The organism is Alcaligenes sp. SORT26, assembly GCF_017377875.1.
Classification (GTDB): domain Bacteria; phylum Pseudomonadota; class Gammaproteobacteria; order Burkholderiales; family Burkholderiaceae_B; genus Alcaligenes; species Alcaligenes parafaecalis.
In genome coordinates, this window is sequence record NZ_CP070975.1 from 1,661,366 (window position 1) to 1,719,036 (window position 57,671).

46 protein-coding genes, 4 tRNA genes and 2 pseudogenes (1 of these 52 cut by a window edge) are annotated in these 57,671 nt (G+C 55.1%); 13 read left to right on the forward strand and 39 right to left on the reverse strand.

Annotated features, from left to right (window positions below; all coding sequences use genetic code 11):
• The 3 genes in view from JYG33_RS07755 to JYG33_RS07765 are tightly spaced (at most 8 nt apart) and all read left to right on the forward strand, a layout consistent with a single transcriptional unit that may run on beyond the window.
• Window positions 1-7, forward strand: the final stretch of a protein-coding gene (locus tag JYG33_RS07755; protein WP_207875398.1) for a septation protein A. The gene continues 560 nt to the left of window position 1, outside the view; the window shows 7 of its 567 coding nt (coding positions 561-567); its start codon lies beyond the left edge, outside the window; its stop codon occupies window positions 5-7.
• Window positions 8-14: 7 nt separating this feature from the next.
• Entirely contained in the window at window positions 15-278 is a 264-nt protein-coding gene (locus JYG33_RS07760; protein WP_009456641.1) for a BolA family protein, read from the forward strand.
• An 8-nt stretch (window positions 279-286) separates the two neighbouring features.
• Entirely contained in the window at window positions 287-1,063 is a 777-nt protein-coding gene (locus tag JYG33_RS07765) for a peptidylprolyl isomerase (RefSeq protein WP_207875399.1), read from the forward strand.
• A gap of 178 nt (window positions 1,064-1,241) precedes the next feature.
• Here JYG33_RS07765 and ligA read toward each other — a convergent pair whose 3' ends face one another.
• The 3 genes from ligA to smc are packed head-to-tail and all read right to left on the reverse strand — an operon-like array spanning window position 1,242 to window position 7,921.
• Window positions 1,242-3,335 (reverse strand): NAD-dependent DNA ligase LigA, encoded by a 2,094-nt coding sequence (ligA, locus tag JYG33_RS07770; protein ID WP_207875400.1) that lies wholly within the window; start codon window positions 3,333-3,335, stop codon window positions 1,242-1,244.
• Complete coding sequence (locus JYG33_RS07775) at window positions 3,332-4,351, reverse strand: cell division protein ZipA C-terminal FtsZ-binding domain-containing protein (RefSeq protein ID WP_207875401.1); 1,020 nt, start codon at window positions 4,349-4,351, stop codon at window positions 3,332-3,334. Before JYG33_RS07775 ends, ligA begins: the two co-directional genes overlap by 4 nt.
• A 45-nt stretch (window positions 4,352-4,396) precedes the next feature.
• The gene (gene smc / locus JYG33_RS07780) at window positions 4,397-7,921 is read right to left on the reverse strand and encodes a chromosome segregation protein SMC (RefSeq protein ID WP_207875402.1); all 3,525 of its coding nucleotides are present in this window, start codon (window positions 7,919-7,921) and stop codon (window positions 4,397-4,399) included.
• Window positions 7,922-8,421: 500 nt separating this feature from the next.
• On the opposite strand from smc, the gene lplT reads away from it, so the two are divergent.
• The gene (gene lplT / locus JYG33_RS07785) at window positions 8,422-9,732 is read left to right on the forward strand and encodes a lysophospholipid transporter LplT (RefSeq protein ID WP_207875403.1); all 1,311 of its coding nucleotides are present in this window, start codon (window positions 8,422-8,424) and stop codon (window positions 9,730-9,732) included.
• 90 nt (window positions 9,733-9,822) lie between these two features.
• Here the strand turns inward: lplT and JYG33_RS07790 are convergent, their stop codons facing one another.
• Both JYG33_RS07790 and tsaB read right to left on the reverse strand, forming a co-directional pair.
• Complete coding sequence (locus JYG33_RS07790) at window positions 9,823-10,746, reverse strand: uracil-DNA glycosylase (RefSeq protein WP_207875404.1); 924 nt, start codon at window positions 10,744-10,746, stop codon at window positions 9,823-9,825.
• Complete coding sequence (gene tsaB / locus JYG33_RS07795; RefSeq protein ID WP_207875405.1) at window positions 10,743-11,975, reverse strand: tRNA (adenosine(37)-N6)-threonylcarbamoyltransferase complex dimerization subunit type 1 TsaB; 1,233 nt, start codon at window positions 11,973-11,975, stop codon at window positions 10,743-10,745. Before tsaB ends, JYG33_RS07790 begins: the two co-directional genes overlap by 4 nt.
• 278 nt (window positions 11,976-12,253) lie before the next feature.
• Between tsaB and ompR the strand changes: the two genes are divergently transcribed.
• Both ompR and JYG33_RS07805 read left to right on the forward strand, forming a co-directional pair.
• Window positions 12,254-12,988, forward strand: a complete 735-nt coding sequence (gene ompR, locus JYG33_RS07800; RefSeq protein ID WP_003801024.1) for a two-component system response regulator OmpR — start codon at window positions 12,254-12,256, stop codon at window positions 12,986-12,988.
• Window positions 12,989-13,023: 35 nt separating this feature from the next.
• Complete coding sequence (locus tag JYG33_RS07805; RefSeq protein WP_207875777.1) at window positions 13,024-14,433, forward strand: ATP-binding protein; 1,410 nt, start codon at window positions 13,024-13,026, stop codon at window positions 14,431-14,433.
• Between the two features lie 61 nt (window positions 14,434-14,494).
• On the opposite strand, the gene ispF is transcribed toward JYG33_RS07805, so the two are convergent.
• On the reverse strand, window positions 14,495-14,980 hold the full coding sequence (gene ispF, locus JYG33_RS07810; RefSeq protein ID WP_207875406.1) for a 2-C-methyl-D-erythritol 2,4-cyclodiphosphate synthase: 486 nt from the start codon (window positions 14,978-14,980) through the stop codon (window positions 14,495-14,497).
• The gene (ispD, locus tag JYG33_RS07815) at window positions 14,977-15,678 is read right to left on the reverse strand and encodes a 2-C-methyl-D-erythritol 4-phosphate cytidylyltransferase (protein ID WP_207875407.1); all 702 of its coding nucleotides are present in this window, start codon (window positions 15,676-15,678) and stop codon (window positions 14,977-14,979) included. Before ispD ends, ispF begins: the two co-directional genes overlap by 4 nt.
• A 17-nt stretch (window positions 15,679-15,695) precedes the next feature.
• On the opposite strand from ispD, the gene mfd reads away from it, so the two are divergent.
• Window positions 15,696-19,187 (forward strand): transcription-repair coupling factor, encoded by a 3,492-nt coding sequence (gene mfd / locus JYG33_RS07820; RefSeq protein ID WP_207875408.1) that lies wholly within the window; start codon window positions 15,696-15,698, stop codon window positions 19,185-19,187.
• Window positions 19,188-19,355: 168 nt separating this feature from the next.
• Here mfd and serB read toward each other — a convergent pair whose 3' ends face one another.
• On the reverse strand, window positions 19,356-20,207 hold the full coding sequence (serB, locus tag JYG33_RS07825; RefSeq protein ID WP_207875409.1) for a phosphoserine phosphatase SerB: 852 nt from the start codon (window positions 20,205-20,207) through the stop codon (window positions 19,356-19,358).
• A gap of 171 nt (window positions 20,208-20,378) precedes the next feature.
• Here serB and JYG33_RS07830 point away from each other — a divergent pair, with 171 nt between their 5' ends.
• Window positions 20,379-21,494, forward strand: coding sequence for a nitronate monooxygenase (locus JYG33_RS07830; protein WP_207875410.1), 1,116 nt, complete (start codon window positions 20,379-20,381; stop codon window positions 21,492-21,494).
• A gap of 132 nt (window positions 21,495-21,626) precedes the next feature.
• Here JYG33_RS07830 and JYG33_RS18750 read toward each other — a convergent pair.
• From JYG33_RS18750 to JYG33_RS07930, 21 genes and pseudogenes are all read right to left on the reverse strand, one after another.
• Window positions 21,627-21,833 (reverse strand): annotated as a pseudogene (locus JYG33_RS18750) (DUF2818 family protein); the annotation flags it as partial.
• 192 nt (window positions 21,834-22,025) lie between these two features.
• A pseudogene (locus tag JYG33_RS18755) lies at window positions 22,026-22,160 on the reverse strand (DUF2818 family protein); the annotation flags it as partial.
• Between the two features lie 12 nt (window positions 22,161-22,172).
• Entirely contained in the window at window positions 22,173-23,651 is a 1,479-nt protein-coding gene (gene nuoN / locus JYG33_RS07840; protein WP_207875412.1) for an NADH-quinone oxidoreductase subunit NuoN, read from the reverse strand.
• A gap of 11 nt (window positions 23,652-23,662) precedes the next feature.
• Window positions 23,663-25,150 carry an NADH-quinone oxidoreductase subunit M gene (locus tag JYG33_RS07845; protein WP_207875413.1) on the reverse strand — a complete coding sequence of 496 codons (1,488 nt, stop codon included), beginning with the start codon at window positions 25,148-25,150 and terminating at the stop codon, window positions 23,663-23,665.
• Window positions 25,151-25,162: 12 nt separating this feature from the next.
• Entirely contained in the window at window positions 25,163-27,166 is a 2,004-nt protein-coding gene (gene nuoL / locus JYG33_RS07850; RefSeq protein ID WP_207875414.1) for an NADH-quinone oxidoreductase subunit L, read from the reverse strand.
• Window positions 27,167-27,181: 15 nt separating this feature from the next.
• Window positions 27,182-27,490: an NADH-quinone oxidoreductase subunit NuoK gene (gene nuoK, locus JYG33_RS07855; protein ID WP_207875778.1), complete on the reverse strand. Its 309-nt coding sequence runs from the start codon at window positions 27,488-27,490 to the stop codon at window positions 27,182-27,184.
• 2 nt (window positions 27,491-27,492) lie between these two features.
• The gene (locus JYG33_RS07860; RefSeq protein WP_207875415.1) at window positions 27,493-28,134 is read right to left on the reverse strand and encodes an NADH-quinone oxidoreductase subunit J; all 642 of its coding nucleotides are present in this window, start codon (window positions 28,132-28,134) and stop codon (window positions 27,493-27,495) included.
• An 18-nt stretch (window positions 28,135-28,152) separates the two neighbouring features.
• The gene (nuoI, locus tag JYG33_RS07865; RefSeq protein ID WP_189391133.1) at window positions 28,153-28,641 is read right to left on the reverse strand and encodes an NADH-quinone oxidoreductase subunit NuoI; all 489 of its coding nucleotides are present in this window, start codon (window positions 28,639-28,641) and stop codon (window positions 28,153-28,155) included.
• 17 nt (window positions 28,642-28,658) lie between these two features.
• Window positions 28,659-29,732, reverse strand: a complete 1,074-nt coding sequence (nuoH, locus tag JYG33_RS07870) for an NADH-quinone oxidoreductase subunit NuoH (RefSeq protein WP_207875416.1) — start codon at window positions 29,730-29,732, stop codon at window positions 28,659-28,661.
• A 1-nt stretch (window position 29,733) separates the two neighbouring features.
• Window positions 29,734-32,064, reverse strand: coding sequence for an NADH-quinone oxidoreductase subunit NuoG (nuoG, locus tag JYG33_RS07875; RefSeq protein ID WP_207875417.1), 2,331 nt, complete (start codon window positions 32,062-32,064; stop codon window positions 29,734-29,736).
• Between the two features lie 14 nt (window positions 32,065-32,078).
• A complete protein-coding gene (nuoF, locus tag JYG33_RS07880) occupies window positions 32,079-33,446 on the reverse strand; it encodes an NADH-quinone oxidoreductase subunit NuoF (protein WP_207875418.1) in 1,368 nt (455 codons plus the stop codon).
• The gene (gene nuoE, locus JYG33_RS07885; protein ID WP_207875419.1) at window positions 33,443-33,937 is read right to left on the reverse strand and encodes an NADH-quinone oxidoreductase subunit NuoE; all 495 of its coding nucleotides are present in this window, start codon (window positions 33,935-33,937) and stop codon (window positions 33,443-33,445) included. The genes nuoF and nuoE overlap by 4 nt, the downstream gene beginning before the upstream one ends.
• 29 nt (window positions 33,938-33,966) lie before the next feature.
• Window positions 33,967-35,220 carry an NADH-quinone oxidoreductase subunit D gene (locus JYG33_RS07890; RefSeq protein WP_207875420.1) on the reverse strand — a complete coding sequence of 418 codons (1,254 nt, stop codon included), beginning with the start codon at window positions 35,218-35,220 and terminating at the stop codon, window positions 33,967-33,969.
• Between the two features lie 5 nt (window positions 35,221-35,225).
• A complete protein-coding gene (locus JYG33_RS07895) occupies window positions 35,226-35,837 on the reverse strand; it encodes an NADH-quinone oxidoreductase subunit C (protein ID WP_207875421.1) in 612 nt (203 codons plus the stop codon).
• Between the two features lie 26 nt (window positions 35,838-35,863).
• Window positions 35,864-36,340, reverse strand: coding sequence for an NADH-quinone oxidoreductase subunit B (locus JYG33_RS07900; RefSeq protein WP_003801059.1), 477 nt, complete (start codon window positions 36,338-36,340; stop codon window positions 35,864-35,866).
• Window positions 36,341-36,486: 146 nt separating this feature from the next.
• Window positions 36,487-36,846, reverse strand: a complete 360-nt coding sequence (locus JYG33_RS07905; protein ID WP_189391140.1) for an NADH-quinone oxidoreductase subunit A — start codon at window positions 36,844-36,846, stop codon at window positions 36,487-36,489.
• 546 nt (window positions 36,847-37,392) lie between these two features.
• A complete protein-coding gene (locus tag JYG33_RS07910) occupies window positions 37,393-38,556 on the reverse strand; it encodes a porin (RefSeq protein ID WP_207875422.1) in 1,164 nt (387 codons plus the stop codon).
• 624 nt (window positions 38,557-39,180) lie between these two features.
• Window positions 39,181-39,265 (reverse strand) — tRNA-Leu (locus JYG33_RS07915).
• A gap of 224 nt (window positions 39,266-39,489) precedes the next feature.
• Complete coding sequence (gene secG / locus JYG33_RS07920; RefSeq protein ID WP_207875423.1) at window positions 39,490-39,897, reverse strand: preprotein translocase subunit SecG; 408 nt, start codon at window positions 39,895-39,897, stop codon at window positions 39,490-39,492.
• A gap of 18 nt (window positions 39,898-39,915) precedes the next feature.
• Entirely contained in the window at window positions 39,916-40,656 is a 741-nt protein-coding gene (gene tpiA, locus JYG33_RS07925; protein ID WP_207875424.1) for a triose-phosphate isomerase, read from the reverse strand.
• Between the two features lie 159 nt (window positions 40,657-40,815).
• The gene (locus JYG33_RS07930; RefSeq protein WP_207875425.1) at window positions 40,816-41,790 is read right to left on the reverse strand and encodes an NAD(P)H-quinone oxidoreductase; all 975 of its coding nucleotides are present in this window, start codon (window positions 41,788-41,790) and stop codon (window positions 40,816-40,818) included.
• 229 nt (window positions 41,791-42,019) lie between these two features.
• Between JYG33_RS07930 and JYG33_RS07935 the strand changes: the two genes are divergently transcribed.
• Both JYG33_RS07935 and JYG33_RS07940 read left to right on the forward strand, forming a co-directional pair.
• A tRNA-Ser gene (locus tag JYG33_RS07935) sits at window positions 42,020-42,109 on the forward strand.
• 12 nt (window positions 42,110-42,121) lie between these two features.
• A tRNA-Leu gene (locus JYG33_RS07940) sits at window positions 42,122-42,207 on the forward strand.
• 443 nt (window positions 42,208-42,650) lie between these two features.
• Here JYG33_RS07940 and pnp read toward each other — a convergent pair.
• The 6 genes from pnp to ilvB form a co-directional block, all read right to left on the reverse strand.
• The gene (gene pnp / locus JYG33_RS07945) at window positions 42,651-44,789 is read right to left on the reverse strand and encodes a polyribonucleotide nucleotidyltransferase (protein WP_207875426.1); all 2,139 of its coding nucleotides are present in this window, start codon (window positions 44,787-44,789) and stop codon (window positions 42,651-42,653) included.
• An 89-nt stretch (window positions 44,790-44,878) separates the two neighbouring features.
• A complete protein-coding gene (gene rpsO / locus JYG33_RS07950; RefSeq protein WP_003801068.1) occupies window positions 44,879-45,148 on the reverse strand; it encodes a 30S ribosomal protein S15 in 270 nt (89 codons plus the stop codon).
• A gap of 166 nt (window positions 45,149-45,314) precedes the next feature.
• Entirely contained in the window at window positions 45,315-46,082 is a 768-nt protein-coding gene (pssA, locus tag JYG33_RS07955) for a CDP-diacylglycerol--serine O-phosphatidyltransferase (protein ID WP_207875427.1), read from the reverse strand.
• A gap of 385 nt (window positions 46,083-46,467) precedes the next feature.
• Entirely contained in the window at window positions 46,468-47,484 is a 1,017-nt protein-coding gene (ilvC, locus tag JYG33_RS07960) for a ketol-acid reductoisomerase (RefSeq protein WP_207875428.1), read from the reverse strand.
• Between the two features lie 215 nt (window positions 47,485-47,699).
• Window positions 47,700-48,191: an acetolactate synthase small subunit gene (ilvN, locus tag JYG33_RS07965; RefSeq protein ID WP_003801075.1), complete on the reverse strand. Its 492-nt coding sequence runs from the start codon at window positions 48,189-48,191 to the stop codon at window positions 47,700-47,702.
• Window positions 48,192-48,201: 10 nt separating this feature from the next.
• The gene (ilvB, locus tag JYG33_RS07970) at window positions 48,202-49,923 is read right to left on the reverse strand and encodes a biosynthetic-type acetolactate synthase large subunit (RefSeq protein ID WP_207875429.1); all 1,722 of its coding nucleotides are present in this window, start codon (window positions 49,921-49,923) and stop codon (window positions 48,202-48,204) included.
• Between the two features lie 440 nt (window positions 49,924-50,363).
• Here ilvB and JYG33_RS07975 point away from each other — a divergent pair, with 440 nt between their 5' ends.
• On the forward strand, window positions 50,364-52,649 hold the full coding sequence (locus tag JYG33_RS07975; protein WP_207875430.1) for an FUSC family membrane protein: 2,286 nt from the start codon (window positions 50,364-50,366) through the stop codon (window positions 52,647-52,649).
• Between the two features lie 252 nt (window positions 52,650-52,901).
• On the opposite strand, the gene yaaA is transcribed toward JYG33_RS07975, so the two are convergent.
• From yaaA to JYG33_RS07990, 3 genes are all read right to left on the reverse strand, one after another.
• Entirely contained in the window at window positions 52,902-53,687 is a 786-nt protein-coding gene (yaaA, locus tag JYG33_RS07980) for a peroxide stress protein YaaA (protein ID WP_207875431.1), read from the reverse strand.
• Between the two features lie 81 nt (window positions 53,688-53,768).
• Window positions 53,769-54,551 (reverse strand): 3-hydroxybutyrate dehydrogenase, encoded by a 783-nt coding sequence (locus JYG33_RS07985; RefSeq protein WP_207875432.1) that lies wholly within the window; start codon window positions 54,549-54,551, stop codon window positions 53,769-53,771.
• A 363-nt stretch (window positions 54,552-54,914) separates the two neighbouring features.
• Window positions 54,915-55,004, reverse strand: a tRNA-Ser gene (locus tag JYG33_RS07990).
• Between the two features lie 299 nt (window positions 55,005-55,303).
• Between JYG33_RS07990 and JYG33_RS07995 the strand changes: the two genes are divergently transcribed.
• Both JYG33_RS07995 and JYG33_RS08000 read left to right on the forward strand, forming a co-directional pair.
• Complete coding sequence (locus tag JYG33_RS07995) at window positions 55,304-55,714, forward strand: hypothetical protein (protein ID WP_207875433.1); 411 nt, start codon at window positions 55,304-55,306, stop codon at window positions 55,712-55,714.
• A gap of 184 nt (window positions 55,715-55,898) precedes the next feature.
• On the forward strand, window positions 55,899-56,204 hold the full coding sequence (locus JYG33_RS08000; RefSeq protein ID WP_207875434.1) for a hypothetical protein: 306 nt from the start codon (window positions 55,899-55,901) through the stop codon (window positions 56,202-56,204).
• An 81-nt stretch (window positions 56,205-56,285) separates the two neighbouring features.
• On the opposite strand, the gene serS is transcribed toward JYG33_RS08000, so the two are convergent.
• A complete protein-coding gene (gene serS, locus JYG33_RS08005) occupies window positions 56,286-57,632 on the reverse strand; it encodes a serine--tRNA ligase (RefSeq protein ID WP_207875435.1) in 1,347 nt (448 codons plus the stop codon).
• Between the last annotated feature and the right edge of the window lie 39 nt (window positions 57,633-57,671).

Below are 57,671 nucleotides of genomic sequence, written 5' to 3' on the forward strand. Positions count from 1 at the left end.
ATCTTGATTTCGCCATGACAGACGCACTTGCTTCCCTGATTCACGAACGGCTCCAGGCACTGGAACCGTCGGAACTGGACATCATCAATGAGTCCCATCTGCACGCCGGTCATGCCGGTGCACAAGGTGGCGCAAGCCACTTTCGGGTGATTATCGCCTCGAAACAATTTGATGGAATTTCAACACTGGCACGACACAGACTTGTGTATGATCGCGTCCACGATCTAATGCCTTTCCCCATTCACGCTTTGGCTATTCAAGCCAAAACCACCGCTTAAGGATGCTCATGAAACGTATCGCTGCATTTGCCCTGACCTGCGCTATGGCTGCTCCCGTCTATGCTCAGACGATTGCCACCGTTAACGGCAAAAACCTCACGCAAAAAGACCTGGATCAGTTCGTCGCCGTTCTGGTCGAGCAAGGCGCCAAGGATTCGCCAGAGCTGCGTGAGCAAGTCAAACAGGAAATGGTCAACCGTCTGGCCGTCGTGCAAGCGGCTGAAAAAGCCGGTATCGACAAGACCAATCAGGTTCAGCAAGAGCTGGAACTGGCCCGCCAAAGCATTCTGGTCCGCGCTTTGATGGCCGACTACCTGAAGAAGAACCCTGTCACCGACGCCGACCTGACCAAGGAATACAACACCATCAAGTCGATGGAAGAAGGTCAGCAGGAATACAAGGTGCGTCACATCCTGGTGAAGGACGAAGCGGCGGCCAAAGATCTGCTGGCAAAGATCAAGTCCAAAAAAGTCAGCTTTGCTGATGCGGCCAAGAAAGACTCCATCGACACCGGTAGCGGCCAGCAAGGCGGCGATCTGGGCTGGGCACCAAGCGCCACCTACGTTCCTGAGTTCGCTCAGGCTGTAGAGAAGATGAAGAAAGGCGAGCTGAGCGCAGCACCTGTGCAGTCGCAGTTTGGCTGGCACATCATCCAGGTGGATGACTCCCGCCCTGTTACTTTCCCAGCCATGGCCGAAGTGAAGCCTCAACTGGAAGAAATGATGCGTCAGCGCAAGCTGGCCGAATACCAGCAGAAAATCCTGAAAGAAGCCAACATCAAGTAATGGCTTTGGCGGCCGCTTTGTCTTCCCGATAAAGCGGCTGGCAGGAAGAACAAATATGGCGCCTCAAGGGCGCCATATTTGTTTGTGGTGAAGATCGTTCACTGAATGTCATTCATGTGGTAATTAAAAGCCCAGATCACGGCTGAATCACTACCAGGATTTCACTTCTTCCCCTGTGCTATTCACCCGCCAATAAAGCCAGGAACTGGGATTCGTCCAGAATAGTCACACCTAATTCCTGTGCCTTGGTCAGCTTGGAGCCAGCCTCTGCACCCGCCAGCACATAGGCAGTTTTTTTAGAGACCGAGCCACTGGCCTTGCCCCCAGCTTCCAATACGCGGCGCGTGGCTTCATCACGGCTCATGCTGGGTAGCGTACCCGTAATGACCACCGTTTTGCCCGCCAGCGGCAGATTAGCGCTATTGGCACGGACTTGCGCCTGTTGGGGAGTAACCCCGGCTGCCAGCAAGGCATTTAACTCTTTTTGATTATGAATATCTTGGAAGAAATCCTGCAGAGAAGCAGCTACTACCGGCCCAACCTCCTTCACCCGTAAAAAAGCCTCTTTATCAGCCTGCTCCAACGCCCCTAAGGTACCAAAGTGCTCCGCCAAATCTCGCGCAGTAGTTTCACCAACATGACGAATACCTAAGGCGTATATAAAACGATCTAAATAAGGCTGTCGAGCTCTATTAATAGCGTCAATCAAATTCGAGGCAGACTTCTGCCCCATGCGCTCTAAGCCTAGTAAATCCGCTTTGCTGAGTGTAAAAATAGAAGCCAGGGTTTCAACTTTGCCGCTATCAACTAGCTGATCTACAAGTTTCTCTCCAAGCCCCTCAATATCCAGAGCTTTACGACTAACTGCGTGTATCAATGCTTGCTTACGTTGGGCAGGACAAGCCATCCCAGCTGTGCATCTCCATGCAGACGTACCATCCACACGTACAAGCTTTGTGCTGCACACAGGACATTTATCTGGCATCTTGAAAAGCACTTTCTCCTGATCTTTAGGTCGCTGCTCAAACACCACAGAAACAACCTCAGGAATCACATCTCCAGCTCGACGGACTACTACGACATCACCAACCTGTACATCTTTGCGACGCACTTCGTCTTCGTTATGCAGCGTGGCATTGGTAACCGTGACACCACCCACAAAGACCGGCTTCAAGCGCGCAACCGGCGTGACAACACCTGTACGGCCTACTTGAAACTCGATGCTCTCCACACGCGTCATTTCTTCCTGCGCCGGAAACTTGTGCGCAACCGCAAAGCGCGGTGCCCGTGCCACATAGCCCAGAACACGCTGCGCGGCCAAGGAGTTGACCTTGTAGACCACACCGTCAATTTCAAAGGGCAGGTCAGGACGACGCTGCTGGGTTTGGCCGTAAAAATCCAGCAGACCTTGCACACCCTGCACGACTTTGCGGTCGCGACTTAAGGGCATGCCCAGACTTTCCAGCCAGTCCATCATGCCCGATTGGGTATTACGGGGCAACGCATCACTGGCCGGATCGGCAAACAAGGCATTCTGAGGCTGATTGGCGGCAGGCATAGGGCTGACTTCACCCCAGCCATAGGCAAAAAAGCGCAAAGGCCGTTTCGCGGTAATTCTGGGGTCCAACTGACGCAAGCTGCCTGCAGCGGCATTGCGTGGATTCACAAATACTTTTTCGCCACGCTTGGTCTGATTTTCATTCAGGCGCTCGAAGTCCGCCCGGTTCATCAAGACCTCGCCACGCACTTCCAGCACGGCAGGCAATTGCGCCGCATCCCCGCGCAAGCGCAAAGGTATGGAGTTGATGGTGCGAATATTGCTGGTGACGTCCTCGCCAGTTGTGCCGTCACCGCGAGTCGACGCCTGAACCAGCAAGCCTTGCTCGTAGCGCAGGCTGATCGCCAAACCATCAAACTTGTATTCGGCCAGATACTCGACACGGCGGTCCAGACCGACCACACCGGCCTCGACCAGCGTATCGGCCACGCGCTTGTCGAACGCCTGCACTTCTTCGTCGTCAAAGGCATTGCCCAGAGACAACATGGGAACCGCATGCTGGACCGTGTCAAAACCATCCAGGGGGGCTGCACCCACGCGCTGCGTGGGTGAATCAGGGGTGATCCATTCCGGGTGCTCGGCTTCCAGCGCCAGCAACTCGTTCATCAATACGTCGTATTGCGCGTCCGAAATGCTGGGGGCATCCTGAACGTAATAGGCCCAGTTATGCTGGGCCAGTTCTTCATGTAACTGCTGTACTCGCTTCAAACTCACGAAAAAATCCTGCCTGTACGTTCCTGGCCTGCCGTAAAGCCAGCTTGCTCCAGGCGCTCGTACAGATTACTTAGTTGTTCATCAATATTTTGATCGGTGCTTTCGGGCAAGGGGCGACCCTGATCATCCAGCACCACCGCATCCAGGCGGCTGGCCAGATCACGGGCCACCGTCGCCATACGGCTGAAGGCGTGGTCATCTGCCGGGCTGTTGGGCAAATCGAGCAGCAAGTCGATACGCTCAATGCTGGCGGACTGAATATCCTTGGGTTGGGCACCGTCGAACATGGCGGTAAAACGGGGCTGACCCGAATCTGCCAACCAGGCCAATTGCTGGCCGAACGGTAAAAAGCCCGCATCCTTGACCATCTGAATAACAGAAGACGCTGGCATGGGGCCGGGCAAACGCACCGACACACCCACCAGCGCGTCCAGATCAGCGCACGTATTGTCCAGAGCTGCCGCACGACGCAGCACATCATCTTGCTCCGGGCCTTCTACCGCACCATCAAATTGTTGGGCCAGGGATTGGGCCGCCATCCAGACTTGCGACCATTCAATCGCCGACAGGGGACCGCTGCGATTGGCCAGCAAAACGGCAATCTGCATGCTGGCGTAGGACTCACCTGCGCGTAGACGAGCGCGATGACCGCCACCTTCACATTCGGCAAAGTAACGCACCGGTTTGGCGCCACTACGCGATACGGTCTGCAAGGCCTGGGCCAGATCCTGGGCATCCACAGGCTGGCTGAAACTGATGTCAATCACGGCCTCAGTGGTGCAATCGGCCTCGGCGGCGTCATGTTCGCCATCGGCAGCCGTCGCCTCGCCACGGCCTACGCTAGGCTCGCGACGTTCCAGCTCGGTGAGCTGGCTCATCAAAGGATCCGTATCCCCATCCGGGAATTGGCTTTGCATCTGCTGGCGCACTCGGCGGTCTTGCCACCAGTTAAAGACCACTACGAGCAAGATGAGCAAAATGCCCAACAAAATCAGTGCGATTTGCAAATCACTCATTGTCAGTTCCGTCGAATCAACACTACCGGATTAAAAAAAACAGGCTTACACACTGCTCATTTGCATGGCGGCATCTACGTCTACCGCCACGATACGGGACACCCCCTGCTCTTGCATGGTGACACCGATCAACTGCTTGGCCATTTGCATGGCAATTTTATTGTGAGAAATAAACAAAAACTGCGTTTGGTCGCTCATGCTGGCCACCAGATTGGCATAGCGTTCGGTATTGGCATCATCCAGTGGCGCATCCACCTCATCCAGCAAACAAAATGGCGCAGGGTTCAGCTTGAAGAAGGCAAAAACCAGCGCTGTCGCCGTCAAGGCTTTTTCACCACCAGAGAGCAAATGAATGGTGCTGTTGCGTTTGCCTGGCGGTTGCGCCATGACTTGTACACCCGCATCCAGCACTTCATCGCCCACCATCGTCAGTTTAGCCTCTCCACCACCAAATAGCCTTGGGAAAAGCTCACCAAAGTGCTGATTAACGATGTTGAATGTTTCCATGAGCAACTGGCGCGTCTCGCGGTCAATCTTGCGAATGGCATCTTCCAGCGTCTCGATTGCATCGGTCAAATCTTTGTGCTGAGCATCCAGATAGGTCTTGCGCTCTTGGGCCGTCGTCAGCTCTTCAAGGGCCGCCAGGTTCACCGGGCCCAAGCCTTCAATCTGGCGCGAGATACGCTGCACTTCGGACTGCAACCAGCCCACGCGCTGCCATTCTGCTGTCTTTTCCTGTAACAAGCTCCACAGTTCGGAACGGTTTACCTTTCGACTGTCCAACTGTTCAGCAAACTGTTCGACCGCCAGACGCGAGGCTTGTTCCTGCAATTGCAATTCGGTGACTTGCTCGCGCAAGGGACCCAGATTTTTTTCATTCTCGGTACGGGCTTGCTCATGCTCGCGTAATTGCGCGGCCAGAGTATCAAGCTGGATTTTCGCCAGACGTACGGCCTCTTCACGCTCGGCCCGCAACTCCAGGGCATCTTGCAGACCGGCTTGTGCCGCCGAGGCATCCAGATCCAGCAATTCGCCTTGAAGGCCCTCCAATTGACCCGCGGTGCGTTGGGCCTGCTCTTGAGCCAGGGCGAGATTGCGCTCCAGCTCTGCCATGCGTTGTACCAAAGCACGCTCGGCGAACTGGGCATCATGCACAACGCGCTCGCGCTCGTGGACGGTACGGCGGGCCTGTTCAGCCTGCTCGGCGCCCTTCTCGCCTTCCATCTGGGCTTCAGCAAACACACCCTGATGTTCCGCTAATTCTTCATCCAGCGTTTCAAAACGGGCTTCAAACTCTTCACGATTGGCTTGCAGCTCTTCGCGCTGTACGCTCAGCTCTTCCAGCTCATCATTGATTCGACCGCCGCGCTCTTGCGATTGCTGAGCCTGTTGTGCCAGCTTGGAGTGCTCCAACTGCACATCGTGCATACGCACCGTCAATTCACCCACGCGGGCACGGGCGGGAACCAGACCATTACGCACTTGCTGCAAGGCCATTTCGGCCTGGGTGCTGGTATGACCAAGCTCATCCACAATCAGTTGAGCGCCACGCAATTCTCGCTCCAGATGAGCGATCTCTTGCTGCCGAGCCAACATCCCGGCCTGTTCGGAGTCGGGCGCGTAAAAGCGTATGCTATGGCGATCGACCAAGTGACCGTCCTGCACCACGATAGCCATTTGATCGCTTAGTTGCTCGCGCAAACTCAAAGCCTGCTTCAAATCCGAACACACATAGACGTGATGCAGCCAGTTACCCAGCAGACTGCGCAAGGCGCCCTCTTGCTGACGCAATACCGAGCTCAGCAAAGGCAAATCCAGGGCAGGCTTGGCCAGCTCCCCCGCATCGGGAAGCTGATAAAAGCTCAAGCGTGCAGGCGGTGCATCACTGGCAAAGGCGGCGGCCATATCCAGACGGCGCAACTCCAAGGCCGTCATCCGCTCACGCAGCACGGCCTCCAGAGCAGTTTCCCAGCCTTTTTCCACGTCCAGGCTTTGCCAGAGACGCTTCATGCTCTCCAGCCCATGTTTAGCCAGCCAGGGTTCCAAGGTCCCCTTGCGAGCCACATCTTCCTGCAAACGGCTCAAGGCCAGATGTCTTGCTTCCAGACGAGCCATATCCTGGCCGCCTTGCAAGGCTTGTTCCTGCGCCTTCTTGCGCTCTTCTTCCAGTCTGGGAAGCTGGGCCTCCAGGTGCTGCATGTGCTCCTGGGCCTGCTGCAACTGGTTTTGCAGCATATTCAGATCGCCCTGCAAACGCTCCAGATTATCCGGGTCGGGCGCGTTAAGTTCACGCAGCTCCTGCTTCAAGCGTTCCTGACGTTGCTCCAACCCCTGGATTTGACGATCCGCATCACGTTGCGACTGCGCCGCCAAGGCCAGGTTCTGCTCCAGGCGAGCCAGCCCCATGCGCATTTCATCTCGGCGTTGGGCCTGCTCGCGGACTCGTTGCTCCAGATCGGGCAAGGCGCCTTGGGCTTCTTCCAACTGAATCTGTAATTCTTCCAGCCTGACAGCGGCTTCTTCACGCTGCTGCTCGCTGTTTTCCAGCTCTTGCTGGCAATGCTCTTGTTGCTCGACCCAGTCGTGCTGCTGTTGTTCCAGTTGTTCACGGCGCTGAGCCATACGACTGCGTGAATCCAGTACATGGCGGATTTCCGCTTCCAGGCTGGAGACCTGCGACCCTGCTTCGTACAACTGCGTTTGAGCCACGTGCAAGGCATCACCCGCCTGCAAATGGGCTTGCCGCTGCGACTCCAGCGCCGACTCGGTGTGCCGTAAGCCAGCAATGGATTCTTCCAGCTTGGTCTGGGCTTGTTCAATGGCTAAAAAGCGCGCTTTTTGATCGCCCTGTGCATTGGACTCTTTCAACAGCCACAACAAGTTCTGCTTTAACTCGCCGTCTTGCTGCAAATCGCGGTACTGACGAGCCACTTCGGCCTGCGCCTGTAATTTTTCCAACTGCGCATCCAGCTCTCGTTGGATATCTTCCACGCGCAGCAAGTTTTCCCGGGTATCGCGCAAACGGCTTTCCGTTTCGCGACGGCGCTCTTTGTAGCGCGATACGCCCGCTGCCTCTTCCAGAAAAACACGCAGCTCTTCGGGCTTGGCTTCAATCAGGCGGTTAATCATGCCCTGGCCGATAATCGCGTAACCACGCGCCCCCAGGCCAGTACCCAGAAAAATATCGTGAATGTCGCGCCGCCGGACGGCCTGATTATTCAGAAAATAGCTGCTGGTGCCATCCCGGCTCAGCACACGCCGTACCGAGATTTCAGCGTAGGTACTCCACTGACCCGAGGCACGCCCTTCAGAATTATCAAAAACCAGTTCAACCGAGGCACGCCCCGCCGGTTTACGTTGTGACGAACCATTGAAGATCACGTCTTGCATGGACTCGCCACGCAGCTCGGAGGCTTTGCTCTCGCCCAGCACCCAGCGCACCGCATCGATGATGTTGGATTTCCCACAGCCATTGGGCCCGACAACGCCAACCAACTGACTGGGAGTTGGAATGGTGGTCGGGTCCACAAAGGATTTGAAACCAGCAAGTTTGATCTGGGTTAGACGCACAGGGTAAAAGTCAGCTCAGAAAAGACCAATTTGAACAGGCGCGCAGGCGCATTTCTCTCTGCCTGCCACCGCGAGTCGTATGATACCGCAGCACCTGCCACCCACAGCAAAGACGGCTAAAAAACAAATGAAAATCAGCTCAGAGCTGCTGGGATGATAAGGCAGTAAACTCTCCCCTGTCGTCAAGCCCTGTTTACCCTGCTTGGCAAGCAGGACAATAGTGCCAGACAGGGCATTTACAATAGCGCTTTGCCAGCGCCCGCCCGGCCAGAAAATCCGAGCAGTCAGACAGCCGCAATGAATTTCTGATACCACTGCCCCCGCAGTCCCTGTTATTCTTGCTCCCCATCTCTCTTCGTAAATTTCGCACCGGCTCAGGCTTTGTCAGGAAAACTGTGGTGGGCCGCCTTGAAAAAGCTCCTCAGGTCTGACACCTGGCTTTGATTCGTGCTCCGCAGTCCTGCGACTGCGCCTGTGGGCACACGCATTCGGGATGTATTTTGAATAAAGGATTTTATCTGGTCATGGCCGCGCAGGCATTGTCGTCAGTTGCCGACAATGCCTTGCTGATTGCCGCCATCGCCCTGATCGCTGACCTGCACGGACCTATCTGGATGGTCCCCATGATGAAATGGTGGTTTGCGCTGTCCTACGTGCTATTGGCCGCCTTTGTAGGCGCCTTTGCCGACTCGTATCCCAAGGGTCGGGTGATGTTTGCCACCAATGCCATCAAGCTGATGGGCTGTATGTTGATGTTCTGCCACCAGTACTTTGGCATGAACGACTCCCAGCAACTGGTTCTGGTCTTTGTCTCCTACACCCTGGTTGGTATCGGTGCTGCCGCCTACTCCCCTGCCAAGTACGGCATCGTCACCGAAATGCTCAAGCCCGAGCAATTGGTCAAAGGCAATAGCTGGATTGAAGGCCTGACCGTGTTGTCCATTATTGGCGGCACCGTGCTGGGCGGCATTTTGATCAGCCCCTCGATTGCCGCTTCGCTAGCCGAGCACCCGCTGATTGCACCTTTAGCCCAGACACGTGCCGAAGTCGCTATCTTGCTGATTTCCTTTATCTATCTGTCAGCAGCGCTGTGCAATCTGCTGATCCCCCGCACCAATATTGACTACCCGCCCCAACAAAAGAACCCCATCTTGCTGCTCAAGGAATTCCGTACTTACGTACACATTCTGTGGCGTGACAAGCTGGGCCAAATCTCGCTGGCGGTCACCACCTTGTTCTGGGGTGCCGGTGCCACCCTGCAATTCATTGTGATTGAATGGGGCGCTCAGCATCTGGGCTACCGTCTGGATCAGGCCTCGGTGCTGATGGGTGTGGCCGCATTGGGCACGGTCTTTGGTGCCGTCTTTGCCGCCCGCGTTCCCCTGAAGAAATCTCTGGCTGTTCTGCCTGTAGGCGTAGCAATGGGCTTTGTGGTCCTGCTCATGCCTTTGGTACACGAGAAATGGGCGGTCTACACCCTGTTGATGGGTATTGGTGGTTTGTCCGGCTTTTTCGTCGTCCCCATGAATGCCCTGCTGCAACATCGCGGCCACGTCATGCTGTCGGCCGGTCACTCCATTGCCGTACAGAACTTCAATGAACAATTGAACATTCTGTTCATGCTGGCGCTGTACAGCCTGCTGCTGTGGCTGCGTTTGCCCATCAACTACATCATTGTGTTCTTTGGCTTGATGGTGGCGTCTTTAATGACGGTGTTCATCATCTGGAAAAACGCCAATCTGCGCGCTCATCCCGAGCTGGAAGCCTGCATTGGTCAGGAAGGTCACGGACAGGCCTTGGCGGCCAAGTAAACAAAAGCGCCCCTTTGGGGCGCTTTTTACTGGGGGCGCCGAGCCTTGGGGCGGCCCGGCGGTAAAACATACCTCCCCACAGGGCCAGTATCAGGACTGGCTCTGCAACTCGCGTAGCAAGGACAAATCCCGCCAGGCATTGGCTTTATGCTGCGGACGCAGCAATAGCGAGGCGGGATGATACGTCACCACCAAAGGCAAGCTGCGACCTTGAGCATCGGTGTACGTCAGAGCCTGCCCCCGCAAAGCCTCCAGATCCTCATCACGGCCACTTAGTGCCACCGCAGCCAAATGGCCGACAGCCAGCAAACGGCGCGGCTGTACCAGACGAATCTGCGCATCCAGAAAGGCCCGACATGCAGCCAGCTCTTCCTGGGTAGGGGGACGATTCCCCAAGGGGCGGCATTTCACCAGATGTGTTTTATACACGGAGGCATTGGGAATGGCGCTGTTAAGCATGGCCTGCAAGAGCAGCCCGGCTTTGCCATCAAAAGGTTGAGCACTGCGATCATCGCTAGTCCCAGGTGCCTCACCAATAATCATCCAGTCCGGTTCCACCAGCAGCTCAGAGCCAAACACCACTTGAGCCCGGCCCGTGTGCAAGCCACATTCCTGGCAGGCTTGAACCTGCTCCAGCAGGCTGGCCATATCCTGGGCTTTTTCGGGCTGAATCAGCACAGCCGGTCGTTGAACTACTTCCTCGACAGGGGCAACTACCGCAGGGCGAGTGCCCGCTTTACGCAACAAAGCCAAAGCCTGATCACGGGCGGACTGTGCATCCTGCGTCGCGGCTGCACCGGGTGTCGCCAAAGGACGGCTGACCGGCCCATCCGAATGCCGCTCCATCGTCTCTACGGCTGCTACCTGCTCTGGTGTCGATACAGCTGAGGAAGCTGCTTGCTGCACAGTGGCTTGCACGGCAGGCTGCGGCAGACGCGCCAGAAAGGCGCGCTCCAGACCCAGCTCTAAAAGCCAGGTGCGCTGCAGAGGGGAAACAGGCTGAAAATCGATCATGCCCCTGCCTTGCTGGCCAGGTCCAAGCTCATCAAGACGGCATCTTCACGCAGACCATCGCTAAGCGGATAGTAGTTTTTACGCAGACCATCCGCCTGGAAACCCAGCTTTTTATACAAGCTGATAGCCGGAGCATTCGATGCCCGGACTTCCAGAACCACACGCTCTACCTGAGCTTGGCGAGCTAGCTCCAGACCGTCGTCCAGCAATTGGCGAGCCAATCCGCGTCGCTGCTGTTCCGGGGCTACCCCGATCAGCAAAAGCTCCATCATGTCAGGAGCCTTGAGCCAAATCGCGTAGCCCTGCACCTGGCCTTGCTTATGAATAATCCGGGAGCAATAGGCGCTATTGCCCAAAGCATCCGTAAAGTTGCCTGCCGTCCAAGGGTGACTTTCCACCCGACGTTCAATATCCAGCACGGCGGACACATGCCCTGCCTGCATGGCTTCAATCTGCAAGGGTTGATCCAAGGCTGCCGGGTTGCCCCCCAAGCCTTGTTCACGTTCCTGAATGGTGTAGGCGACTTTTTCGCGCACATACAACGGCATGGCCAAATCGGGCGACACACCACGTCCTTCATCCAGATCATGCAAGGCCAGATGCGCAACACTCGCGCCCGTCGCACGCCAACTCTGGCCAACCTTCCAACCCTGTGCGACTACGGCAGGAGCCAGATCTGGGAACTGTTCCAGCGCATCACCGATGACCTGAATAGGCTGCTGCTCTGCAATCAAGCCTTCTGCCTGCAAACGCGCAATCCACAGGGTGATCTGCGCCGCATCCAGCAGCACCGGGCTTTGCAGCACAGACCAGGATTTCTCGGCCGTCCAGCTATACACAGCGGCATAGACCTCTTGCATGCGGGCATCCTGCACCACCACATAGGCCGTCCCTTCAACAGGCGTACCACAGGCGGCAGCAGCCAGCAGAGACGACACTGGCAGCACGGGCAAATCCAAGGCAAAAGCCATGCCTTGAGCCACCCCACACGCCACGCGCAGGCCGGTAAAGCCACCAGGCCCTTGTCCAAAAGCAATGGCGGTCAGGGCCTGCCGATCCAGGCCAGCCTGCTCCAGCAGTTGCTCGGCCATGGGCAAAAGGCGCTCAGCATGATCGCCACTACCCTCATGACTCAGTTCCACAAGCGAAATACCCGCTTGGGTGCGAGACAACAAGGTCAGTTCACAGAGATTGGAGGAAGTCTCCAGGGCAAGAATATGTGCATCCATCGCGCTATTTTAGTTTAAGCAGACTGAAAATAGGCACCCTGATCAGAATGGGGGCAGGATAAACCGCGACATAGGTGAACAGGTCGTGACTTTTCCCTAGCACAGGCATTTTTTTGACCTGACTCAAACCAACCGGAGAGACTATTTGCCACCATATGATTTTCCTCACGACCCAGTCAAACCTGCTGCAAGGCGCATAAATCGTACAAAACACTTAATGTGTAATATTTTTCTACACCCCCCTGTACGCGCTTTCTGATGCCTGTTACATTTTCGCTATGAATACGCCGACCCCCCCCCTCACCCGCAAAATCCTTGTCGTTGACGACGATCCCCGGCTGCGCGATTTATTGCGCCGCTACCTGTCCGAACAAGGGTTCAACGTTTTCGTCGCCGAAGACGGTAAAGAAATGGCCAAACTCTGGCAACGCGAGCATTTCGATCTGCTGGTACTGGATCTGATGCTGCCAGGCGAGGATGGCCTGTCCATCTGTCGTCGGCTGCGCGGCGGACACGACAACACCCCCATCATCATGCTCACCGCCAAGGCCGAAGAAATCGACCGTATCGTGGGCCTGGAAATGGGTGCCGATGACTACCTCATCAAACCCTTCAACCCCCGCGAACTGCTAGCCCGTGTCAACGCTATCTTGCGACGCCGTGGTACCGAGGAACACCCCGGCGCACCTAGTCAGGAAAATGAATCGATCGAGTTCGGTCCCTATGTGCTGAACCTGTCCACTCGAACACTGACCCGCAATAACGAAGTCGTCCCGATTACGACGGGCGAGTTCTCCGTGCTGAAAGTGTTTGCCCGTCATCCCAAGATCCCCTTGTCGCGCGACAAACTGATGGAATTGGCGCGTGGTCGCGAATACGAAGCCTTTGATCGCAGCTTGGACGTACAGATTTCGCGTCTGCGCAAGCTGATCGAACCCAATGCCTCCAAGCCCGTGTTCATTCAAACGGTCTGGGGTCTGGGCTACGTTTTTGTTCCAGACGGCGGTAACTGACCTTGTCTTCCGGTCAGCAAGACGGGCGGCCCGCCGTGGCCGCCCAACGCCGAGCAACAAAAAACTCGAGTATCCGGCTGGGTTTATTCAGCCGGTCTTTTTTATTGCTCGCTGCGTTAATGCTCGTCAGCCTGGGTGCCTGGCTGCAAGTATTCTTCAGTATGGAAGAAGGACCACGCGCGGCCCAAATGGCTCAACGCGTGGCGTCCATTGTCAGCATCACCCGCTCGGCTCTGGTGTACGCGCCTCCGGCGGTACGCCCTGCCCTGTTGCTGGATTTGGCAACCAAAGAAAGTCTGCGCGTGCAACCACGCGAAAATACGGACGAGCTGGAACCCCTGCCGCGCTCTAATTACTGGCAACACGTCTCTACCGAAGTACGTGGTGCATTAGGTAGCCAGACCCTGATCATGTGGTCGGTCAATAGCGTGCCGGGCATCTGGGTTTCCTTTGATATCAATGAAGATCAGTACTGGCTGGTCTTTGATCGCGAACAATTAAGTCTGACGGCTGGCGTGGAATGGCTGGGCTGGGGCGCAACCGCCTTGCTGCTGGCCCTGATCGGTGCCGCAGTCAGTGTGCGTTTTGTGAACCGGCCTTTGGCTCAACTGGCCAAGGTGGCCCAGCAATTGGCCCGTGGCGAAACCCCCAGCACCCTGCCTGAAAAAGGCCCGGTTGAAATCCGCGACATGAATATCGCCTTTAACCGTATGGCCCGCGATATCCGCCAGACCGAGGCGGATCGGGAAATCATGCTGGCCGGTATTTCGCACGACTTGCGCACGCCTCTGGCGCGCATGCGTCTGGAAATCGAATTAAGTCAGGTATCAGACGAAACCCGAGCCGCCATTGACGAGGACTTGGCCCAGATTGACCACAGTATTGGTCAGTTGATGGAGTACGCCCGTCCCGCTGCGGCTGTACCCGAGCATGGCATTGATGTTTCCGCCGTGCTCAATGACGTCTACGAGCGCGAACGCACACATACCGAATCGCTGGGTGGCATTTTGACGGCTTCCGTCGAACCCAATCTGTACGCCCGCATCAGCGCTCACGACTTGAAGCGTATCGTCTCCAACCTGATCGAAAATGCGCGTCGTTATGGCCGCAGCCCCGAAGATGACCGTGCGCGTATCGAACTGTCGGCACATCAGCACGGCAATATTCTGGTGATTGCCGTCAAAGATCAGGGCGCAGGGATTGCCAAAGGCGATATCCAGCGTCTGCTGCGTCCCTTCTCTCGTGGTGTCTCTGCCCGTACTGGCGTGAGCGGTGCAGGTTTGGGGCTGGCGATTGTGGAGCGCTTGCTGGGACAGGTCGGTGGTCACTTTGAGCTGGTCAGCGCCCCCTCCGAGGGTTTGACCGCCCGCATTCAATTGCCACGTATCCGTGCAAGTCGTAATGCCCCTGGAACCCAGGGCGATAAAGACACCAAAGTCTCCTGAACACAAAAAACCTTGGGCGGGTACTCCCCTTGCCCAAGGTCTCATTCAGAACCCAATGCAATCAAGCGCGGTACAACAAGGCCACGGTGGTTACCGCAATCCCTTCCTGGCGGCCCACAAAGCCAATGGCTTCATTTGTTTTGCCTTTGACGTTCACACTGCCCGGCTCTAAATGCAGATCCGCCTCAATATTGGCCACCATGTCAGGAGCATGCGGGGCAATCTTGGGTTTTTGTGCATGAATCGTGGCATCGACATTCCCCACCAGCCAGCCTGCCGCGCGCACCTGCTCATAGGCATGACGCAACAGCACACGGCTATCAGCCCCTTTGTACTGAGGGTCGGTATCCGGGAAATGACGACCGATATCCCCCAGACCCGCCGCACCCAGAATGGCATCGGTAATTGCGTGCAGCAAGGCATCGGCATCCGAGTGCCCCATCAAGCCATGGGTATGCGGAATAGTGACCCCACCCAGAATCAAAGGTCGGCCTTCGCACAGCACATGCACATCAAAACCTTGTCCTACGCGAATCGGCATGCTCATAACCATTTCTCCATCAATTCAAAATCTTCAGGCCAGGTGACTTTAAAATTCCGCGCTGAACCCAATATTAATAAGGGTTGGCTGCCCGCCAATTCCATGGCGCTGGCCTCATCCGTCACTGCCAAACCTTGTTCTTTAGCCTCTTGCAAGGCCCTGCGCAAATCCTGGGCAGGAAACAACTGCGGAGTTTGCGCCAGCCACAGCCCATCCCTGTCCACGGTCTCCTGCACCGCCACCGCTTCGGTCTGCGTCGCGCGCTTGACGGTATCAGGCACCGGCAAAGCCAGCAAGCCACCGCGCTGCGCCTGCAAGCAAGCATCAATCAAACATCCCAAAGCCTGCCGTGGCAGGCCGGGACGAGCAGCATCATGAACCAGAACCCAAGGCTGTTCCTCTCTATCCAGAGTGTTCAGCGTATTAAGCACCGTTTCAGCCCGCGTCTCCCCACCACAAGGCAGGCAGACGGTGCGTGGCAAACCTTCCAGTGCGGCGGCAGCCCAGGTATCGCCCGGCGCCACGGCAACCCGCACCTGGCTGATGCGTTCATCAGCCAGCAGGGCCTGCACCGAACGGCGCAACATGGGCTGCCCACCCAGCAAACGGTATTGCTTGGGCAAGCCTTGCGCCTTCGTGGCAGAATCCAGGGCGCGCGCACCGATACCGGCGGCTGGAACAATTGCAATCAAGGTAGTCTTCATAGGTGGGTGATTTTATAATGACAATCCTGATGGAAACCGAAAAACAGCACTCCCTGTCCCTGCCCAGCACCCAAGATGTGCTGGCCGCCCTACGCCCCGGTCAACGCTACGCACAGCCCATGCCTCCTGGCTCGGGCGATGCCTGCCTGATTGCCGACCTGGCCCGCCAGCATAAAGCGCCTATTCTGGTGCTCTGCGCCGATCCCCTGACCGCCCAAAGGCTGGCCGAGGAAATCCTGCTATTTGGCCCCACCCTGCGTGTGCGCCAGCTACCGGACTGGGAAACGCTGCCTTATGACAGCTTCTCTCCGCACCAGGATCTGATCTCGGAGCGCCTTCGTACCCTGCACGCCCTGACCATGCACGAGGTCGATATCCTGACCGTGCCTGTCACCACAGCTCTGTACCGTTTGGCCCCACCGTCCTTTCTGGCGGCCTACACCTTCTCTTTCCGTCAGGGCGATGAGCTGGACGAGGCCCAGTTGCGTGCCCAGTTGATGTTGGCCAACTATACCCATATGACACAGGTCAGCGCTCCCGGTGAGTTCAGCATCCGGGGTGGCCTGATTGACTTGTTCCCTATGGGTTCAGTCTTGCCCTATCGACTGGACCTGTTCGACAACGAAATCGAAAGCATACGCAGCTTTGATATAGACACCCAGCGCAGCCTGTATCCCGTCAAGGAAATCCAGCTCCTGCCGGGCCGCGAATTCCCCATGGACGAAGAAGCGCGTACCCAGTTCCGCGCCCGTTTCCGTGAATTCTTTGAAGGTGACCCTTCTCGCGCCCTGCCCTATAAAGACGTAGGCAATGGCATTGCCTTCGCGGGTATCGAATACTATCTGCCGCTGTTCTTTGAAGAAACCGCGACCTTGATGGACTATGTGCCTGAAGGCAGCCTGGTCATCACTCACGGAGATGCACAAAGCGCGATTGGCCGCTTCCAAAGCGATACCCATAGCCGCTTCTCCTTCCTGAAAAACGACCGCGAACGCCCTATTCTTCCCCCAGAAAGCCTGTTTCTGTCGGATGAGCAATTCTTCAATGGAATCAAACCTTTTAGCCGCCTGAGCCTGAATGCCCAAGCGGATGGCCAGCCTATCGCTCACCCTGATTTCGAGCCTTTGCCTCTTGTCGCGGTTAACCGCCGCGACAAGGATCCGCTGGCCCAATTGCGGCAGGAAGTACTGGACCCCAAAAATCGCACCGTATTGTGTGCAGATTCCGCAGGCCGTCGGGAAACCTTGCTGCAAATGCTGCGTGAGCATGACCTGTCACCCGCTACAGACTGCCAGAATCTGGCCGACTTTCTGGAGTCGGACGCGGCCTTTGCCCTGGTGGTGGCCCCGCTGTCGCGTGGCTTTGCCCTGGTGCACGACAGCCTGAGCCTGCTCACCGAAAACGACCTCTACCCCACCCAGACACGCACACAAAGCAGCCGTCGCCGCAACGAGCGCAGCAGCGATGTGGAAGCCATGGTGCGGGATCTGTCCGAACTGCGCGAGGGCGACCCCGTCGTTCACGCCGAGCATGGCATTGGTCGTTATTGCGGTTTGAAAGAAATGGATCTGGGCGAAGGCCCGGTCGAGTTTCTGCATCTGGAATATGCCAAAGGCAGCACTCTCTATGTGCCCGTAGCCCAATTGCACGTGATTGCCCGCTACAGCGGTGCTGATCCCGAGCATGCACCTTTGCACCAATTGGGGTCTGGCCAATGGGACAAAGCGCGTCGCCGTGCCGCCAAGCAGGCGCGTGACAGCGCTGCCGAACTGCTGGCCCTGTATGCCCAGCGTGCCGCCCGTGAAGGCTTCCAGTTCAAATTACCGCTGAATGACTACCAGGCCTTCTCTGAAGGCTTTGGCTTTGAAGAAACCCCGGATCAGGCCGCTGCCATCGAAGCGGTAGTGAACGACATGACCTCCGGCCAGCCTATGGACCGCCTGGTGTGTGGGGATGTGGGCTTTGGTAAAACCGAGGTCGCTCTGCGTGCCGCTTTCCTGGCCGTGGCCAATGGCAAGCAAGTTGCCCTGCTGTGCCCGACCACCTTGCTGGCCGAGCAACATGCACAGACCTTCTCGGATCGCTTTGCCGACTGGCCCATCCGCGTCGCCGAGTTGTCCCGCTTCCGCTCCACCAAAGAGACCCAGGCCGCCATTGCAGGGCTGCGTGAAGGCAGCGTGGATATTGTGATTGGCACGCACAAGATTCTGTCCTCGGACGTGCGTTTCAAACAGCTAGGTTTGGTCATCATCGACGAGGAACACCGCTTTGGTGTGCGTCAGAAAGAAGCCTTGAAGCAACTGCGCGCCGAAGTCGACATTCTGACCCTGACCGCTACCCCTATTCCACGTACCTTAGGCATGTCTTTGGAGGGCATACGGGACTTCTCCGTCATTGCCACGGCACCGCAAAAACGTCTGGCGATCAAAACCTTTGTGCGTCGTGAAGATGGCAGCACCATACGCGAAGCTCTGCTGCGCGAATTGAAACGCGGCGGCCAGGTCTACTTCCTGCATAACGAAGTCGAGACCATTCACAACCGTCGTGCCCGCCTGGAAGAACTGGTGCCCGAAGCCAGTATTGCCGTGGCTCACGGCCAAATGCCCGAGCGCGAACTGGAAGCCGTCATGAAGGGCTTCTACCAGAAGCGCTACAACGTGCTGCTGTGTACCACGATTATTGAAACCGGCATTGACGTGCCTACCGCCAATACCATCGTCATCCATCGAGCTGACCGTTTGGGCCTAGCCCAATTGCACCAGTTGCGTGGACGCGTGGGCCGCTCCCACCACCAGGCCTATGCCTATCTGCTCACCCCTGGCGAGGATGCCATCACCAGCAATGCGAAGAAGCGGCTGGAGGCCATTCAAGCCATGGAAGAGCTGGGCGCAGGCTTTTTCCTGGCGATGCACGATCTGGAAATCCGGGGAGCAGGCGAAGTGCTGGGCGAATCCCAGTCCGGCGACATTCAGGAAGTGGGCTATTCCATGTATGCAGATATGCTCAACACGGCCGTCAAAGCCCTGAAGGCTGGCGAAGAACCGGACCTGGATTCACCCTTTGCCCTGCAATGCGAAGTGAATCTGCATACCTCTGCCCTGCTGCCATCTAACTACTGCCCCGACGTGAATGCCCGCTTGGGCCACTACAAGGCCCTGTCACACGCTCGCAAGGAAGATGACCTTATTCATATCCATGAAGAGCTGATCGACCGCTATGGCCTGCTACCAGAGGCTGGCGAGAATCTGCTGGCCGTCCATCGCCTGCGTATCAAGGCCGAACCGTTGGGAATTGTGAAAATCGATGCCAGCGAGGCACAGGCGACGATTCAGTTTTCCTCCAAGCCCAATGTGGACGCCGTCAGCATTATTGAACTGGTGCAAAAGAACAAGCAGGTGCGATTGGCTGGACCGGACAAGCTGCGGATTGAAATCACCAAAGGTGAGGAAATCAAGAACCGGATTCAGGCCGTACGCAATGTGCTGAACAGTTTGCGCAAAGAGAAGTAAGCCTTAACAACAAGGCTGGACATAAAAAAGAGCGCTGTCAGTGACAGCGCTCTTTTCATTTGGGTAAAACGGCCTACTGCATCACCCCCTCGCCCTGCTTACCGTGCTCAGGTCTAGTGTGCTGCGCTGAGCCTTGCACCGCCAGACTACGCAGGCGATCCGCCAACATCAAACATCCAAGCGGAACCAGTTCAAGACAGCATCCAGTGGAGAGTGGTTAAGCGCAAAGCTGGCTTGCTCCTGCACCACAGGCTTGGCCCGGTAGGCAACCGAGTATTTAGCGTGCGCCATCATGGGCAAGTCATTGGCACCGTCGCCAATCGCAATACACTGCTCCAGGCCAGCGCCCAGCTCCGCAGCCAATTCCTGCAAGAAACGGGCTTTGGCCTGACCATCCACAATCGCACCCAGCACTTTGCCGGTCAGCTTGCCGTCCACCACTTCCAAGGTATTGGAATGGGCATAGCTCAAGCTGAAACGGTCTTTCATGCGTTCAGTAAAGAAGGTGAAGCCACCCGATACCAGCAAGGTTTTTACGCCATGGGCATGAGCCGTCGCTATCAGGCGGTCCGCACCCAGATTAGGCTGCAAGCGCTCTTCATACACGCGAGTCAGATCACTGACAGGCACACCTTCCAGAAACGCCACACGGCGATTCAAGCTCTCGGTGAAGTCCTTGATTTCGCCGCGCATGGCCGCTTCGGTAATCGTGGCAACCTGTTCCTTGCGGCCAGCCATATCAGCAATCTCATCAATACACTCGATATTGATCAGCGTGGAATCCATGTCCATTGCCAGCACGCGCATGTCTTTCAGGCGATCAATCTGCTCCAGAAAAGCAAAGTCCATTGCGCCAGTCTTGCACAGTGCCTGCACCTCAGCACGCTGCGTGGCGTCAGAACCCAGCAGACGCACGGCGGTAGGGCCCAGCTCCTGCACACCATCGGCCTGCACCACTGCCGCAATTTTTTCGATGATGGCGCTATCCAGGCGCGGCCCTTGAAGAATGAGATGAGACATCAGATCGTCCACAAAACAGGAAAATACGGCACAGTCGTCGTGCCAAAAGACGATTATTGTAGCGTGCTGCAGGCTTGCCACGGCCTTGCCCACACACAGCGATGTCAGTTTTCAGTCTGAACTCATCCTGCTACGATAAAAGCTATCGCGAAATGACCGAGGACGCCCTTCATGTATATCTGGCCCAACAACACTTTGCTGGATCTGCTCCACATCGAGCAACCCATCGTTCAAGCTCCTATGGCCGGAGCGCAAGATAGTGAGCTGGCGATTGCCGTGGCTCGTGCTGGCGGCCTGGGCTCATTGGCCTGCGCCATGCTCAGCCTGGAACAAATTCGCGAACAAGTGGGGCTGTTTAGAGCCGCCGTGTCGGCCCCCATCAATCTGAACTTCTTTTGCCACGAGGATCTGCGCCTGGAGCCAGAGGCTCTACAAGAATGGCGTCTTCGCCTGATGCCTTACTACCAGGAATACAGCCTGGACCCGAATCAGGAATTGCCCAAAGCGGCACGTGCTCCCTTCTCCAGCCAACATGCTGAATTGGTCGAAGAGCTGAAACCTGAAGTCGTCAGCTTCCACTTTGGCCTGCCCTCTCCCGAACTGGTGCAGCGCGTTAAAAAAACCGGTGCTCTGATCATGTCCAGCGCTACCACGACGGCTGAGGCGGTCTGGCTGCAAGAGCACGGCGCCGACATCATCATCGCTCAAGGCTTTGAAGCCGGTGGTCACCGTGGCGTGTTCCTGGACAACAAGGTGCACACACAAGTAGGCACCATGTCCCTGGTTCCCCAGATTGCCGATGCCGTCAGCATTCCCGTGATTGCTGCCGGTGGTATTGCTGATGGACGCGGTATTGCCGCAGCCCTGGCTTTGGGTGCCAGCGCGGCGCAAATTGGCACTGCCTACCTGTTCTGTCCCGAATCCAAGATCACCCCGCTGCATCGCGAAGCCCTGTCCAATAGTCGCTCGGACGGCACAGCGCTAACCAATCTGTTCTCTGGCCGCCCAGCTCGCAGTATTCGCACTCGCCTGATGGATGAAATTGGTCCTTTAAGCGCCAGTGCTCCGGTATTCCCCCATGCTGGGTCGGCACTCAGCCCGCTGCGTATCGAAGCCGAAAAACAAGGTCGTACCGAATTCAGTTCCCTGTGGAGCGGACAAAGCGCTGCCTTGGGTCGCGCCCTGCCTGCCGAGCAACTGACGCTGGTCCTCGCTCAAGAGGCTCAGGGCGTCTGCAAGCGCCTGGGAGTGGCTGGTGCCACTCACGCACCCTTGGACAAGCCTTGATCGATTCTGCGGGCTGCACACGCGGTATGCAGCCCATCATCAGCAGCAGAGCCACCTGCTGATTACATGACACCGAAAGTCAGGACGAAAAAAAACCTCGCAATTTTGCGAGGTTTTTTTATCTGGTCAGGACTATTCAAACTTGCCCTTGGGGTGGCGCATCAAATAACGATACACAAAGCCGGGGTACGCCATCACCAGAAACAAGGCAAAGGTAATGGTGTAGAACACCCAGGTTTGCTTGAAGGGATTACCGATACTGGCTTCAAAAGCAAAGCCGAAAGCACCCACAATCCCGTAAAAAGCACACACCTCCAGCAGGCGAGCAAAAAAGCCTTTGGAGACTTTCTGATGGCGAGTACGCCAGGCGGGGAAGTAAAACAGCGCAGCCACTAAAACCAGGCCCAAAAACACCTTACCCAACATAACAGGCAAGGAATTCAGACCGGAACTGGCGGCGATCACCGTGTAAATCCCCAGACCCAAAGCAGCCAGCACAGCCAGGTAGACCAGACCCACAATCAGTTGCAGCCAGGGCGAGAGACCAGAGCGCTCGCCCGGCATGGACCAAGGCAGAACCAGCAAGGGTTTTTCCACCAGAAACGGCAAGTTAGCCGTAATCACGGAAAGAATAATCACAACCCAGATGGAAAAGCTTTGTTCCATAGTGCTACCTACTTAAAACTGCAAGGAAGACTGAATCACGCGGATGCAGGTATCCATCAAGCCACCGGGCAACAGGCCCAGGCCGATAATCAGAACACCATTCACCAACATGACCAGCTTGGTCAGCAAGCCTGTAGAAACAGGATGTGCTTCGCCTTCTGGTTCGTCAAAGTAGACGACCTTCACCACACGCAGGTAGTAGAAAGCGCCGATCAAGGACATGATCACGGCAAACACGGCCAGCCAGACATAACCGGCACCCACCACGGCTTGCAGCACGCTCAGCTTGGCGGCAAAACCGGACAGCGGAGGAATACCAGCCAGGGAGAACATGGACAGCAGCCAGACCAGAGCCAGGCCGGGATTACGACGGCTCAGACCTTTCAGGTCGCTGATGTTTTCACATTCAAAACCACGACGGCTCATGATCAGGATCAGGCCGAAGGTGCTCAGTGTGGTCAGGACGTAGATCACCACGTAGAACAGCGAAGCACCGTAGGCTTGAGAGTGAGTCTCGCCATTGAACACGCCAGCCAGCAAGCCCAGGAAAATGAAACCCATGTGCGAGATGGTCGAATACGCAAGCATACGCTTGAGATTCTTTTGCATGATCGCGGTCAGGTTACCCAGAGCCAGCGACAGCACGGCCATGATCAACAGCATAGGCTGCCAATCCACCGCAACACCGTGCAGGCCTTCCACCAGGAAACGCATGGTCACGGCGAAGGCGGCCAGTTTAGGAGCAGCACCAATGATCAGGGTCACGGTGGTAGGAGCGCCTTGGTAGACGTCCGGTGTCCACATGTGGAAAGGAGCAGCCGTCAATTTGAAAGCCAGACCTGCCACCACAAACACCACACCAAAGACCAGAGCCAGACGCTCGGCCTGACCGTTAGCGATCACTTCAGCAATACGTGGGAACTCCAGGTTGCCGGTAGCGCCATAAATCATGGACATGCCGTACAGCAAGATACCGGAAGCCAAAGCACCCAATACGAAGTACTTCAGGGCAGCTTCAATGGACTGACGATGTTCACGACGCAAGGCCACCAATGCGTACAAGGCAAAGGACATCAGCTCTACGCCCAGATAAGCGGTCAACATGCTGTTGGCCGAAATCATGATCATCTGGCCCAGAAGAGCCATCAGTGTCAGGGTGTAGAGTTCGCCACCACGCTCCATCATGTCACGCTGTTCAGCGTATTCACGACCGTAGATCAGGGTTGCCGCCACAGCAGCACACGAGAGCAGCTTCAGGAAGTGAGCCATCTCGTCCACGACGAACAGGCCACCAAAGGAGACGCCGCTAACGCCCTTGGACCACTGCCAGGCCACGCTGGCCGCAACCACGGCAAGCGTCAGCAGGCTGAACACAAAGGTTGAATGGCGCTGCTTGTGCGTGCTGAACGCATCAAAAATCAGCACACACGAGGCCAGAACCAGGAGCAGGATCTCGGGCAGAGCCAGAGAAAAGTTAAAGGTAGTATCCATAGTGATTCGGCCTACAGTTTCGAGATGGAGACGTGTTGCAGCAACGCTTCAACCGAAACGTGCATGACCTCGGTAAATGGCTTGGGATAGACACCCATGCCGATGACCGCAATCGCCATTACGCCAAGAACGAAGAACTCACGGCCGCTCAGGTCGCTCATGCCGGCAACCTTGTCGTTACCCACGGGACCGAAGGCCACGCGCTTGAGCATCCACAGCGAGTAAGACGCACCGGTAATCAGTGCTGTTGCTGTCAACAGACCGATCCAGAAGTTGTACTCAACCGCGCCCATGATGACGGTGAATTCACCGATAAAGCCGCTGGTGCCTGGCAAACCGCTGTTGGCCATGGAGAACAGCACAAAGAAGGTGACAAAGCGAGGCATAACCTTGACGACACCACCGTAATCGGCAATTTCGCGGCTATGCAGGCGGTCGTACAACACACCAATACACAGGAACATGGCACCGGACACAAAGCCGTGCGAGATCATCTGCATGATCGCGCCTTCCATACCTGTGGTGTTGAAGACGAAAAAGCCCAGTGTGACAAAACCCATGTGAGCCACAGAGGAGTAAGCCACCAGCTTTTTCATGTCGTCCTGAACGATGGCGACCAAACCAATGTAGATCACCGCAACCAGGGACAGCGCAATCACGATACCAGCCAGACCTTGCGACGCATCAGGAGCGATGGGCAGGGAAAAGCGCAGGAAACCGTAAGCACCCAGCTTCAACATGATGGCAGCCAGCACCACGGAACCACCGGTAGGTGCTTCCACGTGGGCATCCGGCAACCAGGTGTGAACGGGCCACATAGGCACTTTCACCGCAAACGCCATGAACAGCGCGGCAAAGATCAGCACCTGTGTGGTGTAGTCCAAGGGGACTTTGTGCCAGGTCAGGATATCGAACGTACCGCCGGACACATTCCACAGGTAGATGAAGGCAACCAGAGTCAGCAGGGAGCCCATCAGGGTGTAGAGGAAGAACTTGACCGAGGCATACACGCGGTTTGGACCACCCCAGATACCGATGATCAGATACATCGGGATCAGTGTGGCTTCAAAGAACACGTAGAACAGCAGGCCATCCAGGGCGGCGAAAACACCAACCATCAGACCTGACAGGATCAAGAAGGCACCCATGTATTGAGCCACGCGGTTCTTGATAACCTGCCAGCCCGCCAGCACCACGATCACCGTAATGAACGCAGTCAGCAAGACAAACCACATGGAAATACCGTCCACGCCAAGGTGGTAATTCACCTTGAAGGCATCAATCCAGGGGGCCAGCTCGACAAACTGCATGTCGGCCGTAGCCGGATTGAAGCCCGTGTACAGAGGAATAGTGACAACAAGACCGGCAATCGAACCCAATAGAGCCAGCCAGCGGGTGAAGGTGGGACGATCATCACGTCCCAGAGCCAGCACCAACAGGCCAGCGACGATAGGTACGAAAATCGCCAGCGTTAACCAAGGAAGAGTAGAAGACGCCATATCGCTAGCCATTTACCGAACCGTCAGTACAAAAAAGGATAAGAGCGCCAGGATCCCGAGGATCATGGCAAAGGCGTAGTGATAGACATAGCCGGACTGGATATGACGGCTGATTGCAGCCACCCAGCCCACTACGCGTGCACTACCGTTGACCACCAGGCCGTCAATCAGACCGCGGTCAGCACCTTTCCAGAGGCCCGTACCCAGGCAGCGAACGCCACGAGACAGTACTTGCTCGTTGAACCAGTCAACGTAGTACTTGTTCTCCAGGATACGGTAGATAAAAGAGCAGTTCTTTTTGATAGCTGCAGGCAAGGCAGGATTAACCAGGTACATGTACCAAGCCACCACAGCACCAGCCACAACCAGCCAGAATGGCAGCGTGCCAAAACCGTGTACGGCGTAAGCCATCCAGTCAGTCCAGTGCTTGGCCAGAGTTGCCATTGCAGGATGTTCAGGCAGAACCGTCACAATACCTTCAAAGTAGCCACCGAACAGCAGCGGATCAACAAACCAGATACCGGCGAAGATCGATGGAATGGCCAGCAGTACCAGAGGCAGCGTAACCACCCAGGGCGACTCGTGAGGATCGCCACCATGAGCGTGATGGTCGTCGTGACCATGCGACTCATCGTGCTTGACGTCACGGAAGCGCTCTTTGCCGTGGAATACCAGGAAGTACAGGCGGAAGGAGTACAGCGAGGTGACGAACACACCGATCAGTGTGGCGTAGTACGCGTAAGTCGAACCCCAGATACCGGCTTCGCCAGCGGCTTCGATGATGTGCTCTTTCGAGTAGAAACCCGAGAAGAACGGCGTACCAACCAGAGCCAGCGTACCGATCAGGAAGGTCAGCCAGGTAATAGGCATGTACTTGCGCAGACCACCCATATTGCGGATGTCCTGATCGTGGTGCATACCGATAATCACCGAACCAGCGCCCAGGAACAGCAAGGCTTTGAAGAAAGCGTGTGTCATCAGGTGGAAGACAGCGGCCGAGTATGCCGAAGCACCCAGAGCAACCGTCATGTAACCCAATTGGGACAAGGTCGAGTAAGCCACAACGCGTTTGACGTCGTTCTGGATAATACCCAGCAAGCCCAGGAACAAGGCACCGGTTGCACCGATCACAATGATGAAGGACAGCGCAGTTGTCGACTGTTCAAACACAGGCGAGAAACGAGCCACCATGAAGATACCGGCCGTCACCATGGTCGCGGCGTGAATCAGCGCCGAGATTGGGGTAGGACCTTCCATGGAGTCTGGCAACCAGCTATGCAAAGGAACCTGAGCCGATTTACCCATGGCACCCACAAACAGGGCCAGAGCAGCAACAGTCAGCAATTGCCAGTCGGTACCGGGGAATGTCATGGTGCTCAGTTCCTGAACCTTGGCGAACACGTCGCTGTAGTTCATGGAGCCGGTGTAGGCGTAGAGCAGACCAATACCCAGGGCAAAACCGAAGTCACCGACACGGTTGACCAGGAAGGCCTTCATATTGGCGAAAATCGCGGTCTTGCGCTCGTACCAGAAACCGATCAGCAGGTAAGAGACCAGACCCACCGCTTCCCAACCGAAGAAGAGCTGCAGCATGTTGTTGGACATGACCAGCATCAGCATCGAGAAGGTAAACAGCGAAATGTAGGAGAAAAAGCGCTGATAACCGGGGTCATCTTTCATGTAGCCAATGGTGTAGATATGCACCATCAGCGACACGGAAGTCACCACCACCATCATCAGGGCGGTCAGCTTGTCGATCAGAAAGCCGATGTCCCACTGAATGCTGCCAATCGTGATCCAGGTGTAGACCGGACCATTGAAGGTCTGGCCTTCCAGCACCTGGAACATCACCATGACCGAACCGATGAAGGCAATCAGCACGCCTGCGATGGTCAGCAGATGAGCGCCGGTCTTGCCGATGAATCGGCCCAGAAAGCCGGTACCAAACAAACCGGCCAGCGCCGAGCCCACTAGGGGAGCAAGCGCAATCGTTAAGTAAAGATTTATGGAGTTCATTAGTGTGCTATCCCATCAACCCTTGAGCTGGTCGAGATCCTGGACATTGATCGAATTAAGGTTACGGAACAACAGAACCAGAATTGCAAGACCAATGGCCGCCTCGGCCGCAGCGACCGTCAGGACGAAAAAGACAAACACCTGACCTGCCTCATTGCCCATCCACGTGGAAAAGGCCACGAAATTAATGTTGGCCGACAACAAAATCAGCTCAACAGACATCAGCAGAATAATCAGGTTGCGACGGTTCAGAAAAAAGCCAAACAGGCCGATCGTGAACAGCACAGCGCCCAGGACCAAATAGTGCGCAAGCGTCAGCGTCATCATCATTTGTCTCCTGGCACGACAGCGTCAGCCGAACTGGACACCGACGGCTTTTCGGTTTGGGAAGGAATGGAAACCATACGCAGACGATCCTTGGCGCGAACTTTGACTTGTTCGCTGGAGACGGTGCGTTTGACACCTTCACGTTTACGCAGAGTCAGTGCAATGGCCGAGATCATGCCAACCAGCAGCACAATGCCACCGAGCAACACAGCCAGCACATACTGGGAGTACATCAACTCGCCAATCACGCGGGTGTTGTTGTAGTCCGCGGCCACCGCGGCAGCAGGTGCCGTTGTGAACCACAGCTTGGTCAGCACAAAGCCCATTTCCAGAACCATGATGGCGCCGATCAACAGCCCCATTGGCACATGAGCCTTGAACTTCTTGGCTGCGGCTTCCTGACGTACGTCCAGCATCATGATGACGAACAGGAACATCACCATCACGGCACCAACGTAGACCACCACCAGCAACAGGCCCAGGAACTCTGCGCCCATCGTGATCCACAGCATGGCTGCCGTGAAGAACACCAGAATCAAATGCAATACGGCCGTAACCGGGTTTTTGGCAGCGATCACGCGATACGCGGCCACCACCATCACCAGCGCCAGCACATAAAACAGAACAGTAGTAAATAACATGAGTGTAGAGCTCCGGCCTTAGCGATAAGGTGCATCTGCGGCACGACGACGAGCGATCTCGTCTTCGTAGCGGTCACCAATAGCCAGCAGCATGTCCTTGGTGTAGTACAAATCGCCGCGTTTTTCGCCGTGGTACTCGTGAATGTGCGTTTCCACGATCGAGTCGACCGGGCAGCTTTCTTCACAGAAACCACAGAAAATACACTTGGCCAGATCGATGTCATAACGCGTGGTGCGGCGTGTGCCGTCCTCGCGCTCTGCCGATTCGATCGAGATGGCCATGGCGGGACACACTGCCTCGCACAGTTTGCACGCGATGCAACGCTCTTCGCCGTTTTCGTAGCGACGCAAAGCGTGCAGACCGCGAAAACGTGGCGAGGTAGGCGTGGTTTCAACGGGATATCGCAGCGTCACTTTACGCTTGAAGAAATACTTCCCCGTCAGGCGCATGCCTTTGAGCATCTCGGACAGCATCAGGCTGCCAAAGAAATCTTTGATTGCTTCCATAATCTTGCCCCTTAGCCTTAATGCCAGATGTTCCAGGGCGTCTGCATCCAGATCGCCACAATAACCAGCCAAACACCGGTCAGCGGGATAAATACTTTCCAGCCCAAACGCATGATCTGGTCATAGCGGTAACGTGGGAACGTCGCACGGAACCAGATGAACATGGAGACTACGATGAAGGTCTTCAGACCCAACCACAGCCACCCCGGAATCCACGTAAAGGGAGCGAACTCGACAATCGGAGTCCAGCCACCCAGGAACATGATGGACGCCAGAGCCGACAGGAAAATCATGTTGGCGTATTCGCCCAAGAAGAACAGAGCAAAACCGGTACCGGAATACTCCACCATAGGACCGGCCACAATTTCCGATTCGCCTTCCACCACGTCAAAGGGGTGACGGTTGGTTTCTGCAACGGCGGAAATTACGTAGATCACAAACAGTGGCAGCAGTGGCAGCCAGTTCCACGACAAGAAGTTCAAGCCCTTGTCTGCAAAGTAGCCCTGTGTCTGGCCCATCACGATGCCCGACAGATTCAGCGTGCCGGAAACCAGCAGGACAGTAATCAGAACAAAGCCGATGGCCAACTCGTAAGACAGCACCTGAGCGGCTGCACGCAGGCCACCCAGCAAAGCGTACTTGGAGTTGGACGCCCAACCGGCCACGATCACACCGTACACACCCAGAGACGTAATCGCCAGGATGTACAGCAGACCGGCATTGATGTCGGACAGAACCACATCAGGGCCAAAAGGAATCACCGCCCAGGCAGCCAAGGCAGGCATCAGGGTGACCACAGGGGCCAGCAGATACAGAACCTTGTTGGACTGAGCAGGAACAATCAGTTCCTTGGTCAGCAGCTTGAATACGTCAGCGAAAGGCTGCAGCAAACCGCGGTAACCGACGCGAGTCGGTCCCAGACGGACGTGCATGAAACCAATCATCTTCCGTTCCCAGTACGTCAGGTAGGCCACGCACAAGATCACGGGAACCGCAATCGCGATCACCTTGAGCAAGGTCCAGACTACAAACCAGGCGGTAGGCCCGAGCAGCTCGGTGCCGTAGTTATTGATGACAGAGAGAAAATCCATGTTATGCACGCTCCACTGTCAATTGACCGAATGCGCTACCCAAGGCGGCAGTTTCAGAAAAAGCGGTGGCAACACGCACCGAGTTCAGTGCCACGGTGTCATCCAACTGAGCTGGCAGGCTGACTTCACCTTGCGAGGAACGAACCTTCACCAGATCGCCGTCGGCCAGACCCAGTTGGGTCAGCGTGGCGGCGGCCATGCGAGCAGTAGGAGCGGCCGAAGCAGGTGTTTCCTGCAAAGGAGCCGAACGACGGACCAGGGCATCGCTGCGGTAGATAGGTACATCTGCCACACGCTCCAGGCCATTGCCTTCAGGCAAGACGCTGGCAGCCAGATTGATCTGGTTGGACAAGCGCGATTCCACACCGGCAGCCATGACAGAGTCACGAACCGATTCGGATGTTTCATCGTCAAAGCCATCCAACTGGAACAGATTGCCCAGTACACGCAGAACCTTCCAGGCTGGACGTGTATCGCCCACGGGAGCGGCTGCACCCTTGAAGCTTTGTACACGGCCTTCAGCATTCACAAAGGTGCCGGAGGTTTCAGTGAAGGGAGAGACAGGCAACATCACATCGGCCCACTGTTCGGCAGCGGAACGATAAGAGGTCAAGGCAACCGAGAAGGTCGCGGACTTCAGTGTTTCCACTGCACGCTCGCCCAGATCGCTGTCCAGAGCAGGTTCCACGTTCAGAACCAGGTAGGCACGCAAAGTTTGAGCCAGCATTTGCTCGGCAGTCAAACCGCCCTTCCCTGGAACGGCATTCGCCAGGTAACCACCCACGGTGTTACCACCGGCAGTCAGGAAGCCCAGTTTGGCACCGCTAGCCTGTGCAATCGCATTAGCGTTGGCAGCAATCACGCTGGCCTGATCCGAGTTGACCGCCATATTGCCCAGCAAGATGGCCACGCGTTCGCCGGAGGACAGGCTGTCAGCAATCTGCTGAGCTTCAGCAGATACTTGCACGCCTTCCAGACCAGCAGGAACTGCTGCGTCCTTGGCTTTGGCAACAGCTACCAGCACTTGAGCCAGGGAATTGGCCAACTGGCTAGGAGCAACCGTCATACGGCCAGCAATCGCATTGAACAATGGATTATCGGCAGCCGAATCAATGAAGGAAACTTGAGCACCACGTTTGACAGCCTGACGCAGACGCTGAGCCATCAAGGGGTGATCTTTACGCAGGAAGGAGCCCACGACCAGAACGCGATCCAGCTCGTTCAAGGCAGTCAGAGGCATACCCAACCAAGGCACACCGGCCAGGGCGCCATCCAGACGGGCATCGGTCTGGCGCAGACGGAAGTCCACGTTTTCAGTACCCAATGCGCGACCCAAGCGAGCCAACAAGGCCAGCTCTTCAGTCGTGGATGTAGCCGAACCAATACAGCCCAGTTGATCTGCACCAAACTTCTCGCGCACGGCATTCATACCGGCAACGATGGTTTGCATGGCGTCGTTCCAGGAAGCCTCACGCCACTGACCGTCATCACCACGCACCATGGGGCGAGTCAGACGATCTTCGGTGTACAGACCTTCGTAGGAGAAACGGTCACGGTCGCTGATCCAGCACTCGTTGACTTCGTCGTTCTCGAAAGGCACAACGCGCAAGACCTTGTCCATCTTGGCTTGCAGCACCAGGTTTGCACCCACGCTGTCGTGCGGGCTAACGCTGCGACGACGGGCCAATTCCCAAGTACGGGCATTGAAGCGGAAAGGCTTGGAGAGCAAGGCACCCACAGGACAAACGTCAATCATGTTGCCCGACAGCTCGGACTCGACTGCGCGACCCACAAAGGTGGTGATCTCGGCGTGCTCGCCGCGATTGAGCATACCGACCTCTTGAACACCGGCGATTTCTTCGCCAGTACGCACACAGCGGGTGCAGTGAATGCAACGCTGCATGGCTTCGGTCGAGATCAGCGGACCCATGGATTTGGCAGCCACGACGCGCTTTTCTTCCTTGTAGCGCGACTCGGAGCCACCGTAACCCACGGCCAGATCCTGCAACTGACATTCGCCACCCTGATCGCATACAGGGCAATCCAGCGGGTGGTTGATCAGCAGAAATTCCATGACGCTCTTTTGAGCGGCAATGGCTTTATCCGAACGAGTACGCACAACCATGCCGTTGGTGACGGGGGTCGCACAAGCTGGCAAAGGCTTGGGTGCTTTTTCCACGTCCACCAAACACATGCGGCAGTTGGCGGCAATACTCAGTTTTTTGTGATAACAGAAGTGCGGCACGTAGACCCCGGCGTCATGGGCAGCCTGAATGACCATGCTGCCTTCCGGGGCGTCAACTTTAATGCCATCGATGGTGAGTTCTACCATTACGTTGTCCTGGCCTACAAATATTGAGGCACCACACAGCCTTTATGCTCGATGTGGTGTGCGAACTCGTCGCGGAAATGCTTAACGAAACTGCGCACCGGCATGGCAGCAGCATCACCCAGGGCACAAATCGTACGGCCCATGATGTTCTGTGCGATGTCGTCGAGCATGTCCAGGTCTTCAGCGCGACCCTGACCGTTCTCGATACGATGCACCATGCGCCACAACCAGCCTGTGCCTTCGCGGCACGGCGTGCACTGGCCGCAGCTTTCGTGATAGTAAAAATATGACAGGCGCAGCAAGGATTTCACCATGCAGCGAGTCTCGTCCATCACGATGACGGCACCCGAACCCAGCATGGAACCTGCTTTGGCGATGGAGTCATAGTCCAGATTGGTCGCCATGATGATGTCGGCGGGCAAAACGGGCGAGCTGGAACCGCCAGGGATCACAGCCTTCAGTTTGCGACCGTCGCGCATGCCACCGGCCAATTCCAGCAAGGTGGCAAAAGGTGTACCCAGCGGCACTTCGTAGTTACCGGGACGCTCTACGTCACCCGTAATGGAGAAGATCTTGGTGCCACCCGCATTAGGGATACCCACTTCCAGGTATTCCTGACCGCTGTTGCGCAGAATCCAGGGAACTGCCGCAAAAGTCTCGGTGTTATTAATGGTCGTCGGTTTGCCATACAGACCAAAGCTGGCGGGGAATGGCGGTTTGAAACGGGGCTGACCCTTCTTGCCTTCCAGGGATTCCAGCAAGGCTGTTTCTTCGCCACAAATGTAGGCGCCGTAACCGTGGAAAGCGTGCAACTGGAAGTCGAAGTCAGAACCCAGGATCTTGTCACCCAGGAAGCCAGCAGCACGGGCTTGCTCCAGAGCTTCTTCAAAACGCTGATAAATCTCGAACACTTCACCGTGGATGTAGTTGTAGCCCACGGTAATGCCCATGGCGTAGGCCGCAATGGCCATGCCTTCGATCACGATATGCGGATTGAAGCGCAAAATATCGCGGTCTTTAAAAGTGCCGGGTTCGCCCTCGTCAGAGTTGCAGACCAGGTACTTTTGGCCGGGCAAGCTGCGGGGCATGAAGCTCCACTTCAGACCCGATGGGAAACCTGCACCGCCACGACCACGCAATGCCGACGCTTTAACTTCAGCAATCACGTCTTCGGGCTTCATGCCAGTCGTCAATACTTTACGCAGGGCTTCATAGCCACCACGCTTGACGTACTCTTCCAGGCCCCAGTTGTCGCCATTCAGGCCAGCCAGAATTTGCGGCTGAATATGACGATCATGAAAAATCATGCTGCGCGACAGGTCGTCACCAGGGTTAGGCTCTAATCCCTGGGAGAACTTACGCAGAATGTCCGGTGCAATCATGCCGATTCTCCGTGTGTCTTCAATTCTTCGAGCATGGCATCAATGCGCTCGGCTTCCATACGCACGCACATGTGCTGATTGTTCAGCAGCATGACGGGCGAATCACCACATGAACCCATACACTCTCCCATGATCAGGGAGAACTGGCCGTCCGCCGTGGTTTCACCGTATTCGATACCCAGCTTTTCTTTCAGGTATTCGCCTGCCTTGACGCCGTCACGCAGCGCACAGGGCAAGTTGGTGCAAACAGAAATGGTGACGCGGCCAACAGGCTTGGTATGGAACATGTTGTAGAAGGTCGCAACCTCCTGCACAGCAATGGGTTCCACGCCAATGTATTGGGCAACATCCTCAATGATTTCAGGCGATACCCAGCCTTTTTCTTGCTGGGCGATGGCCAGCGAGGCCATGATGGCAGAGCGACGTTGATCTGCCGGGAACTTGTTCAGTTCCTTATCGATCTGTTGGTAGGCTTTTTCGGAAAGCAACATAATTCGGTTCCGTTTTTCCAGGCGCGACCTTAACGGTCGATCTCGCCAAACACAATGTCCTGCGTGCCGATGATAGTGACCGCGTCGGCAATCATGTGACCGCGGCTCATTTCATCGAGGGCCTGCAAGTGGACGAAGCCCGGAGCACGGATCTTCATGCGGTAAGGCTTGTTACCACCGTCAGATACCAGATAAATGCCAAACTCGCCCTTTGGATGTTCCACACCGGCATACACTTCGCCAGTAGGCACGTGCATCCCTTCGGAGAACAGTTTGAAATGGTGGATCAAGTCCTCCATCCCGGTTTTCATGCGTTCGCGCGATGGGGGTGCCACTTTATGGTTATCCGTGATGACAGGGCCGGGATTATTGCGCAGCCACTGTACACACTGACGGATAATGCGATTGCTCTCGCGCATTTCTGCGATACGAACCAGGTAACGGTCGTAAGAGTCGCCATTGCGACCCACAGGAATATCAAAGTCGACGCGATCATAGACTTCGTAGGGCTGCATCTTGCGCAGATCCCACTCCACGCCCGAACCACGCAGCATGGGGCCGGTAAAGCCCAGCGCCTTGGCGCGATCAGGATCAACCACGCCCACGCCCACCAGACGCTGCTTCCAGATACGGTTATCGGTCAGCAAGGTCTCGTATTCGTCCACGCACGCGGGGAAGCGATTGGTGAAGTCTTCGATGAAATCCAGCAAAGAACCCGAACGCGCTTCGTTCATGGCTTTCAGTTCTTTGTCGGAGCGGTATTTGTTGGCCTTGTACTGAGGCATGGTGCCGGGCAGATCGCGGTAAACGCCACCTGGACGGTAGTAGGCCGCGTGCAAACGAGCACCTGAGACCGCTTCGTAGCAGTCCATCAGGTCTTCACGTTCACGGAAGGCGTACAGGAACACGGCCATGGCACCCACGTCCAGCGCATGCGAGCCCACCGACATCAGGTGGTTCAGAATGCGGGTGATCTCGTCGAACATCACGCGGATGTACTGGCCACGTAATGGCACCTCAACACCGACCAAACGCTCCACAGCCATACAGTAGGCGTGCTCGTTGACCATCATGGATACATAGTCCAGACGATCCATATAAGGCAGGGTTTGCAGGAAAGTGCGATGCTCGGCCAGCTTTTCAGTGGCGCGGTGCAACAGACCGATATGGGGGTCAGCACGCTGAATAACTTCGCCGTCCAGTTCAAGCACCAAACGCAACACACCGTGTGCGGCTGGGTGCTGAGGACCAAAGTTCAGGGTGTAGTTTTGAATTTCTGCCATGATGCTTATCGCCCAATTCCGTAATCGTCCTCGCGCACCACGCGCGGCGTGATTTCACGCGGCTCAATGGTGACGGGCTGGTAAATGACCCGCTTCTGCTCGGTGTCATAGCGCATTTCGACGTAGCCGGAGATGGGGAAGTCTTTGCGGAACGGATGACCGATGAAACCGTAGTCGGTCAGGATGCGACGCAGATCAGGGTGGTTCTCGAAAATAATGCCGTACAGGTCAAACGCTTCGCGCTCGAACCAGTTCACCGAAGGCCAGACCTCGAACAGGGTTGGCAAAGCGGGGAAATCGTCGTTGGGTACAAAGCAACGCACACGCAGGCGCCAGTTGTGCTTCAAGGACATCAGATGCAGCACAACGGCAAAGCGATGAGGGAACTGAGCCGATGCGGCCTGATAGGTAGGCGCTTTCCAGGCGGAATAATCAATCCCGCACAAGTCGATACAGGTCTCGAAGCGCAGATCAGCGTGGTCGCGCAGCAAGGTGCAGGTATCGACCCACGCATCAACCGGCACTTCCAAAGTGAGTTCATTGCGCGCTTGCGTCAACGCAGCCTGCTCGCCAAGGATAGAGAGCAAGTTGGTTTTTAAAGTTTCTAGCCGTGTCATAGTCTTGTTTAGCCTGTTCTAACCGTTCAGCGTGCGATGGTATTGGTCAAACGGATCTTGTTCTGCATTTGCAGCAAGCCGTAAACCAGAGCTTCAGCGGTTGGAGGACAGCCCGGCACATACACGTCTACCGGCACGATGCGGTCACAGCCGCGCACAACCGAGTAGGAGTAGTGGTAGTAGCCGCCACCATTGGCACAGGAGCCCATGGATACAACCCAGCGTGGCTCAGCCATCTGGTCGTACACCTTACGCAAGGCGGGTGCCATCTTGTTGCACAGGGTACCCGCCACAATCATCAAGTCAGATTGACGTGGGCTGGGACGGAAAATAATGCCGAATTGGTCCAGGTCATAGCGAGCCGCACCAGCGTGCATCATTTCCACTGCACAACAGGCCAGACCAAATGTCATGGGCCACATGGACCCTGTTTTTGCCCAGTTCAGAAACTTGTCTGCACTGGTCGTCACAAAACCTTCTTTGAGAATGCCGTCGATAGCCATAGTAGTTGCCTTTTGCCGGATCAGACCCTGGGAAGCCCCGGCCTATCCTGTTGCTGACCAAACCCGCTGTCATCAAGACGCATCCTCGTGCCCCTTATGCCCAGCAGCAGACGCGAAAACCCGTGTCGGGGTTCTCTATGGATGGGTTACTCCCAGTCCAGAGCGCCTTTTTTCCATTCGTAGATAAAACCGACCGTCAAAACGGCCAAGAACGCCATGACCGTCCAGAAACCGACCAGGCCTACTGTCCCATTGGCCATAGCCCAGGGAAACAGAAAAGCGATTTCCAGATCGAACATGATGAACAGAATCGCGATCAGGTAGTAACGAATGTCCACCTTCATGCGCGAATCACCGAATGCTTCAAAACCGCATTCGTAAGGAGAGAGCTTTTCAGGGTCGGGGCGGTTTGGACCTAACACTCGACCGACTAAAAGCAGTGCCAAGCCAATCCCAGTGGCGACAATGATAAATAGCAAAACGGGAAAGTACTCTTGCAGGTTCATGCAAAGCATCCAATCGCAGTAAATAAACTCTTGGATTGTAGCATTTTGAGAGCACAGTTTTGGGGGATAACCCCAAACCATTACATCTATGCGCGGGTGTTGCACCCATGCCGCAAAAACTGTCAGCTACCTGACCAAAAACCCTTCAACTATTGATTATTTACTTTATTAAGGGTTGTGGTTTGAAGCAGTAATTAATTATCTTACTCGCTTTTGTAAGGGGAATGTCAGCTATCAAGCACCAAAGATCGTTTTTTTATACTTATTTTGTAAGCAAGACAAACAAGACCAGGCGGTCATAAGAACCAAAGCCCCCTCACCAGAAGCAACATCCAAGGGGAAAACCTCAAGCCAGCAGAGCAAGTCAAACGGCAACCCACCAGCAATCATCCCGCAACAGAGCCCTCACCCAACAGGGCATCACCAAGCAAAACAGAAAATGGGAATAAAAAAAGCCATCCCGAAGGATGGCTTTTTATACTTCATCAGCTCAAGCAAGCCCGAAGGCCTGCTTTTCGCAACGCGTAGACATGCTACGCGAAACAATTAGAACTGGTGACGCAGACCAACGCCCAACAGAGTGGACTTAGCGTTAGGCACGAAGTACACGTTCTTGGCGTAAGAACCAATTGCGTACACGTTAGTGCGCTTGCTCAGTGGGTGGCTGTAACCCAGGCTGTAGGTGTGCTGTTTCTTCATTTCCCACGACAGAGTCGAGTTGGCCAGGGCGTTAGGAGCCGAACGAGCGTCAGCCATCGTCCAAGAAGCCATCAGGCTGCCAGCACCAACAGGAGCGGACAAACCAACCAGGTAGGAATTGATCTTCAGACCATCCAGACCGATCATGCTGTTGTCGATACCAGCATCTTTCAACAGACCGGTGCTACCAGCGTAATCTTGGGTAGCGAACAGGCCGTTACGAGTTTGACCGAAAGCCAAGTGAGCTTTCACAACTTCAAAGTCGTAGCTACCGCCGATGTTCCAGGACTTGACGGAAACGCTGTCGCCTTGGCTTTCTGGAGTCTTGAACTGATCGTATGTCAGAGCAACACCGATAGGGCCGTTAGCGTAACGCAGACCAGTAGTCACGCCACGCTTGTTTTCTTGGCTGCCACCGTCAACTTTGTAAGCTTGGTTGCCGTTCACGTTGAACGAGTAACCAACGCCGAACTGGAAGCCGGAGAAGTTAGGGGTTTGGTACATGACCATGTTGTCGTAACGAGCGGTGTTAGCTGCTGTGAAAGCACCACCGATGTTAGCTTGGTCGAAACCGCCGCCGAAAGGATCGGCTACGCCTGGCAAGTACTTGGAAGCGATGTTAGTTTGGCGACCGAAGTCCAATTGACCCCAGCTGTCACCAGCCAGACCCAAAGTGGCTTGACGACCGAACAAACGACCACCTTGAGCGGAGTTACCGGTGCCCAAGTCAAAACCGCTTTCCAGAACGAATACAGCGCGCAGGCCGTCACCCAGATCTTCGGAACCTTTCAGGCCCCAACGGTTGCCGGACTGAATGCCGTTGATCAGACCCGTGCGCTTCTGAGAGAAGTCACCAGCGTCAACGTTAGACAGATACAGGGCTTCGTTGGTCTTCAGTTTTTGGTAACCAATACCAGCGTCCAGAATACCGTACAGGGTGACAGACGTTTCTGCGTGTGCGACGCCAGCGAAGCCGGCCATCAGAGCAGCAGCGAGCAGAGTCTTTTTCATGTAAGAAATCTCCGTAGATTTGAGTAAATCAGAGCAGCCCAACTACAACAGTGCTGCTGCTCTTTCTAACTCCGCGATGGGAAGTTAACGCTATTGCATCAAAATTCCCGCCGCTTGACTACGAAACCCTTCGGAAACGTGAATCTTTGTGCACAGCCTGTTGGCTATACACAACAAAAACCCGCTTAAAGGGGCTTTCCAGGCGGCTTGAGCCCACAGCAACAATTAGCAGGCTAAGCCCTCAAACTTCTTAAGAATTTGCTTTAAGTCTTCAGAGCAATCGGTCGCCAACACTGGTTCTCAGCAAACAAGGCAAAAAATGAAATCAGCGCCCAAAAAGATGAAAATGCCGCCCTCGACGTATTGAGAGCTAAAGCTGACCATACGACTTAAATCCACGATTCTCACAATACGAGAATTTTATATCAAAACAGATTCAGCATGCACTGACCCGGCCCGCACCCTTTTCCAACAAGTCGGAAACGATCCCAGAAACCTCAATACAAGCAACTTGCGCAGAAAGACAAAACACCCCAAAAGTTGGCGAAAAAAAAACCTGTCCTTTTCAGGATCAGGTTTTATTTCCGGGTGCTGCAATTGCAGAACATCCCCGTTTTATTTGTTTGGTGCCGACGACGAGACTCGAACTCGTACAGCTTTCGCCACTACCCCCTCAAGATAGCGTGTCTACCAATTCCACCACGTCGGCAAGCAATCAAGACAGCGATATTAGCATGACAAAAGTAAAGCTGTCAGTACAAAACAGCCCAAAACGCCTAAAAATCACGTACGCAGGCATATTCCACACAAACGCCGTCAAATGAACAAAGCCCGCCATTACGGCGGGCTTCGATATTGCTGTTTCCGATCCTGACTGTGATCTTTGCTGCCTCTTATATATAGAGCAACAGCAAACCCACAAACAGATCGAACTTACTCAGCTGCGGGAACCGCTGGAGCGCTTTGCTCAGGAGTCGCCGATGGAACAGCCGCAGGGACAGAAGCCGCTGGAGCAGGAACCGAAGCAGCACCGGATGGCGCCGCACCAGGAACAGAGGACTCGTAGCCTTGCATCACGCCCGCATCGACTTTCTGCGCTGGATGGTGAGCCACCCACGCCAAACCACCCGTGGACACAAAAAAGACAATTGCCGCCCATTTAGTCATGCGCGACAAAAAGTTTGCCGCACCTGCTGCACCAAACACGCTACCCGCCGAGCCGCCACCGAAGGCCGAGCCCATATCGGCGCCCTTGCCTTGCTGCAACAGAACCAGACCAATAATCAACAGCGAGGAGATAACCTGCACCGCCATCAGAACGGAAGACATCCAATCTTGCATTTAAAGACTCCAGACCCTTTAAGCGGCCACAATACGTAAAAATTCTTGCGCATCCAAAGATGCACCACCCACCAAGGCACCATCAATATCCGGCATGGCAAAAAGCTCAGCGGCATTATCCGCCTTCACGCTGCCACCGTACAAAATACGCAACTGATCCGACTCCATATAGGCACGAATCTGTTGATGCATTTGCTGCGCTTGCTCTGGCGTTGCCGTCAGACCCGTACCAATTGCCCAGACCGGCTCGTAAGCCAACACCAGTTTGGACACCACATCAGCACCCAAGGCTTTGATCGGCTCTAGCTGATCTTGTACCACACAGGTTTCCTGCCCTGCCTCGCGATCAGCCAACTGCTCGCCAATACAGACAATAGGCGTCAAGCCCGCATCCAGCGCCGCAACAACTTTGGCAGCAACCTGAGCACTGCTTTCCTGGTGATACTGCCTGCGCTCGGAATGCCCAACAATGACCCAGCGACAGCCTATATCAGCCAGCATTGCCGCCGATATTTCCCCTGTGTAAGCACCTTTGGCGTGAACGCTGACATCCTGAGCACCGACAGCAATAGCTGAGTCCTTCAGGATGTTCGCCACCTGGGGCAAATACACATAAGGAACGCACACAAGCACATCACAATCTGCCTGCGCATCAGGCTGAACGAGCAGTTCTTGCAGCAGACGGCTGTTGCCATCAAGCGAGCCATTTAATTTCCAATTACCCGCAACCAGTCGTTTACGCGAAGAATGTACGCTCATTGCTCCCTTGATGCCAGTCAAAAAGTTACACCAACGCCCACAATCAAGGCGCAGCTAACCGGCTATTGTAGCGCGAGCAAATCCTTTTCGCGCATGTTTAGCAGAAAATTCGTTTCAAACCGGCAAGAAAAAGGGTGGCTATGCCACCCCTTGCTGCTTTTAAGGAACAAGAATGATCTTGCCGACCTGCTCACCCGCCTCCATCATGGCATGCGCTTCATTCGCTTTCTCCAGCGGGAAAGTCGCATGGATCAAGGGGCGAACCTGACCTGCCTCCAGTAATGGCCAGACACGCTCTTGCAATGCCCGCGCCAATTGCGCCTTGAACTCCACAGGACGAGAGCGCAGCGTTGAACCTGTAATAGTCAAACGACGACGCAAGATCTCGCCGCAATTGATCGTGGCTTTAACTCCGCCCAACAAGGCAATAATCACGATACGGCCATCATCAGCCAGGCACGTCAGATCTCGATTGATGTAGTCACCAGAGACCATATCCAAAATGACATCCACGCCACGGCCGCCCGTTTTGCTTTTAATGACGTCCTCATAGACCTTGGTCTTGTAGTTGATGCCTATCCCGCCCAGACGATTAATCGCCTCAACGCGTTCATCACTACCGGCCGTGGCATAGACGGTATGCCCCAAAGCCACTGCCAACTGGATCGCTGTCGTTCCGATTCCACTTGCACCGCCGTGGACCAGCAAAGTTTCCCCCTTGCTTAACTGCCCGCGGTCAAACACATTACTCCAGACCGTAAAGAACGTCTCCGGCAAGCCCGCCGCTTCCAGCAGACTAAAACCTTTAGGGATAGGCAGACACTGCTGAACCGGGACCACACAATACTCGGCATAGCCCCCACCCGTTACCAGGGCACAGACCTGATCGCCAATCTTGAAAGCACTGCCCTGCACATCACCCGACACGATCTCGCCTGCCAGCTCCAGACCGGGGATATCGGATGCTCCTGCAGGAGGCGGATACGCACCCGCCCGCTGCAATACATCAGGACGGTTCACACCAGCGGCCAGAACTTTGACCAACACCTCCCCAGGACCTGTTTGCGGCATGGGGCGCTCGCCCACTCGCAATACATCCGGTTTTCCAAATTCAGTGATTTCAACCGCTCGCATACTTGCTCCCTGATATCGAATACATTTTTCTGGCATAGCTTAGTGTGCACCACACAAGCAGCCACCTTATTTGCTGCAATCTATCATAGAGACTCGTTTCAGCGCCCTATTCCAGTGATGAAAACATATTATTTCCATGACGCTGGCAAATTTATACGTTACACTTTAAGGCTTTCCTGGCCGCAACGCTTTTTGCCTATGCAGCTTGCCGGGAAAAGCCCAACAGACAGGAAGCGTGCCAGAGCGGTTGAATGGACCGGTCTTGAAAACCGGCGATGGGGTAACCCATCCGTGAGTTCGAATCTCACCGCTTCCGCCATCATCTCCCGCTGCATCCATGGCGGAATTGGTAGACGCAAGGGACTTAAAATCCCTCGATCTTTGATCGTGCCGGTTCGATTCCGGCTGGATGCACCAAACATTTGTCATTGCTGACGAATAGTTTTGTCCCACAATAAAAACCAATGTTTTTATTCATCCCGGACAGACATCGACCATTTCAGAAAAGCCCACTATCAGTGGGCTTTTTTGCATACATCTTTCCGGCTGCAGATCTGCCATTAAACCTAAGCTCCGGCCCATCACTCCCTCCCAGCCCAACAAGCATCACCGAGCGGCAAGCCTTTTACCCCCCACTTGCAGCACCAGGCTCTCCCGCATCACCTTGAAATACGACACATTGGAAACAAGGCGGAACATCAACAAAGCAGCACCCCAAGCAAATCTGGGCACCAGGAGCTAAATACCCCCCACCCTTGAGAGTTCATAATTCAGGCAATCAATCCCAAAAACAGACAACCCCCAGACACAAAAAAACCCGCCTTTCGGCGGGTTTTTCTTTAGCCAGACAGCAAACGCTATCAGGAAGCAGCAGGAGCAGCTGGGCCGCCTTGAGCTTCGATACCGCCGATAGCCTTGATCGACAGACGCAGACGACCTTTCTCGTCAGCTTCAATGACCTTGACCTTAACAACCTGACCTACTTTCAGCACGTCATTGATGTTGGCGATACGGTAGTTAGCGATCTCGGAGATGTGCAGCAAGCCGTCACGGCCTGGCAGCACTTGCACAATCGCACCAAAGTCCAGCAAACGCATCACTGGGCCTTCGTATTCCTGACCCACTTCAACTTCGGCGGTCAGTTCTTTGATACGACGCTCGGCTTCGCGGGCCTTGTCCAGATCGGCGCTGGCGATAGTGATGGTACCGTCATCCGAAATATCGATCTGTGTACCAGTTTCTTCGGTCAGAGCGCGGATAGTTGCACCACCCTTACCAATCACGTCACGAATCTTCTCGGGGTTGATCTTCACGGTCAGCATGCGAGGCGCGAATTCGGACATCTCCGTACGGGAACCGTCGATGGACTCTTTCATCTTGCCCAGGATGTGCATACGGCCTTCGTGAGCCTGAGCCAATGCAACCTGCATGATTTCCTTGGTGATGCCCTGGATCTTGATATCCATCTGCAAAGCAGTAATACCTTTCTCGGTACCGGCAACCTTGAAGTCCATATCACCCAGGTGATCTTCGTCACCCAGGATGTCTGTCAGCACAGCAAACTTGTTGCCTTCCTTGATCAGACCCATGGCCACACCGGCCACGTGATCTTGCACAGGAACGCCAGCGTCCATCATGGACAGCGAGCCACCGCACACGGATGCCATGGAGGAGGAACCGTTGGATTCAGTGATCTCGGACACCACACGGATGGAGTACTGGAAGTCTTCAGCAGCAGGCAACAAAGGCGTCAGAGCGCGCTTGGCCAGACGACCGTGACCGATTTCACGACGCTTGGGAGCACCGAAACGGCCAGCTTCGCCGGTGGCGAACGGAGGCATGTTGTAGTGCATCATGAAGCGATCGCGGTATTCACCCATGATCGAATCAATGATCTGCTCGTCTTGCTTGGTACCCAGGGTGGTCACCACCAAAGCCTGAGTTTCGCCACGCGTGAACAAGGCGCTACCGTGAGCACGGGGCAGAACGCCCAAACGGATGCTGATAGGACGAACCGTGCGGGTGTCGCGACCGTCAATACGGGACTCGCCGCCCAAGATGCGCGAACGCACAATCTTGCTTTCCAGGTCGAACATCATGTTTTCAACGGCAACCATATCAGGCTGAGCCTGACCGGCGGCTTCAGCTTGAGCCTTGACCGTTTCTTTAACTTGAGCGTAAACAGCGCGCACTTGCTCGGTACGAGCTTGTTTTTCGCGTGTCTGGTAGGCCTGTGTCAGACCTTCTTCAGCAGCAGCGGTCACCGAAGCCAGCAGGCTTTCGTTAACAGCAGCAGGCTGCCAATCCCATTCAGGCTTGCCAGCTTCTTCAACCAGTTCGTGAATGCAGTTGATGGCGGCTTGCATTTGCTCGTGAGCAAACACCACACCACCCAGCATGATTTCTTCGGACAATTGCTTGGCTTCGGACTCAACCATCAGCACAGCTTGTTCGGTACCGGCCACAACCAGATCCAGAGCCGAGGACTTCAGTTGAGTTGCGGACGGGTTCAGTACGTACTGACCATCAACGTAACCAACGCGAGCCGCGCCCACAGGACCGTTGAACGGAATACCGGAGATAGCCAGAGCAGCGGAGGCGCCGATCATGGCAGCGATATCAGGATCAATTTCTGGATTGACCGATACCGTGTGAATGATGACCTGAACTTCGTTGTAGAAGCCTTCAGGGAACAGAGGACGCAGTGGGCGGTCGATCAGGCGGGAGATCAGGATCTCGCGCTCGGACTGGCGGCCTTCACGCTTGAAGAAACCACCAGGGATCTTGCCAGCGGAATAGGTTTTTTCGACGTAATCAACGGTCAGAGGAAAGAAGTCCTGACCTGCTTTCGCTTCGCTTTTGCCAACAACAGTGGCCAACACAACAGTGTCTTCAATCGAAACCAGCACGGCACCTGACGCCTGACGTGCGATTTCGCCGGTTTCCAGAACGACGGTATGTTCGCCGTACTGGAAAGACTTGGTGACTTTATTGAACATTAGGAGAATCCTTACAATAAAAAAACCGTGCACACAGCGAAACCAGTTCGCCGAATGCACGGTTGTTTAGCGGGGAGCCAGCCCCGGTATCACTTACGCAGACCGAGTTTTTCGATCAAAGCACGGTAAGCGTCTGGATTACGACCTTTCAGGTAATCCAGCAATTTACGACGACGGCTAACCATACGCAGCAGACCGCGACGGGAGTGGTGATCTTTGTTGTGAGCCTTGAAGTGGCCGGTCAATTCGTTGATGCGAGCGGTCAGCAAAGCCACTTGCACTTCTGGGGAGCCTGTATCGCCTTGTTTACGCTGAAACTCGGAAACGATATCGACTTTTTTGATATCTGCAACTGCCATTTTATTTAGCCTCTAAGACTTGCGTTAGGACCGAGGTGCCCTAACGTGGTGAAAATGAGATTAAGTGCACCGGGCCCACCGGGCCAAGTGCAAGCTAACGATTATAACGAAAAACCGGGGAAGGCGTTAAGCATTTCGATCTGCCAGCCCCCGAAACCCCTGTATTTTAGTTGTTTCCACGCCGAAGTCGCGCCAAAGCTCGAGCCCGACGCCAGCGCCAGGCCATTACGACCCAGCCCGACAAGCCATACAGGCAGAACAAGCCAAACAGGAAGACTGGCGGGTCTGTGGAGACAAACACAAAGACCAGAACAAAGAGCAACATGCCCCAGAACGGCACGCTACGGCTGACCGCAAAGGACTTGCCGCTATAGAACGGTGCATTGGACACCATGGCCAGACCGGCATAGATCGTCAAACCAAACGCGACCCAAGGAATCACGTTCACATGCAGGGACAACTTGTTGTCTACTGCCAGCCAAACAAAGCCCGCCACCAGTGCAGCAGCGGCCGGACTGGGCAGACCCTGGAAAAAGCGTTTGTCGACCACTTCAATATTGGTATTGAAACGAGCCAGACGCAGTGCGCCGCCGGCTACATAGATAAAAGCGGCCAGCCACCCCCACCGCCCCAAACCTTGCATGGCCCAGACATACATGACCAGCGCGGGTGCCGCACCAAAGGAGATCATGTCGGCCATGGAGTCGTACTGCTCGCCAAAGGCGGACTGGGTATTGGTCAAACGGGCAACCCGTCCGTCCATACCGTCAAACACCAGTGCCAGGAAAATGGCGATGGCCGCGGCTTCAAAGCGACCATTCATGGCTTGCACAACGGCATAGAACCCCGCGAACAAATTGGCAGTGGTAAAGGCGTTGGGCAATAGATAGATGCTACGCCGACGACGGGTTTCATCATTGAGCAAATTGGGCATAATTCATGCTTTAAGAGTTGTTGCTAGAGACTGAACGCTCAAATGTAGCATTGTAAGCCAAGCTGCAGAACGCAAATAATTCAAGCGAATAACAGTCAGCCGCCTTAAAAGGGGCAGGATTTGCAGAGGCAGACACAAGCCTGTTCAGGCTGACTGGCATCAAGCAAGAGTATAAGCTCCCGCGCCCCTGAAGGAATCCGCGAATCCCAAGGCAACAGCGCTCGCTGCGCCGCATACGCCCGATCCTGTCCAGATAGTATTGACTTACCTGGAGTGGCCTGACAGCGTTGCCAAACAAAAATAAAAAACCGGCTGGCGCCAGAAGACGCCAGCCGGTTTTTTGTTCAAGACCAGGACAGGCTATTCACCTGCCCCAATATCAAACTTAGTTCTTGGACTTATCAACCAGCTTGTTAGCGGCAATCCAAGGCATCATGGAACGCAGTTTGCCACCCACTTGCTCGATCTGCGATTCGGCGTTGATACGACGACGCGAGATCAGAGTAGGAGCACCAGCGGCATTTTCCAGGATGAAGTTCTTGGCGTAAACACCGGTCTGGATGTCTTCCAGACACTGACGCATGGCTTTGCGTGTTTCTTCGGTAACGATCTTCGGACCGGTCTCGTACTCGCCGTATTCGGCGTTGTTGGAGATCGAGTAGTTCATGTTGGCGATACCGCCTTCGTAGATCAGGTCCACGATCAGCTTCAGCTCGTGCAAGCACTCGAAGTAAGCCATTTCAGGAGCGTAACCAGCATCAACCAGCGTGTCGAAACCAGCTTTGATCAGCTCAACCGCGCCACCGCACAGAACAGCCTGTTCGCCGAACAAGTCGGTTTCGGTTTCTTCGCGGAAGTTGGTTTCGATGATACCGGCACGGCCACCGCCGTTAGCGGATGCGTAAGACAGAGCCACGTCGCGAGCAGCGCCGGTCTTGTCCTGGTAAACAGCGATCAGGTGAGGAACGCCGCCGCCTTGGCTGTAGGTGCCACGAACAGTGTGACCAGGAGCCTTAGGAGCAATCATGATGACGTCGATATCGTCACGTGGCACAACTTGGCCGTAGTGCACGTTAAAGCCGTGAGCAAATGCCAGAGCAGCGCCGGGTTTGATGTTCTCGGCAACCTGGTTGCGGTAAACCTCAGCAATGTTTTCGTCAGGCAACAAGATCATGACAACGTCAGCGCTCTTGACGGCTTCAGCCACTTCCTGAACTTTCAGGCCAGCGTTCTCGGCTTTGCTCCAGGAAGCGCCGCCTTTACGCAGACCCACAACCACGTTCACGCCGGACTCGTGCAGGTTCAGTGCGTGGGCGTGGCCTTGCGAGCCGTAACCGATGATGGCAACGGTCTTGCCTTTGATCAGGGAAAGATCACAATCCTTGTCGTAGAAAACTTTCATTTCAGGTGCTCCAAATTTAATAATTTCGCTTAAACAGCAATTCGAGAATGGCCGCTCATGCAGCAGCGGCACAAAAAGGACCTTGACTCATTACTTCCAGAACAGGGCCACCGCGGTCTACACAGCGTCAGGCCGTGTTTACCCTTTATAAGGAGCCGCTTTAAAAAGCAGCCCCTTGAATAAAAGCGGTAATTATGTCCTGAAAAAGCCTTGGCTTACAGCTTTAAGACACGTTCGCCACGGCTGACACCAGAGACCCCGGTGCGCACTGTTTCAAGAATGGCCGTACGATCCAGCGCATTGATGAAAGCAGCAATTTTGTCTTGAACACCGGTCAGTTCGATGGTGTATGTCTTGTCCGTAACATCAATGATGCGGCCACGGAAAATATCCGCCATGCGCTTCATCTCTTCACGTTCCTTGCCTACCGCCCGCACTTTGATCAGCATGAGTTCACGCTCGATGTGGGGGCCTTCGGACAGATCCACCACCTTGACCACGTCAACCAGACGGTTCAAGTGCTTGGTGATCTGCTCGATGACGTCGTCCGCCCCTCGGGTAACGATAGTCATGCGAGACAGGGTGTCGTCCTCGGTTGGGGCAACCGTCAAGGTCTCGATGTTATAGCCACGGGCTGAAAACAGGCCGACCACACGGGACAGTGCACCGGGCTCGTTTTCCAGAAGGATAGAAATGACGTGTTTCATGGTTCTCTCCTTACAGATCGTCCGGGCCCAAGAGCATTTCTGTCAGGCCGCGGCCTGCTTTCACCATCGGGAACACGTTTTCGGTTTGGTCCGTGATGAAGTTCAGAAATACCAGGCGGTCTTTGTGCGTGGTGAAGGCTTCGCGAATAGCGGGGACCACATCGGCTGGCTTGTCGATCTCCAGACCCACGTGACCATAGCTTTCCACCAGTTTGACAAAGTCAGGCAGCGCATCCACATAGGACTCGGAATAACGCGAGCCGTAGTCGATTTGCTGCCACTGGCGCACCATGCCCAAATAACGATTGTTCAGGCAAAGAACCTTGGGGCTCAAGCGGTACTGTTTGCACGTAGACAGTTCCTGGATGTTCATCTGGATGGAGCCTTCACCGGTGATGACGGCAACGTCCTGGCCAGGGTTGGCCATTTGCACACCCATTGCGTAAGGCAAGCCCACGCCCATCGTGCCCAGGCCACCGGAATTGATCCAGCGACGAGGCTTATTGAATTTGTAGTACTGTGCCGCCCACATCTGGTGCTGGCCCACATCGGAAGTCACGAAGGCGTTGCCGCCGGTCACTTCCCACAGGGATTCCACCACGTATTGCGGCTTGATCAGCTCGTCCGACTTGGTATAGACCAAGGAGTTCTTGCCACGCCAGACGTTGATCTGCTTCCACCAGTCGTTCAACGAAGGCTGGTTCTGCGATTCCTGACGGCTTTGCGCATACAGCTCATTGAACTCGACCAGCACGTCCTTGACGCAGCCCACGATAGGCACATCAACTTTCACGCGCTTGGAAATAACGGAAGGATCAATATCAATATGAATGATCTTGCGTGGATTCTGGCTGAAGTGACGGGTATTACCAATCACACGGTCATCGAAACGGGCACCCACTGCGATCAGGACATCACAGTTTTGCATGGTCATATTGGCTTCGTAGGTCCCGTGCATGCCAGGCATACCAATATATTGGTCTGCCGTGCCGGGATACGCACCCAAGCCCATCAAGGTTGTTGTGCAAGGCGCACCACTTAACTTGACCAGTTCGCTGAGCTCGTTTTCAGCATTACCCAGCACCACACCACCACCGACATAAATCAGCGGGCGCTCGGCGCTATTGAGAATCTGAACGGCTTTCTTGATTTGCCCCTGGTGGCCTTTGGTCACAGGCGCGTAAGAGCGCATCTTGACCTCGCCACGCTTGGGCGTGTATTTGCACGTTGCGGTCGTAATATCTTTGGGGATATCAATCAGCACAGGACCGGGACGGCCTGTGGTGGCAATGAAAAATGCCTTGCGAATGGTATCGGCCAAATCACGAACATCGCGCACCAGAAAGTTGTGCTTGACGCAAGGACGGGTGATACCGATGGCATCACATTCCTGGAAAGCATCTTCACCAATTGCCTGGGTGCTGACCTGCCCACTGATGATGACCATCGGAATGGAGTCCAGGTAAGCGGTCGCAATACCGGTGACGGCATTGGTGACGCCCGGGCCACTGGTTACCAGTGCCACGCCAACTTTTTGGGATGAACGGGAGTAGGCATCCGCCGCATGAACAGCAGCCTGTTCATGGCGCACGAGAATGTGCTGGAAGCGGTCCTGCTTGAAGATTGCGTCGTAGATATAGAGAACGGCACCACCCGGATAACCGAAAACGTGTTCCACGCCTTCGTCCGCGAGCGTGCGCACAACAATATCTGCGCCATTTAATTCAGACATGAGTTTTCCTTTCAGTCTTGCTCTGCAATATCGACCGACCACGACGGTCCGAGCTTGAACCGATGTCAGCAACATGATCTGGCGCTTCATGGCCCACAGGACCACACCACCCAGACACATTACCGTCCGGCCTGCACTCTTCGACACTCAGTGCGTGCATACAAAAACGTATGCGTTAGCTTGAAACGGAAGTCCTGGCATCCCACGCTTGTGACGCGGCCAGCAACAAAGTTTATAGGCGCAAAAAACCGGGCGGATGGCCCGGTTAACAGTGCCTCGCTACAATTTGCTCGGATAAGGAGCAAAAACACCTAGTTACTTTACCTTGACTGCTCAAAGCGAGCAACTGTGATTGTTGGTAAAGTGCAAAAAAACAGGCTTAAAGCTTGCATACGTAAAACGATATACTGTCTACCTATGACGAGCTGTCCGGGTATTTTATGGCATCGCCCATCCCACAATTAAAACAATTCCTGTATAGCCACTATTTTTTCGGTGGACTGCGCCAGTCCATCGGTGTGCTTTTGCCGGTCATTATTTTGGGCCGCTTCTTTGGTCACTATGACATTGGCGTCATTGCGTCCATGGGCGCCACCTGCGTTGCCATCATTGACCAGCCCGGCGGCCCGCGCCGCTACCGCAACAATGAAATGCTGGGCGGTATTGCCCTGGGCACTGTCACCGTCGGCCTGACGGGGCTGGCCTCCAGCTCTCCCCTGCTGCTGGTTCTGTGCGTCCCGTTTCTGTGCTTTCTGTACAGCATGTTCTCCGTCTTTGGCCGTCGTGGCGGGCTGATCGGCTTTGCCGCCCTGCTGCTGATGACCTTGACGATGCGCTTTCCCATGCAGCCGCACGAGGTCCTGGCGCACACGCTGTATTCCTTTGGCGGCGGGCTGTCCTATTACCTGTTCAGCACCCTGTTCAGACGTCTGTTCTGGTATCGGGAAGAACGACAGACTCTGGCAGTGGCGTTGTTCGCAACCGCTGAATACATGGAAGCCCGTGCCCAGTTCTACGACTCCACCTCGGACCTGGATACCTGCTACCGACGCCTGATCAATCTGCAGTCCAATATGACCGAGAAACACCAGGCTGCCCGGGATATGGTGCTACGTGAACTGCCCCGTGGATACGGGCGTGGGGATCATCACCGCCGCGCTTTGCTGACGATCTTTTTAAATATGGTCAGCATTCTGGATTCCCTGGTCGCTACCTATACGGACTACACCGTGCTGCGTCGCCAACTGGTCGAGAGCGACTTCATGATCTTTGCCCGTGATGGCTTGTACAAGCTGTCCCTGGACATTGGTCGCGTTGCCATGAATGTCTCGCGCAGCAACAGTACAAAACGCCGCTCCAGCGTCAAAGCAGAAATCCGCGCCATGGAATATGAACTGGAGAAGTACAAACGCCAGGGCATGTCGCAAACCGACCCGGAAACCTATGCGCTGCTGGTTCAAGTAGTGCGCCGCCTGCGAAACCTGAACCGTATTGTGGACAATATGGCCAGCCTGTCCCACCGCGCCAGTCAGAATCTGCCGGTAGACCAATACCTGAATAAATCGCTAAGCCGCATGCTGTCGCGCGAAGAGTTGCGCCTGGGTATGTTGACAAGCAACCTGAAGCGCAAGTCCTCGCACTTTCGCTATGCCGCACGCGTCAGTATTGCTTCCATGGTGGCACTGGGTGTAGGCGGGCTGAGTGCCCACTTTCAAAATGAATTGGGCTTGGTCAGCGCCCTGACTGCTCACAGTTACTGGATCATCCTGACCATTCTGGTAATCATGAAGCCGGGCTTTGCAATCACACGTCAGCGCAATGGCTGGCGTTTGTTTGGCACTGTGCTGGGCTGCGCGGCGGCCTTCCTGCTGCTGAAGCTGACCGATAACCGCGAACTGTATCTGATTGCCATGCTGCTGGCCTACTTGCTGGGTAACAGTCTGGTTCAGCTTAATTTCTTGCTGTCCGCCCTGTTCAACACGATCTTCGTGATCCTGTCCTTCCAGTTCCTGTCTACTGGTGGTTCCTTCATTATTGGCGAGCGTCTGATTGATACGCTGATTGGCTGCGGTATCGCGATGGCCGCCAGTTACTTGCTGCCCAATTGGGAGTCCAGTGCCATGACGGGCCTGGCTCGTGCCGCTTTGGCAGCCAACCAGGAATTCTGGCGCGCTGGTATGGAGTTTGCCCGCCTGAGCCGACTCCACAACCAGATCATCAAGACCAGCAAAGACGGCGAATCCACCATGACAGATGCCCAGAAGGAGCAAGTGGATCTGGACTTGATGGAAGCGGATACCGCCTGGCAAGTGGCGAACAAGAACGTGCATATTGCCTTCAGCAACTTTGCCTCGGCCTTTTATCGCATGATGGATGAGCCAGTCAGCCGTCAGGCCAATGTGTCTTTGCTGAATAATCTGCTGATTCAGAACCATGTACTGGCTTCGCAAATCAGTGCCGCCGCTCCCTTGCTGGCGAACCTGAGTCAAATTCCGCCAGGCATCCAGAACTCACTGGATGCCATTGGAGCCCTGATCAACGACAAAGACGCCGAGCCACCTGCCTCGATTGAAACCGAAGGTGAGTTGGCCATGCTGGCCTACCCGATTCGTCAAATGAGCAAGGCTGCCCAACTGATACGGCAGGATATGAGAGGCCTGGAATATAGCGCTGGCCCGCAACTGCCGCCTGAGCGCAAGCAGGAACTGAAGCAGCAAGAGGCTTGATAAGCCTATCCTGAAACAAAATAAACTCGCCATTAGATCCACAGCATTCAGCATTCAGCACTCAGCACTCAGCACTCAGCACTCAGCACTCAGCACTCAGCACTAAAGCATAGGGCGCCAGGCCCTCTAACCGAGAAATAAAAAAGGCAAGGCGCAATACATGCCCTTGCCTTTTTTCATCAAAACCACAAGACCGCAGACCAGCTAAAAACAGCAGTATCTGCGGCCCATGACATCAAACCAAAACGTCTATCACGCCTTGGCGTCCTGCTCAGAGCGACGGAACACCAGCTTGTCCTCGCTAGACAGCTCTGGCTGGAATACATACCCTTCGCGATCAAACGCCTTCAAGCCTTCAACCGTCTGAATCCGCTTGTCGATTACAAAGCGCGCCATCAAACCACGGGCTTTTTTGGCATAGAAACTGATAATTTTCCAGACGCCATTTTTCTCGTCCTGGAACACGCACTGCACCACACGGGCGCGCAGGGCTTTCTGATCTACCGCCTTGAAGTATTCTTCCGAAGCCAGATTCAACACAACAGGCTTGGCCTCGCCTTCCTGACGCTCGTTCAGATAGTTGGCAATGCGGCTACCCCAGTAAGCGTACAAATTCGCCCCACCGGGGTTCTTCAAGCGAGTCCCCATTTCCAGACGGTAAGGACGCATGAGATCCAACGGACGCAATGCCCCGTACAAGCCGCTAAGAATCACAATGTGATCCTGAATCCACTTCAGCTCCTTATCCGACAAATCAGTGGCTGCCATGCCTTCATAGACATCGCCATTGAACGCCAGAATGGCCTGCCGCGCATTGGAGCGGTCAAATTTGGGCTCCCATTCCTGGTAGCGCTGCACATTCAGGCGCGCCAGATCGTCGCTCAGCTTCATCAAGCCTGCAATATCCTGCTCGGACTGAGTGCGCAAAATATCAATCAAGCCTTGCGCCTGCTCCACAAACAGAGGCTGAGTTTCCAGTTCCGTGCGTACAGGGGAATCGTAATCCAGCTTTTTCGCTGGCGAGAGCAATAACAACATGCGCCTACATCCTTTCTATCCAAACAGATAAAGGGCCAAGCCCTTTATCTGTTTCATCTACAAAACATGCTCTGACAGCAATTAACGAGCCGTCCAGCCACCATCCAGACTTAGCGTCGTACCCGTCATTTGATCGGCAGCGGGAGACGACAAGAACACAGCAGCACCACCCAATTGCTCAGGAGTCACAAACTGCAGAGACGGCTGTTTCTCGGCCAGCAACTCGCGAGCGGCAGCTTCAATATCAATGCCTTTTTGCTGACTGATGGCTTCAATCTGTTTTTCTACCAAAGGCGTACGTACCCAGCCTGGGCAGATTGCATTGCAAGTAATACCCTTGCCCGCATTTTCCAGCGCCGTCACCTTGGTCAGACCCACAACGCCGTGCTTGGCAGCTACATAAGCCGATTTATTCACCGATGCCACCAGGCCATGAGCCGAAGCGATATTGATGATGCGCCCCCAACCCTGCTTTTGCATGATGGGCAAGGCAGCGGCTGTGCCGTGGAAAACAGCCGACAGGTTCAGGGCAATGATGGCGTTCCATTTATCAACCGGGAACTCTTCAATGGGTGCGGTGTACTGAATACCTGCGTTATTGACCAGAATATCCAGACCACCCAAAGCTTCTGCCGCCTTGGCAACAAAGTCACGGGTCGCCTGTGCATCGCTCAAGTCTGCATTCAGATAATAGGCTTTGACACCAAACTTGGACTCCAGCGTGCTGCGCTCGCGTTCGATATCTTCAGGCTGACCAAAACCGTTGATCACCACATCTGCACCTGCTTTTGCCAATTCGGTGGCCATGGCCAGACCGATACCACTGGTCGATCCTGTTACGACCGCTTTTTTACCTTTCAGCATAGATACCTCGTGAGTATTGACAACAGAGAACTGAAACCCCAAGTGTACTCGCCGCCCCGCACTGCCGGGAAATGCAAGGAGCTACTTTTGTCCGGGATCATGAAGGTTTGCCAAGTAAGGCGAAACTGTCTTGAGTGGAATTCAGCAGCATTACCTACCGTGGTCCTGGGTCACACTGAAAAAAGCCTGGATCAGACAGGCATAACAGGCCAAGCATCCATAATCAGAAGCCGCAGGCGCTTTCACCTTAACGCGCTTATATGACAAAACAGCACACCCGGACACAGGGATGTAGATGGGGCAAGGAACCCTAGCAGAAAACAAAAAAGCCCTTGAATAATCAAGGGCTTTTAAAATTCCAGGTGGCGGACAGGGTGGGATTCGAACCCACGGTACGCTTGCACGTACGCCTGATTTCGAGTCAGGTACATTCGACCACTCTGCCACCTGTCCGCGATTGCTTATATGGTTACAAGCAAGCCCATAAATATAGATGAAAGAACACACTTTGACAAGCACTAAAGACGCATAGCACTTCCTGTTGATGCGGCTATTTTGTGATGAACTCACCCCTTCAGCCCAAAGAATTCTTTTCAATCAGGGGTTTACCCTCCATTTTGGCCTATTTCGCTTGTTCGCCCTGTTTCGCAAGCCTATATTGGAAGCACACATTAACGCATCGCAGCCCTGCCCTTTTTGGGCAGTCCTTGTAATTCCAGTGCAGCTTACTGGACTTGATAAAAGGAATTGTCATGCAAACCTTCCAATGGATTATCGACGCCAACGGCGACGGCATATACAGCCTGAACGAGATTCTCCAGACGCTACGCTGGGCTTTTCGTGTACCAGGCAGCCTGGTAGTTGAGACCCTGGGCTCTATCCCGGTCCTGTCTGATGTATTACGCATCCAGGCCTCTGATGCGACGGGTTACGCTTCACTGCGAGGTGGACTGGTCAGTATCCTGTCGCTGTTCTTCTGGGCCGGACTCTGTCTCTGGTTTTTGGAAGTCAACTCCAAGCCACGTGCAGAGCCTCCACAGCGCAACGCACGCCACACGCCACACCTGAACAAGCAACTGGATTCCGTGCACGGTCGACAGCTACACGCCAACTACAACCGTCGTCCTATCCGCCATCGTCAGGTTGAACGTCATACCTTCTAAATCCATCCATGCGCCTCCCCTGTCCCATCAGGCCGGGGGAAACATGTGTTAAGAAAGGTAAACCCCTGGCATAGCTCATACGAGCCATGTTGCGTTTGGAAGTGCTTTGCCAGGATTACCTAACGTTTGGGCTACATGTTTTGGGCAACAATCGCTGCAGCTAGAGTCACGAGAGGTGCAGCATATGAAAAAGCTACTATTAGCCGGTTTGATGGTCTTGGGCACCAGCACTGCTTACGCTGGTGGTGTGAATGTCGACATTAATGTGGGCATTCCTGGCATTGGGTACGGGCCTATCTACTATCCTCCGGCACAAATTATTGAACGCCCGGTTTACGTGGCCCCGCCACCGGTGGTGTACCACCCTCCACGGTATGTCTATCGTCCCGGCTACGTGGAATATGGTCGCTCCAACAAGGAATGGCGCAAAGAGCAGCGACGCGCTCACAAGCGCTGGCGTAAGCACCGGGATCGCGACTGGGATGACTGATCAATCTGTAGTAATTCGACAATGAAAAATGGCTGAGGACCATGACGGTCATCAGCCATTTTTTGCATTCAGCCAGTCGCTTTACTGCGCAGGCACCAGACGCTCCAGACCGCCCATATAAGGACGCAGGGCTTTAGGCACAATCACGCTGCCATCTTCTTGCTGATGGTTTTCCAGCACGGCAACCAGGGCACGACCTACGGCCAGACCCGAACCATTCAGCGTGTGCACAAACTCGGGGCGTGCTTTGCTGTCAGCACGGAAACGCGCTTGCAGACGACGGGCCTGGAAAGCCTCGCAGTTCGATACCGAGGAAATCTCGCGGAAGGTATCCTGAGCAGGCAACCACACTTCCAAATCGTAGGTTTTAGCGGCGGAAAAGCCCATATCGCCGGTACACAACTGCACCACGCGGTATGGCAGCTCCAGAGCCTGCAAAACGTGCTCGGCGTGGCCGACCATGGACTCCAGCGCTTCATAGGATTGTTCAGGGTGAACGATCTGAACCATTTCCACTTTGTCGAACTGGTGTTGACGGATCACACCACGCGTATCGCGGCCACCGCTGCCCGCTTCCGAACGGAAACAAGGCGAATGAGCTGTCAAGCGCATAGGCAGGGCATCACCGGCCAGAATCTCGTCGCGCACCATCCCTGTCAGACTGATCTCGGAGGTGGAGATCAGGTACAGATCTTCTGGCTTGGATTCGGCGGGATCAGCAGATTCGTTTTCCTGACCGCCCTTGGTCACCCAGAACATATCGTCCTTGAACTTGGGCAACTGGCCCGTACCGTACAAGGTAGACGCGTTCACGATGTAAGGGGTGTAGCACTCGGTGTAGCCGTGCTCTTCCACCTGGGTGTCCAGCATGAACTGGGCCAGAGCACGGTGAAGACGAGCCAGAGGGCCACGCAGAACCATGAAACGGGCGCCAGCCAACTTGCGGGCTGCTTCAAAATCCAGGCCAAACTGTTCGCCCAGATCCACGTGGTCACGCGGCTCAAAGGTGATGTGCGCAGGCTTGCCCTGATCATCTTTAGGACCGGGAATCCAGCGGCGCACTTCGACGTTATCCTCTTCGGACTCGCCCACTGGCACGCTTTCGTGCGGCAAGTTAGGGATGGTGGCGAACCAGGAAGACAGCTCGGACTGCACTTGCGACAAATCCTGCTCCAACTGCTTCAGGCGCACGGGAATTTGCTGGGATTGAGCCAATGCCTCGCTGGCGTCTTCGCCCTTGGACTTGAGCTGACCGATGCGTTTGGCCAGTGCATTGCGCTCGGCCTGCAAGGTTTCAGTTTCCACCTGCACTGCCTTGCGGCGGGCTTCCAACTGCTGGAAACGCTCGGTGTCAAATTGCACGCCACGTTTCGCCAAGCCCTGTACCAGCGGCTCCAAGTCTTTGCGTAATTGGTTCAGATCTAACATTTAATAGCCATATAGGTGATGGTTCAATCCCGATTGATC

Coding starts and splice junctions, on each gene's coding strand:
- JYG33_RS07760 (WP_009456641.1), top strand. CDS start 15: ATGACAGACGCACTTGCTTCCCTGATTCACGAACGGCTCCAGGCACTG.
- JYG33_RS07765 (WP_207875399.1), top strand. CDS start 287: ATGAAACGTATCGCTGCATTTGCCCTGACCTGCGCTATGGCTGCTCCC.
- JYG33_RS07775 (WP_207875401.1), bottom strand. CDS start 4,351: ATGAGTGATTTGCAAATCGCACTGATTTTGTTGGGCATTTTGCTCATC.
- JYG33_RS07790 (WP_207875404.1), bottom strand. CDS start 10,746: ATGATCGATTTTCAGCCTGTTTCCCCTCTGCAGCGCACCTGGCTTTTA.
- tsaB (WP_207875405.1), bottom strand. CDS start 11,975: ATGGATGCACATATTCTTGCCCTGGAGACTTCCTCCAATCTCTGTGAA.
- ompR (WP_003801024.1), top strand. CDS start 12,254: ATGAATACGCCGACCCCCCCCCTCACCCGCAAAATCCTTGTCGTTGAC.
- ispF (WP_207875406.1), bottom strand. CDS start 14,980: ATGAGCATGCCGATTCGCGTAGGACAAGGTTTTGATGTGCATGTGCTG.
- ispD (WP_207875407.1), bottom strand. CDS start 15,678: ATGAAGACTACCTTGATTGCAATTGTTCCAGCCGCCGGTATCGGTGCG.
- mfd (WP_207875408.1), top strand. CDS start 15,696: ATGACAATCCTGATGGAAACCGAAAAACAGCACTCCCTGTCCCTGCCC.
- serB (WP_207875409.1), bottom strand. CDS start 20,207: ATGTCTCATCTCATTCTTCAAGGGCCGCGCCTGGATAGCGCCATCATC.
- JYG33_RS07830 (WP_207875410.1), top strand. CDS start 20,379: ATGTATATCTGGCCCAACAACACTTTGCTGGATCTGCTCCACATCGAG.
- nuoN (WP_207875412.1), bottom strand. CDS start 23,651: ATGGATACTACCTTTAACTTTTCTCTGGCTCTGCCCGAGATCCTGCTC.
- JYG33_RS07845 (WP_207875413.1), bottom strand. CDS start 25,150: ATGGCGTCTTCTACTCTTCCTTGGTTAACGCTGGCGATTTTCGTACCT.
- nuoL (WP_207875414.1), bottom strand. CDS start 27,166: ATGAACTCCATAAATCTTTACTTAACGATTGCGCTTGCTCCCCTAGTG.
- nuoK (WP_207875778.1), bottom strand. CDS start 27,490: ATGACGCTGACGCTTGCGCACTATTTGGTCCTGGGCGCTGTGCTGTTC.
- JYG33_RS07860 (WP_207875415.1), bottom strand. CDS start 28,134: ATGTTATTTACTACTGTTCTGTTTTATGTGCTGGCGCTGGTGATGGTG.
- nuoI (WP_189391133.1), bottom strand. CDS start 28,641: ATGGAAGCAATCAAAGATTTCTTTGGCAGCCTGATGCTGTCCGAGATG.
- nuoH (WP_207875416.1), bottom strand. CDS start 29,732: ATGGATTTTCTCTCTGTCATCAATAACTACGGCACCGAGCTGCTCGGG.
- nuoG (WP_207875417.1), bottom strand. CDS start 32,064: ATGGTAGAACTCACCATCGATGGCATTAAAGTTGACGCCCCGGAAGGC.
- nuoF (WP_207875418.1), bottom strand. CDS start 33,446: ATGATTGCACCGGACATTCTGCGTAAGTTCTCCCAGGGATTAGAGCCT.
- nuoE (WP_207875419.1), bottom strand. CDS start 33,937: ATGTTGCTTTCCGAAAAAGCCTACCAACAGATCGATAAGGAACTGAAC.
- JYG33_RS07890 (WP_207875420.1), bottom strand. CDS start 35,220: ATGGCAGAAATTCAAAACTACACCCTGAACTTTGGTCCTCAGCACCCA.
- JYG33_RS07895 (WP_207875421.1), bottom strand. CDS start 35,837: ATGACACGGCTAGAAACTTTAAAAACCAACTTGCTCTCTATCCTTGGC.
- JYG33_RS07900 (WP_003801059.1), bottom strand. CDS start 36,340: ATGGCTATCGACGGCATTCTCAAAGAAGGTTTTGTGACGACCAGTGCA.
- JYG33_RS07905 (WP_189391140.1), bottom strand. CDS start 36,846: ATGAACCTGCAAGAGTACTTTCCCGTTTTGCTATTTATCATTGTCGCC.
- JYG33_RS07910 (WP_207875422.1), bottom strand. CDS start 38,556: ATGAAAAAGACTCTGCTCGCTGCTGCTCTGATGGCCGGCTTCGCTGGC.
- secG (WP_207875423.1), bottom strand. CDS start 39,897: ATGCAAGATTGGATGTCTTCCGTTCTGATGGCGGTGCAGGTTATCTCC.
- tpiA (WP_207875424.1), bottom strand. CDS start 40,656: ATGAGCGTACATTCTTCGCGTAAACGACTGGTTGCGGGTAATTGGAAA.
- JYG33_RS07930 (WP_207875425.1), bottom strand. CDS start 41,790: ATGCGAGCGGTTGAAATCACTGAATTTGGAAAACCGGATGTATTGCGA.
- pnp (WP_207875426.1), bottom strand. CDS start 44,789: ATGTTCAATAAAGTCACCAAGTCTTTCCAGTACGGCGAACATACCGTC.
- rpsO (WP_003801068.1), bottom strand. CDS start 45,148: ATGGCAGTTGCAGATATCAAAAAAGTCGATATCGTTTCCGAGTTTCAG.
- pssA (WP_207875427.1), bottom strand. CDS start 46,082: ATGCCCAATTTGCTCAATGATGAAACCCGTCGTCGGCGTAGCATCTAT.
- ilvC (WP_207875428.1), bottom strand. CDS start 47,484: ATGAAAGTTTTCTACGACAAGGATTGTGATCTTTCCCTGATCAAAGGC.
- ilvN (WP_003801075.1), bottom strand. CDS start 48,191: ATGAAACACGTCATTTCTATCCTTCTGGAAAACGAGCCCGGTGCACTG.
- ilvB (WP_207875429.1), bottom strand. CDS start 49,923: ATGTCTGAATTAAATGGCGCAGATATTGTTGTGCGCACGCTCGCGGAC.
- JYG33_RS07975 (WP_207875430.1), top strand. CDS start 50,364: ATGGCATCGCCCATCCCACAATTAAAACAATTCCTGTATAGCCACTAT.
- yaaA (WP_207875431.1), bottom strand. CDS start 53,687: ATGTTGTTATTGCTCTCGCCAGCGAAAAAGCTGGATTACGATTCCCCT.
- JYG33_RS07985 (WP_207875432.1), bottom strand. CDS start 54,551: ATGCTGAAAGGTAAAAAAGCGGTCGTAACAGGATCGACCAGTGGTATC.
- JYG33_RS07995 (WP_207875433.1), top strand. CDS start 55,304: ATGCAAACCTTCCAATGGATTATCGACGCCAACGGCGACGGCATATAC.
- JYG33_RS08000 (WP_207875434.1), top strand. CDS start 55,899: ATGAAAAAGCTACTATTAGCCGGTTTGATGGTCTTGGGCACCAGCACT.
- serS (WP_207875435.1), bottom strand. CDS start 57,632: ATGTTAGATCTGAACCAATTACGCAAAGACTTGGAGCCGCTGGTACAG.